Below are 55,385 nucleotides of genomic sequence, written 5' to 3' on the forward strand. Positions count from 1 at the left end.
CATTGTAGCCATCGACGGGCAACCGGTGCAGAGCTGGGAGCAGATCAGCCAGTTGATCAGCGGCCTTCCGGACAGGCGGATTGATTTAACGGTTGTACGGAATCAAAACCGGAAGAACATCACTTTGGTCACGGCCAGGGATCCGTCCGGACAGGGTAAAATCGGCATATACCCATCCCAGGAAATGCAGCGGATGGGCTTGTTCACCGCCGTGGGCAAAGGAATGGAATACACCGCACGCATTTCAGTTTTAATTCTGGATTTTATCGGCAAGATGATTACCGGACGCGCCCCGGCCGAACTGGGCGGGCCGGTGCGTATCGTGCAGGAAATCCACACCGCCGTGGGTATGGGCATCTTTTACCTGCTGCAACTGGCTGCCTTTTTAAGCATCAATCTGGGCCTGTTCAACCTGCTGCCCATTCCGGCACTGGACGGCAGCCGGGTGGTTTTTCTGGCTGTGGAAGGCCTGCGCGGCCGGCCGGTGGATCCAGCCAAGGAAAACTTCATTCATCTGGTTGGTTTCGGCCTGTTGCTGCTGCTCATCGTGGTGATCACCTATAATGACGTGCTGCAGATCATGTAACCGGAGCGAGGGGGGAGTATCGTGCAGCGCAGGAAAACCCGCCCGGTCCGGGTGGGTACGGTGCAGGTGGGCGGCGGCGCACCGGTTTCCGTGCAGTCCATGACCAATACCGATACCCGGGATGTGGCGGCCACCGTGGCGCAAATCAACCGCCTGGCCGCGGCCGGCTGCGAGATCGTGCGGGTGGCCGTGCCCGATGCGGCAGCGGCGGACGCCCTGCCGGCAGTCAGGGCGTCGATCGGCATTCCGTTGATTGCCGATATCCATTTCGACTACCGCCTGGCCCTGGCCGCGCTGCAGGCCGGTGTGGACGGACTGCGCATCAACCCGGGCAACATCGGCAGTCGCGAAAAGGTGGCTGCCGTGGTGGAAGCGGCAAAAAAACGGCAGGTACCCATCCGTATCGGCGTCAACGCCGGATCGCTGGAGAAGGACCTGTTGGCCAAATACGGCGCCCCGGCCGCACCGGCGCTGGTGGAAAGCGCCCGGCGGCACATCCGCCTGTTGGAAGAACTGGATTTCCGGGAAATCAAAATTTCCCTCAAGGCGTCGGACGTGCCTTTGATGATTGAGGCCTACCGCCTGCTGGCCCGGGAAGTGGACTACCCCTTTCATGTCGGGGTCACCGAGGCGGGCACGGTGCGCTCGGGCGCGGTGAAGTCGGCGGTGGGTATCGGCGCCCTGCTGGCTATGGGCATAGGCGACACCATCCGGGTTTCCCTAACCGGTGATCCGGTGGAAGAAGTGCGGGTGGGGTATGAAATTTTGAAGGCGCTTGGTTTACGCCGGCGGGGCGTTGAATTGATCTCCTGTCCCACCTGCGGCCGGACGCAAATTGATTTGATTCCCATCGCCAACCGGGTGGAAGAACTTTTGCAAGACATCGACCGGCCACTGAAAGTGGCCGTAATGGGTTGTGCCGTCAACGGGCCGGGTGAAGCCCGGCACGCCGACGTGGGCATTGCCGGCGGCAAGGGCGACGGTTTGTTGTTCCGCCACGGCCGCGTGATCCGGCGTGTTCCCGCCGCCGCACTGGTGGACGAGTTGGTGCGGGAAGTGAGAAGGCTGGCGGGGGTGGAGACCGGGATCCGGCGGGCAGGAGCGGGAGAAAATTCACCGCGTCCGGCCGGAAATGAATAGAAAGGTATTTGTTCCGGCAATACTGCCGGGATGGCGTAAAGAATGGGGCCGCATTGCGGCCCGGCGGGGGAAATTAAATTACCCGTGAAAAAAGAAGTTGTTTAGGGGGATTGGTGGTGCGCGCAAGTCAGTTGTTTATTCCCACTTTGCGGGAAGTGCCGGCCGAAGCCGAAGTAATCAGCCACAAACTGCTGCTCCGGGCCGGATTCATCCGCAAGGCCGCGGCCGGGGTTTATACCCTGTTGCCCCTGGCCTGGCGGGTGATCAAGAAAATCGAGCAAATCGTACGGGAAGAAATGGACCGCGAAGGCGGCCAGGAAATCATGATGCCGGTGATTCAGCCGGCCGAGTTGTGGCAGGAGTCGGGCCGCTGGGACGTGTACGGTCCGGAGCTTTTTCGTCTGAAAGACAGGCACGGCCGGGACTTTTGCCTGGGGCCGACACACGAGGAAATCATCACCGACCTGGTGCGCCACGAGATTTCCTCCTACCGGCAACTGCCCCGGCTGCTTTACCAGATTCAGAACAAATACCGGGACGAGCGGCGGCCGCGTTTCGGACTGATGCGCGGCCGGGAATTCATCATGAAGGACCTTTATTCCTTCGACCGGGATACCGCCGGACTGGATGAAAGTTATAAAAAGATGTACGGGGCCTACACACGCATCTTCCAGCGCTGCGGCCTGCGCTTCCGGCCGGTGGAAGCCGATTCAGGCGCCATCGGCGGCAAGGACACTCATGAATTCATGGTTCTGGCTGAATCGGGCGAGGCCACGGTGCTCTTTTGTCCGCAGGAAAGCTGCGGCTACGCCGCCAATGACGAGCGGGCGGAAACACCGCCGGACCTGTGGACCGCCGGCGGGGAACCGGCACCCCTGCAGGAGGCGTCCACCCCCGGCAGTCATACCGTGGCCCAGGTTACCGCCGCTTTGGGCGTTGATCCCCGCCAAATCATCAAAACCATGCTCTACCGGACGGAACAGGGCGTTGTCGCCGCCCTGGTACGCGGGGACCGGGAAGTAAACGAAATCAAGCTGCAAAAAGCGGCGAACGTACTGCGCCTGGAGTTGGCCGACGCATCCACAGTGCGGCAAATTACCGGCGCCAGAGTGGGCTTTGCCGGGCCGGTGGGCCTGCCGGGCGTGAAAATAATCGCTGACCGGGAAGTGATGGCCCTGGTCAACGCGGTGGCCGGGGCCAACCGGGATGAAACCCACCTGATCAATGTCAACCCGGGCCGTGACTTCACCCCGCACCTGGTGACCGATTTGTGCCTGGCGCGGGCCGGGGATCCCTGTCCGCATTGCGGCGCCCCCCTGGAAGCGGCCCGGGGGATCGAAGTGGGGCAGGTGTTCAAACTGGGGGAGAAATACAGCCGGGCTTTAAATGCCACCTATGTGGATGAAAACGGCCAAACCCGGTACATGGTCATGGGCTGCTACGGCATCGGAGTCACCCGTACTATGGCTGCTGCCATTGAACAAAATCACGATCAAAACGGCATCATCTGGCCGGTGTCCATCGCCCCCTATCAGGCGGTGGTGGTACCGGTGAGCAATAAGGAACCCGCGCATATGGCGCTGGCGGAAAAAGTTTACCGCGATTTGGCCGCTGCCGGCATGGAAGTGGTGTTGGACGACCGGGACGAACGGCCGGGAGTAAAATTCAAGGACGCCGATTTAATCGGCTATCCGCTGCGCCTGACCATCGGCAACCGGACGGTGGAAAGCGGCCAGGTGGAGGTCCGCCGGCGGGGTGGCGGGGAGACCGTACCGGTTCCGGTGGACGATGTGGTGGAAACGGTGCGGCAGATTTTAGCTCAAAGTTAGAGGGGATGATTATGGCCTTCCTCGAACGGGTGGTAATCCTGTCCGTGTCGGCAGGCGCGGGCCATATGCGTGCGGCTGCGGCCCTCAAGGCCGCCGTGCTGGAGACAAATCCACAGGCCGGGGTAATTATACTGGACACGTTCCGTTACACCAGTCCCTTGCTGGAAAAAGTCATGCTGGGCACCTATATGGAAATGCTCAAGATTACCCCGGTGGTTTATGGATATCTTTACCGGCAGGCGGAAAGCGGTCAGCCTCTTTCCGGATTTGCCAAGCAGGAATTCAGCCGCATTTTAAACAAGCTGACCGCTCCTAAGCTGGTGCAGTTTTTAAGACAGCATCAACCCCAGCTGGTGGTCTGCACCCACCCCTTTCCGGTGGGGATTCTGGACCGCTTGAAAGAGCAGGATATGTTCAACGTACCGTTGGTGGCCACCATAACAGACTTTACCGTGCACCCCTTTTGGGTCTTCCCGGGTGTGGACGCCTATACGGTGGCCGACCGCCAGTTGGGCCGCCTGCTGGAGGAGCAGGGTATCGCCCCGGCCAAAATACATGCCGCCGGCATACCGATTGATCCTTCCTTTGCCCGGCCGGTGAACCGCCGGGCCGTGCGTGCCGGTTTGGGTCTCGCGGACGGGTTGCCTGCCGTCCTGGTGATGGGGGGCGGACTGGGTATGGGCCCGCTGGCCGATGTGGTGCAGGCGCTGGGCAACAGTGATGTTCGCTGCCAGATCATGGTGGTGGCGGGCAGCAACGAGCAGTTGCGCGCCAAACTGGAACGCATAGCCGGAACGCTGCAGAATCCGGTGCGGGTGTTTGGTTTTATTCAGAACATCCACGAACTGATGTCCGCCGCCGATTTAATGGTGGGCAAGGCCGGCGGGCTAACCTGCGCGGAAGCCCTGGCCAAGGGGTTGCCCATGTTCATCAGCGACCCCTTGCCCGGGCAGGAGGAACGGAACGCCCAGTTTCTGCAGCAGGCCGGAGCGGCGCTGCAAGTGGACGGTACCAGGGAACTGGTGGCCGCATTGACTGCCTGCCTTTCCTCCCCGCAGCGCCTGCGCCTGATGTCCGCCGCCGCGGCCCGTCTGGGGCGGCCGCAGGCGGCGCGGGCGACGCTGGAACTACTCACCGGCCTGCTGGAGAACGGTGAGGCGGGACGGGAAACGTATGCAAATGAATTTGCTCCGTGATCAGCCCGGCGTTCTCCCGCGTTAAAAGCTCATGCCGCCGGGGAGGTGCCGGCGGAAAAATGACCGTCACCTTTACTTCCAGGGAACTGTTGATCGTTTCATTGGCATGTGCTGATGTCATCCGGCGCGGCTGTTTTACGCCAGCGGGTTGTGCCAGGGAGGTGACACCCGGTGCTTACCGAAAGAGAAGTAATCATCCGCCTGGCCCTGGCCCTGGTCCTGGGCGGGCTGATCGGGCTGGAGCGGGAGCGTCTGTACGTGGCCATCCGTACTTATTCGGCCGGCTTCCGTACGCATATTCTGGTCTGTGTCGGTGCGGCGCTGGCGATGATAGTTTCAGAGGGACTGCATTTTCAATACAAAGGGGACGCCGCCCGGGTGGCCGCCCAGGTAATCAGCGGCATCGGCTTTCTGGGGGCGGGGGCCATATTGCGGGAAGGTATCCTGGTGCGGGGTCTGACCACGGCAGCAAGCCTGTGGGTGGTGGCCTGTGTGGGTCTGGCGGCGGGCGGCGGCTTTTATCTGGCCGCCACTTTGGGCACGCTGCTGGTGCTTTTTGCCCTGATCATCCTGGGTGCCCTGGAGGATGTGGTGCGCAACTGGCGCCGGCAGGACACGCTGAGCATTGTGGTGGGCAACCAGCCCGGCGATGTACAGATGATTGGCACCGTACTAAAGGAATTCGGCATTCAGGTCAAGCGTATAGATATACAGAAGATTCCCGAAAGCGACCGTCAGCTGCTGGAGGTGGCGGTAACCTTCCCTTACCGTGTCAACCGGGTTGAGGTCTTGAACAAACTGGCCTCCCTGTCAGGCGTGCACCGGGTGGAAAACCAGGTGTTATAGCCATGGAGCGCTGCCGCCGTACTACGGACATCTTTTATTTCCCTTGTCAATGGATTATTTTTATGATATACTTTTTTTTGGCTTCTTAAGCCTTGTTTTGCGCCAATTGTTCAAGAGTGGGTAACGCCCACTCTTTCGTCTTATACTATACCTTTAATCGATATTTTTGACCGGTTGCCGGCGATTTGCCGGTTTGCCGGGAAAAGGAGGTAGCCGGTCATCGTCAGGCACAAAGTGGCGGCGCAGGTGGAGGAAGCGGCCGCACCGATGGCGGCCGCACTCGGTCTGGAACTGGTGGATGTGGTGTATGTCAAGGAGGGAGGTAACTGGTATCTGCGGTTGTTTATCGACCGGGAGGGCGGGGTGACGCTGGACGATTGCCAGGCAATGTCCGAAAAGCTGGATCGCTGGCTGGATGAGGTGGATCCCGTCCCCCAGTCCTACCACCTGGAAGTTTCTTCACCGGGTCTGGAGCGGCCGTTGAAAAAACCGGATGATTTCCGGCGTTTTCAGGGACGGATGATCCAGTTGAGCACATTTGCCCCGGTTGAAGGAAGGAAAAAGTTTACCGGCCTTCTGGTGGGCGCCGGTGAAGAATCGGTGCAACTGGAAATACAGGGCCGGCAGTTGGTCATTCCAATGGAACAGGTGGCTGCAGCGCGGTTAAAAGCGGAATTTTAATCGCTCTTTAGGAGGCAGTGGTTAAAGATGAATACCGAATTTCTAACGGCTCTGAAGGATCTGGAGAAGGAGAAGGGCATCGCTACCGATATTTTGCTGGAGGCCATTGAGGCGGCGCTCCTTTCCGCCTACCGGCGCAATTTCGGTTCCCTGCAGAACGCCAGAGTGGTTATTGACCGGGACAACGGGGACTTCAAAGTATATGCCCAGTATGCCGTGGTGGAGGACGTTGCGGATCCGCGTCAGGAAATTTCCCTGGCCGAAGCGCAGCAAATCGATCCCCGTTATGAATTGGGCGACGTTGTAGAAAGGGAGGTAACGCCGCGCAATTTCGGCCGTATTGCGGCGCAGACGGCCAAGCAGGTGGTGGTGCAGCGCATCCGGGAGGCCGAACGCAATATCGTTTTTGAGTCTTATGCCAACCGGGAAGGCGATATCATCAACGGTGCCGTTCAGCGGGTGGAACAAAAAAACGTGTTTATCGAATTGGGCAAAACCGAAGCGGTGCTGGCTCCTTCCGAGCAGATGCCGGGGGAGGATTACCGGCCGGGCACCAGGCTCAAACTGTATATCGTTGAAGTGCGCAAGACAACCAAGGGACCGCAAATCATGGTTTCCCGTACTCACCCGGGTCTGTTGAAGCGGCTTTTGGAACTGGAGGTGCCGGAACTGGCCGAAGGACTGGTGGAATTGAAATCCGTGGCCCGGGAGGCCGGTTACCGTTCGAAAATAGCTGTTTACTCACGGGATGAAAATGTCGATCCGGTGGGTGCCTGCGTCGGTCCCAAGGGGGCGCGCATTCAGAGCATTGTCAATGAACTGAACGGAGAAAAAATTGATATTATAAAGTGGAACAGTGATGCCTCAAAATATGTTGCGGCGTCCTTGAGCCCGGCCAAAGTGGTGGCGGTGGAAATCTGGGAAGAAGAAAAAATAGCCCGGGTGATTGTGCCTGATTACCAGCTTTCCCTGGCCATCGGCAAGGAAGGTCAGAATGCCCGTCTGGCTGCCAAATTAACCGGATGGAAAATCGATATCAAGAGTGAATCCCAGATGCAGGAGATTTACGCCGAAGAATACCAGAATTATTATCAGGATCAGCCGGCCGGTGAGCAGGATCTGGAAATCTAGTTCAAAGGTGGTGACCGGGTGTGCCCCGGGTAAAAAAAATACCTTTGCGCAAATGCGTGGGGTGCCAGGAAATGAAGCCGAAAAAAGAACTGATCCGGATTGTGCGCACCCCCGAAAACAGGGTGGAAGTGGATCATACCGGCAAGCGTGCCGGGCGGGGCGCCTATATCTGTCCCGATCCAAACTGTTTGCAGCAGGCGGTGAAAGCCAGGCGGCTGGAAAAAGCGTTGCAGAATCCAATTGCGCCGGAGGTTATCGAATCTCTCCGACAGGGGCTGGCCAAACAATGAGCGCAAAAGTACAGCGGTTACTCGGTTTGGCGCGGCGGGCCGGGCAACTGGTCAGCGGTGATACGGCTGTGCGGCAGACTGTCAACCGCGGCCGGGCACACTTGTTGGTGCTGGCCGGCGATGCCGCGCCACGTACCGCCAGGGCGTTTCAAGAACTGGCGTCGGCGGCCGCGCTGCCTGTAATTATTTTTGGTTCGCGCGCTGAATTGGGTTGTCTGCTGGGATGCCCCCTCAGGGCGGTGGCGGTGGTTACGGACAGGCATTTGGCCCGGGGAATCCTGGCGGTCATTGACGGGGAAGAGAATGAAAACTAGTCGTTAGCCGTTGGTGGTTAGTGGCGGGACGACTAACGACCAACGGCTAACGGCTATTCACCAGTTTTGGAGGTGTTTACATGGCAAAAAAAAGGGTGCATGAACTGGCCAGGGAGCTTGGCCTGGAGAATAAAGAGTTGATGCAGCGGCTGGGTGAGATGGGCATAGAGGTAAAATCATCCCTGAGCACGCTGGAGGACAGTGTGGTCGCCCGTTTAAAGCAGGAACCGGCCGCCGGTGGAAAACAGCCGGCAGATGACAAAACGGTTGACAATACCGCCGGCGCGGCAAAAAGGGCGGCCGGCAATGCCGGCGCGGCGGGAAAAGGGCCGCAGAACAGCGCGCCGGATGCCGGAAAGGGGCTGCAGAACAAAACGCCCGCCGGCGGGGATAAAAAACGGTCCGGCGAGCGTTCCCGGAACGCCGACGGGCGCCGGAACAACCCCCCGCGTTACGACCGGGGGCCCGGGTTGGTCGACCGGGTGCCTTCACGCCCGCCGGATAAACGTTTTATGGAGCGTCCCTTGAAAGTGGATTTGCCCGGCCAGGCACAGGGCGCCAGGCAGCAACAACCGCCGCGGTCCGCCGCTCCTGCGGTGGAGACGACGGCGGAAGCCGGCGGGCAGGGCCAGGCACCGTCCGCCGGGCAGCAGCCGGCGGGGCGCGGGGAAACCGGCACCCGGGCCGGGGAACGGCAACCGTCCGGCACTGCGGAAACCGGTTCCCGGGTAAGGGAGCAACGTCCGGCCGGCGCGCGTGACAACCGGGCGCCGCTGCGGGAGCAAAAAAACACACCCGGCGCCGGGGATGTCCGGCGGACCAACCGGGTAACGGAAAGGCCGGCCGGTGCCCCGGAGCAACAAGGACGTACCCGGGACAATACCGCCAGGCCGGAGTATGTCCGGAACAACGGTTCCCGGACGGCCGGCGGGCAGGCCGGGGGAACTGGAAACAGCCGTCCGGAAGCCGGACGATCCCCCGGTCGATACAACGGGGGACGGTTGTCCGGAGGGGCCGGGACCGGTCAGGGCAGGCCGTCAGGCGGTGCCGGTCAGGGGCGTTCGTTCGGCGCCGGTCAGGGCAGGCCGTCCGGGGGGACCGGCCAGGGCCGGCCGCGCCCCGATCAATTGAAGGTGCCCAAAGTACCCCAGGAGATCAAGGCGATCAGCGACAAGGTAAAGGCCGATAAAACCCGCGGCAAGCAGGATAAGCTGCGGGAGGCCACCCGGCAGGCGCCCGCCCGCGGCCGGCGCGAGCATGACGAACATCAGCCCGACCGCAAGATGCGGCCGGGACAAAGAAAAAAAGGTTACCGCCCGGACAACAGGCAGCAGGTTAAACAGCCGCCCGCGCCGGTGGAAAAGAAACCGGTGGTGATTGGGGAATCGGTTACCGTCCAGGAACTGGCCGAAAAAATGAAAAAGAGCCCGGCCGAAGTAATTAAAAAGTTGATGATGCTGGGTGTATTGGCCACGATTAACCAGGAAATCGACAGTGAAACCGCCACCATTGTGGCCGGTGAATTCGGCTTTGAAGTGGAGATCAAGATTCACCTGGACGCCGAGGCATTGCTGGAACAGGAACCGGAGGAAGATCCGGCTCTGTTGCAGCCGCGTCCCAGTGTGGTTACGGTGATGGGGCACGTGGATCACGGCAAAACCTCCCTGCTGGACGCCATCCGGGAAACCAATGTTACCGCCACCGAAGCCGGAGGCATTACTCAGCACATTGGAGCCTACCAGGTGGAGCACAATAATAAGAAGATCACCTTTGTGGACACCCCGGGGCACGAAGCCTTTACGGCCATGCGCGCCCGCGGCGCCCAGGTCACCGACATCGCCATCCTGGTGGTGGCGGCCGATGACGGGGTGATGCCCCAGACGGTGGAGGCAATCAACCACGCCCGGGCGGCCGGGGTACCGATTATCGTGGCCATCAACAAGATGGATAAACCCGGGGCAAACCCGGACCGGGTCAAGCAGCAGCTTACCGAATACGGCCTGGTGGCCGAGGACTGGGGCGGGGATACCATCCTGGTGCCTGTTTCCGCCAAAACCCGTCAGGGCCTGGAGGATCTGCTGGAAATGATTCTTCTGGTGTCGGAAGTGAGCGATTTAAAGGCCAATCCCAAACGGCCGGGACGGGGGACGGTGATCGAGGCCGAGTTGGACAAGGGACGCGGCCCGGTGGCCACCATATTGGTGCAGAACGGCGCCTTGAATATTGGTGACAACGTGGTGGCCGGCACAGCCTGGGGCCGGGTGCGGGCCATGATGGACTACAAAGGCCGGCGGATTAAAAAGGCCGGACCCTCCACCCCGGTGGAAGTGCTTGGCTTTTGTGAAGTACCCCAGGCCGGGGATCTGTTCTATGTGGTGCCTGATGAAAAATCAGCCCGCCAGGTGGCCGAAAAGCGTACCAACCGCCGGCGGGAGGAAGAATTCAAGGCCGCGCAGCCCAAGATTTCGCTGGACGATTTGTTCAAGCACATCAAGGAAGGCCAGGTCAAGGAGCTGCCGGTGGTGATCAAAGCCGATGTACAGGGTTCTGTGGAGGCGCTGAAACAATCACTGGAGCGCCTCTCCAACGATGAGGTGAAGGTGAACATCATCCACGGCGGTGTAGGGGCGATTTCTGAAAACGATATCATGCTGGCTTCGGCATCCAACGCAATTGTTATTGGTTTCAACGTGCGGCCGGACATCAATGCTTTGCGGGCGTCGGAAATGGAAAAAGTGGATATCCGCATGTACCGCGTAATCTACGACGCCATTGGCGATGTCAAGGCTGCCCTGAGCGGTCTTTTGGATCCGGAATACAGGGAAGTGGTGCTTGGCCGCGCCGAAGTGCGCAAAACCTTCAAGGTATCCCGTCTGGGCACCATCGCCGGTTGTTATGTGGTGGACGGCAAGTTGCAAAGAGACGCCGGGATAAGGGTGATCCGTGACGGTGTGGTCATTCACGAGGGGAAATTGGATTCCCTGAAACGTTTCAAGGATGACGTGCGGGAGGTTGTGCAAGGCTACGAATGCGGTCTGACCCTGGAAAAATTCAATGAAATCAGGGAAGGAGACTACATCGAAGCATTTACCACCGAAGCGGTCAAACGCGAACTGGCTTAAATCAGTGAGCAGCCGTCAGAAGCTAAAATGCGGGAAGCATTGCTTAAAGCCAAAAGATACCGGGGTTCTCCGGTAATTCAGCCTGTGGAGATCACGCTGGCGCGGACGGGAAACCGTTTAGTCATGGGTCGATGAGGCAGGAATTTCTTGATAGATATTTTTTCTATGAAGAAAGGAACGGTGTCGGGCATGTCTCATCGTCCGGAACGCCTGGCGGAAATAATCAAAAAAGAGGTTTCTGATCTGCTGCAAAACGAAATCAAGGATCCGCGCCGGGGCTTTGTTACCGTTACCGGTGTTGAAGTTTCCGCGGATCTCCGTTACGCCAGGATTTTCGTCAGTGTACTGGGCACGCCGGAGGAGGAAAAGGCCGCCATGGAGGTGTTGAACCGTGTCCAGGGTTATGTGCGTGGTGAACTGGGCCGGCGCATCCGCCTGCGTTGTACGCCGGAGATTACTTTTAAACTGGATTCATCCATCGCCCGGGGCACACGTGTGATTGAACTGCTGCAGCGGGTCAATAGCGACCGGGAGGAGGCGCCCCATGAATGATTTGTCCGCAGTCGCCCGGGCGCTGGAGGAGTGCCGGCATGTGATCCTGTGCGGCCATGTCATGCCCGACGGTGATTGTCTCGGTTCGGCGGCGGCGCTCGGTTTGGCCCTGGAAGCACGTCAAAAGCGGGTAACCCTGGCCAGTCCCGATCCCCTGCCGGATATCTACGACTTTTTGCCCGGGGCGGAGCGGTTCCGGATCGGGGAGGCCGGTCTGGACGGGGACTATGACCTGTTCATGGCCCTGGATTGTTCTGTGCCCGCCCGCCTGGGGGCGCTGCGCTTACTGCTGGACAGGCCGTTAACGGTGGTCAGCGTGGATCATCATGCCGGCGGCGATGCGAACTTTGCCCGTTATTTTTATGTGGATCCGCGGGCGGCGGCCACCGGGGAGATTATCTTCGACCTGCTGCAATTAATGCAGATTCCGGTCACACCGGATATTGCCGCCTGCCTGTATACGGCCATTGTCACCGACACGGGTTCCTTCCGTTATCAGAATACCACGCCGGCCACCCACCGGCGGGCGGCCGCGCTGATCGAACAGGGGGCTGACGCGCCGCTTTTGAACACCCTGCTTTTCAGCCGGAAGTCGCTGCTCCACCTGCGCTTGCTGCAGGCCGCCCTGGCCAACCTGAATTTGTCCGCCGGCGGGCGGGTGGCCTGGATGCACGTCACTGCGGAAATGATGACAAGTCTCGGAGCCAGGGAAGAACATTCCGACGGGCTGATCGATTACATCCGTTCCATCCGGGGGGTGGAAGTGGCTGTCATCTTCCGGGAAACATCGCCCGGGCAGTTTAAGATCGGCTTCCGCTCCAAGGAACGGGTTGACGTAAACAAACTGGCCGCCCTGTTCGGCGGCGGCGGTCACGTGCGCGCCTCGGGGGCCGTGGTGGCCGGAGAATTGGACCGGCTGACCACCCAGGTGATTGCGGCGGTTGAAAAAGCGGTGCAAGAAGCATGGACGGAATAATCAACCTGTTAAAACCGCCGGGCATGACCTCTCATGACGCAGTGAACTATTTGCGCCGGCTGAGCGGGCAGAAAAAAGCCGGGCACACCGGAACCCTTGACCCGGGGGCGGCCGGAGTGCTGCCAATCTGCCTGGGCCGGGCCACCCGGTTGATCCAGTTCATGGAACACGACAAGGCCTACCGGGCGGAAATAACCTTCGGCTACCGCACGGACTCGGGCGACACCTTTGGACGGGTGACCGGCATAAGTGACGCCCGTGGTCTGACCATGGAACAGGTGGCCCGGATCCTGCCGGAATTCACGGGTGAAATCAGCCAGGTGCCGCCGATGACCTCCGCGGTGCGCTATCAGGGTAAAAAGCTTTACGAGCTGGCCCGCCGGGGTGTCGAAGTGGAAAGAACGCCCCGGCGGGTGATCATCCACCGAATCAGTCTGACGACGGGAACCGGTTGGGGTACCGCCCGCCCCCGGGTGCTGGTGGATGTGGAGTGTTCCGCCGGTACATATATCCGCTCCCTCTGTCAGGATCTTGGCGCGCGGCTGGACTGCGGGGCCACGATGAGCTTTTTGTTGCGCGTTCGCGCCGGTGTTTTCACCCTTTCCGGCGCCATCACCCTGGAAGAACTGGCCGCGGCGGCTGGAAAAGGCCATTTGGCCGGGATGATCACGGATGCCGATTGCGCCCTGGCGCACCTGCCGGCCGTACAGGTGAGGGACTCGTCGGTCGCGGCGGTGCGGCACGGCAACTGTCTGTACCAGCCGGGAGTGGCCGGCATGCAGGGCATCCCGGAGCACGGCGGCATGGTGCGCCTGCGGGCGAAAGACCGGTTGCTGGCGGTGGCACGCGCCCTGCCCGACGAAAGACGCCCCGGCCGGTACTGCTTCCAGCCGGCGACAGTAGTCGATAATACATAAACACGGTTAACGCACCCTGTAATTAACCTGAACAATATATAACCGGGCAAGTTTGCCGGCCGCGGGGAGGCAGTGGTTATTCCGCGCCGCTGCAATGCCCCGGTCAGTGCGAAATAATGGCAGAGTCCCGGGATGAACCGGGGCAGTGCCAAAGAGTTTTTTTGACACCCGGCATCCGACTTCTGACCACTGCTTTTTGGAGGATTGAGCACAGTGCAGGTTTATGAAACGTGGCAGGGAATCAAGGGAAAACACCCCCGGATCGTTGTCGGCCTTGGCAATTTCGACGGTGTTCACCTGGGTCACCGTAAGCTGATCGAAAGTTTGGTCGCCGCCGCCCGGGAAACCGGTGGTACGCCGGCCGTATTCACCTTTTATCCCCATCCCATGGCCGTGCTATGTCCCGGACAGGCACCTCCCCTGCTGCTCACCCAGGAAGCCAAAGGGCGTATGATGAACCGTCTGGGCGTGGCGGTGCTGTTGCGTGTACCTTTCACCATGGAATTTGCCCGCCTGGAGCCGCAGGCGTTTATTGAAGAGGTACTGGTAGACAATCTCGGGATCCAGGCCGTTTTCGCCGGATACAATTATACCTTCGGCCACCGGGGCCGGGGCAACCCGGAATTGCTGCTGGAATACGGCCGCCGGTACAGTTTTGATGTACACGTGGTGCCACCGGTGGAGGTGGACGGCCGGGTGATCAGCAGCACGCTGATCCGCGGCCTGCTGATGGACGGGGATGTGGCCGGGGCGAAAAAATACCTGGGCTATACCCCTTTTGTAGAAGGAACGGTGGTGGCCGGGGAACGGCGGGGCAATACACTGGGCTTTCCCACGGCCAACCTGGAGCCGGAGCCGGATCTTTTGCTTCCGGCCAACGGTGTATATGCCGTACGGGTGCTGATGGACGGGGATTCCTTCCTGGGGGTGGCCAATGTGGGTGTCAAGCCCACTTTTCACGGCAACAATCACCGGCGCAATGTGGAGGTTCACCTGCTGGACTTCCATGGCGATCTGTACGGATGCTGGATGCTCGTCCGGTTCGAACGGCGCCTGCGGGCGGAAAGGCGCTTCGCTTCCCCGGGGGAGTTGGTGGCCCAGATCAGGCGGGATATTGTCCAGGCGCGCGGTGTGGAATAACGAAACCGGACTGGAAAAATATAAGTGGAAAATCATATCCGTTAATGAATATAAATGCTACAAATGTTTACTTGCTTGCGGGATTATGCTAAAATTAATACGTTGAACGTCCCAGTTTGAAGGCACGGCTCCGGAAAGCCGCCTTGAGCCTAAAAGGAGACGTAAAACATGGGTGTACCCAAATTCGACTCGCCGGAGGAAGAAATTAAAAAGTGGCTTAATCATATCGCCCTGATTTGCCTGAGCGAAGAATTCCAGGAATTAAAAAAAGAACTGGAGCAGGTTTACAGCCGTGCGCAGGTGGAAAACTACGCGCTGGTCGCCTTCGAAGACGCACTGTATACCTTCCTGGCCCAGGAAGAAGAATTTCCGGCCTGCCGGTCGGAAACAAGTTAGGACGTGCGTCATGCGGATCATCATCACCGAGCATGCGCGCAAGCGGTTAAAGGATTTGCGCCAGGACGGCATTTCTACGGCTGATATTATCAATGCCGCCGGCAACATCCCCGGGCGTATTCCCACCGCCACCCGCTTCCGCGGTTTCTTCGCCCGGTCGGGGCGTATTTTTGATCTGGTTGCCAAGGACATTCCGGGCGGTCGTTTGGTCATCACCATTATCGGGAAGTAAAATATATCCCGTGAACTGCCGGCTAGGGAACCCGTTCTCCGGCGGTTAGCTTGGCCGGCAGCGATTCAGACAGACAAGGAGGTGAATCACCGTGTCCATCACAACTGCGGAAAAACAAACTATCATCACTGAACACAGACTGCATGAAAACGATACCGGTTCGCCGGAAGTCCAGGTGGCCATACTTACCAGGCGGATCAATGATCTGACCGAGCACCTGAAGATTCATAAAAAGGATCACCACTCCCGGCGCGGTTTGTTGAAAATGGTCGGACAACGTCGTGCGCTGCTGAATTATTTGCGCAATTGTAATTTCGACCGTTACCGGCAGCTGATCGAAAAACTTGGTTTACGCAAGTAGAGCGGGTTACCCGCTCTACTTTGCTGTTACGGCCGGCGGTGTGTTCTTCGCCCGCCCGGGGAACGAATTTTATGCCAAGCCGGTTGCCGGCGGTGTACAAGCCGCCGGTTACGGACCGGCTTGCCGCCGCTGTTTGTTACCGGGGAGGAAGTATTTTTTCACCCTTTTGCAGGAAATACTATTTATTATGTAGAAGAAAACATGGTTGTTAATATTTGCATAAACGAGGAGGTCCGCTATTTTTTAATGTACCAGAATCCAATTTTAAAAAAGGAAATGTCCATCGGTGGACGTACACTCAGCCTGGAAACGGGCCGGGTGGCCGGGCAGGCCGGTGGTTCCGTGCTGGCCCGCTACGGGGATACAGTGGTGCTGGTCACGGCCACTATGGCTGAAAACATCCGCGAGGGCATCGACTTCTTTCCCCTCACTGTGGATTACGAGGAAAGACTTTATGCGGTGGGCAAAATCCCCGGCGGCTTCATCAAGCGGGAGGGCCGTCCGAGCGAAAAGGCCGTCCTTTCGGGACGGCTGATTGACCGGCCGATCCGTCCGCTGTTCCCCAAGGGGTGCCGCAATGAAGTGCAGGTGGTGGCCACGGTACTATCCGTCGACCAGGATAACGCGCCGGAGATTGTTGCCATGATCGGCGCTTCGGCGGCGCTGCACATCAGTGAGATTCCCTTTCAAGGACCGGTTGGCGGAGTGATCGTCGGTTTGGTGGACGGGGAATATGTGATCAACCCGACTGTGGAGCAGGCGGAAAAAAGCCGCATGCACCTGGTGGTGGCGGGTACGTCCGGGGCTATTATGATGGTTGAGGCCGGCGCCAAAGAAGTGCCCGAGGAGCAGATGCTGGAGGGTATTTTGTCCGGCCACGAAAAAGTAAAGGAAATCGTGTCCTTCATTGAGCAGTTTCGTGCCGGGGCACTGTCCATGGGGTTGGCCAAGGAAAAGGTCGAACCGGCCGTAGTTTCAGTGGACCCGGGTGTTGAGGAAGCGGTGGCCGGCACGGCGGAGGAAAAAATCGCCGCCGCCGTCAGGCATTGTGTGGATGCGCGGCTGGATAAAAAGAGGCGGGAAAAATATCTGGATGAAGTAAAAGCCGGGTTGCTGGCCGGCTTCCTTGAAACTTATCCGGAAGAAGAAGCCGTCATTACCGCCGTTCTTGATGCCGTGGAGAAAAAAGCGGTCCGCCGGCTGATCCTTGATGAGCAGGTACGTATAGACGGGCGGCGGCTGGACGAGGTGCGCCCGATCACCGTGGAAGTGGGTGTGCTGCCCCGTACACACGGTTCGGGACTGTTTACCCGTGGTCAAACCCAGGTGCTTTCGGTAGCTACCTTGGGAGCCATTTCCGAAGAACAGATCCTGGACGGACTCGGTTTGGAGGAAACCAAGCGTTTCATGCACCATTACAACTTCCCGCCCTACAGCACCGGTGAAACCAAGCCCATGCGCTCACCGGGCCGGCGGGAAATCGGACACGGCGCTCTGGCCGAACGCGCACTGGAACCGGTCATACCAGGGGAAGAGGTTTTTCCCTATACCATTCGCCTGGTGTCCGAAGTGCTTTCGTCCAACGGTTCCACTTCCCAGGGCAGCGTTTGCGGCAGTTGCCTGGCCCTGATGGACGCGGGGGTGCCGATCAAGGCGCCGGTGGCCGGCGTGGCCATGGGGCTGATCAAAGAAGACGAACAGGTGGCCGTGCTCACCGACATCCAGGGAATCGAAGACCATCTGGGAGACATGGACTTCAAGGTGGCCGGTACGGCGGAGGGTGTCACCGCCTTGCAGATGGACATCAAAGTCCCCGGAGTCACCGGCGGCATTTTGAAACGGGCTTTGGCCCAGGCGCACGCGGGCAGGATGTTTATTCTGGGCAAAATGCTGGAAGTGATTCCCGGTCCGCGTCAGGAATTGTCACCTTATGCGCCGCGGATCATCCACACCAGCATCGATCCGGACAAAATCCGCGACGTAATCGGACCCGGCGGCAAGATCATCAAAAAAATCATTGAAGAGACCGGTGTGCAGATTGATATCGAAGATGACGGGCGGGTATTCATCGCCGCCGTGGATCCGGCGGCCGGCAACCGGGCGCTGGAAATTGTCCGCAACCTGACCAGGGATGTGGTCACCGGCGAGGTCTACAACGGCCGGGTGACCCGGGTGACCGATTTCGGCTGCTTTGTTGAAGTTGTTCCCGGCGTCATGGGTACACCGGGCAAAGAAGGCCTGGTGCATATTTCCCAGTTGGCGCATCACCGGGTGAATAAAGTGGAGGACATCTGTCAGGAGGGCGACACCATCACAGTCAAAGCCATCGGCTACGACAACCAGGGCCGTCTGAAACTTTCCCGTAAAGAAGCGGTGCCGCCGGAACCGGGCGAACTGGAGGAGGCGCGTGCGGCCGCGGCCAGTTCCGGACGGGAGGGCGCCGGTCATGAGAACGGCGGCCATGAGCGCAAGAGGCCGCCCCGGGCCAGGCAGGGCCGCCGCTAAACTTATCTTTTCAAGCAGCGGCGGACGAAAATTGAGCAGGCATGAAGAGGAAAACTCATCTCTTGGTAAAACAAGTCAGCCGGGGATAAAACGCCCCGGCCCGGGCACAACTCCCTACCACGGCAAACCGGGTGGGGTTTTGTATTTTCGGCAAACTATAGGCGGAGGCGGCCGCCTTTTTGTAATTCAGGGGTATTTACATTTTTGCCGCCATTCGGGCGGGACAGCCCTATCAGGGGAAAAAGATCATTGTTGTAGTGTGTTCTCCGTCACAGCAACCAGTGCAGTTATATGATAAATTAGCCCCAAAAGACGGAAAGGGGAGTGGAGCCGGTTGTCAACGGAAACCGCTTTGGACGCCGGAGGCAATGAAGACGCGCGGTCCGGTGTCGCCGCTTATTTTTTGAAAATGAAAGGGGAAAAACGGGTTGCTCCTCTGGCCGCACCGCCCGCTTTGGACCTGTTTGTTTCCTGGTTGGGCGCTTTTGCCGGCATAAGTGTGGTGGCCATGCTGACGCTGGTTTATAAAATGCCCATGCTTGTGCCTTCATTCGGCGCTTCCGCCGTGCTGATTTACGGCGTGCCCGAAGTGCCTCTGGCCCAGCCCCGTAATGTGATCGGCGGGCACGTTGTCTCGGCCGCCACCGGAGTGGTCGTCTACGCGCTGTGCGGCCTCACCTGGTGGTCCGCGGCGATGGCCACGGCGCTGGCCATCGCCCTGATGCTGGTCACCAAAACAGCGCACCCGCCGGGCGGCGCCACGGCTTTGGGGGCGGTCCTGATTAAAGCTTCCCCGCAGTACATACTCGCGCCGGTGGCCCTGGGCGCCGTTATCCTGGTAGCCGTCGGACTGCTCGTAAACAATCTTTCACCTCACCGCCGTTATCCGCGCTACTGGTTGTAAAGCGGGCCGGTGGCGGCATGCCGCGCTGCGGAAAATGACATTCTGCGGGCAAGGGACACGGCGAGGCCGGCGCCTGCGCCAACGGGGAGCGGGGTAAGCGCCGGAGCAGTTTTTATGGACGCTGCGCCGCTCTACTGCGGATCGACGGCAAAGCCGGCGGTGGGATGCCGTCAGTCCATTGTACGTGAATCGCCCCCGCCGGGCGCAGTCCCGTTTGCCGGGGAGGCGGGACAGAAAAAACGCCGGTGGATACAGCCGGCCGGGCCCGGACCGCGGCGCCCAAATTTCCAAAGGAGCTGAAAACTATGACCACTCAACCGCACATACTGCCGGAGGACCTGGAAGCCGCCCTGGGAGAGCTGGGGGAAGTGGTGGATATTACAACCGAAGATCTGATGAAGATTATCAATCTCACTCTTGACGAGGCGGAAAAGCGCAGCCGGACCTTTGAAGGCAGGGAGCGGGCGGGCCAGATTATGAAGAGCCCGGTAATCACCTGCAAACCCGATACGCCGGTGGAAGAGGCGGCCAGACTGTTGCTCGAACACGACATCCACTGCCTGCCCGTGGTGACGGAAGGGGAGAAACTGGCCGGCATCGTCACCGAGTCCGACCTGATGTTCCAGTTTTCCACCGTACCGGTGAGCGGCTCCATCAAGGATCTCTTTTCCCGCAAGCGGGCTCACCGGACCGGTCGTCTGGCCGGCGAAATCATGGTCCACCGGGTGGCCACCGTACATCCGGACGATCCAATTCAAGCCGCTGTCAACCTCATACTCAAGCACGGCTATGGGAGAATTCCGGTGGTGGACCACGAAAATAGACTGGTGGGCATCGTGGCCCGCAAGGATATACTGCACTTTTTGAAATAACTGCCGGAAAACCATACCGCGGGCGGTCCTTCTGCAGCGGACGCTCTGAAAATAGCGGGTTCGTAATGAATCGTATGCGAATTGTTTTCGTTTTCTGATGGTGCCGAAAAAGCGGCATGGCGTTCAACTGGAAAAAGTTATCGCTGGGGGATGAATATGGCGGAAAAAAAGTCGCCCTTGCTTAACAAACTGCGTTTTTTCCGGCCCCGGGAGCGGTACGCCGGCGGCTGGAGCGAAGCGTCGCCCGGCGGCCGGGAATGGGAGGAGGCCTACCGCGCCCGCTGGCAGCACGACAAAGTGGTCCGCTCCACCCATGGCGTCAACTGCACCGGTTCGTGCAGCTGGAATATATTTGTCAAAGACGGCCTGGTCACCTGGGAAAACCAGTGCACCGACTACCCCTCCACCGGTCCCGGCATGCCTGAATTCGAACCCCGGGGCTGCCCCCGGGGGGCGGGCTTTTCCTGGTATCTCTACAGTCCCCTGCGGGTGAAATATCCCTATGTGCGGGGTGTACTCATGCAGATGTGGCGGGAGGAACTGGCGGTTGCCGGCGATCCGGTGGCCGCCTGGGCTGCCATTGTGGAGGATCCGGAGCGGGCAAAGCGCTACAAATCCGCCCGGGGGAAGGGCGGGTTCGAGCGCGCTTCCTGGGACGATGTGCTGACGCTGACTGCGGCGGCGCTCATTTACACAATCAAGAAATACGGCCCGGACCGCGTCTTCGGCTTTTCCCCCATACCGGCCATGTCCATGGTCAGCTACGCCGCCGGCTCCCGCTTTCTTTCGCTGATCGGCGCCCCGCTGCTCAGCTTCTACGACTGGTACTGCGACCTGCCTCCCGCTTCGCCTCAAATCTGGGGTGATCAGACCGACGTACCGGAAAGCAGCGACTGGTTCAACGCCGGCTACCTGCTGGTTTGGGGATCCAACCTGCCCATGACCCGCACCCCGGACGCCCACTTCATGACCGAAGCCCGCTACCGGGGCACCGGGGTGACGGCCGTCAGCCCCGACTACGCCGAATACGTCAAATTCGCCGACCACTGGCTGGCCCCCCGGCCGGGCACCGACGCCGCCCTGGCCCTGGCCATGGGACACGTGATATTAAAAGAATTTTATGTGGACAAACCGGACGAATACTTCATCCATTACGCCAAAAATTACACCGACCTGCCTTTTTTGATTATTCTGGAAGATAAAGACGGAGCACTGACGGCCGGCCGTTTCCTCAACGCCGCCGATCTGGGCATCAAAACCAATAATGCGGCATGGAAAACGGTGGTCTTCGACGCAAGCGCCGGGAAACCGTGCGTACCCCGGGGCAGCCTGGGCTTTCGCTGGGGCGGGCGGGGCAAATGGAACCTGCACCTGCAGGACGAAGACGGCCGGCCCATTGAGCCCGGGCTGGGCCTTTTGGGCGTGGAAGACGCAGTGGTCACGGTAAAGCTGCCTTATTTTGAACCGGGCGGCTGCCGGATGCTGGAGCGGGCCGTGCTGGCCAAACGCCTGGAAGTCGATGGGGAAGCTGTCTACGTGACCACAGTCTACGATCTCGTCCTGGCCAGCTACGGCATCGACCGAGGGTTGGGGAACGGCTCTCCCGGCAGTTACGACGATCCCGCGCCGTTTACCCCGGCCTGGCAGGAGGCAATTACCGGGGTGGACCGCCGTGAAGTGATCAAAGTCGCCCGGGAGTTCGCACAAAACGCCGCCGAAACCAAAGGACGCTCCATGATCGTGATGGGGGCGGGGATCAACCACTGGTACCACGCCGACACCATCTACCGGGCTATCATCAACCTGCTTCTGCTGACCGGCTGCCAGGGAGTCAACGGCGGCGGCTGGGCGCATTACGTGGGCCAGGAAAAACTGCGCCCGGTGGAGGGCTGGCAGACAGTGGCGTTTGCCCGCGACTGGTCACTGCCGCCCCGGCTGATGAACGGCACCAGCTTCTTTTATTTCGCCACCGGTCAATGGCGCTATGAGGACGGGCCGGTGGAAAAGCCGGCCCCGCCCCCGGTGCCGGCGCCGCGCTACCGGCACTGCGCCGATTACAACGTACTGGCGGCCCGCCTGGGCTGGTTGCCCGCCTATCCCCAGTTCGACTCGAACCCCCTGGAGCTGTACCGGCAGGCGGTTGCACACGGGGCCAAAGCGCCGGCGGAAGTCGCCTCCTATGTTGCCGGCGAACTGAAAAAGGGTACATTGCGCTTCGCCCTGGAGGATCCGGACGACCCGCGCAATTTCCCCCGGGTGCTGTTCGTCTGGCGGGCCAATTTGATTTCCAGCTCCGGCAAGGGGCACGAATACTTTTTAAAACACCTGCTGGGCACGTCCAACGGGCTGTTGGAAGACGACCGGGCAGGCCTGCGCCCGGAGGAAATAAAATGGCATGAACAGGCGCCGGAAGGCAAGCTGGATTTGCTGGTGGACCTGGAGTTCCGCATGTCCGGTACGGCCCTGTATTCCGACATCGTGCTGCCCGCCGCCACCTGGTACGAAAAGAGCGATCTGAGCAGCACGGACATGCACCCCTTCGTCCACCCCTTCAACCCGGCCGTGCCGCCCCAGTGGGCATCCCGTTCCGACTGGGACATCTTCAAAGAGTTGGCCCGGGTTTTCAGCGGCCTGGCGAAGCGCCATTTCGACGGGCCCTGCCGGGAAGTGGTGACCACGCCCCTGATGCACGACTCGCCGGACGAACTGGCCCAGCCCGGCGGCCGCATCCGGGACTGGCGCCGCGGCGACGGGGAACCGGTGCCGGGGCGGACCATGCCCCACATCCATGTGGTGGAGCGGGATTATTCCCTGGTTGATGCTAAAATGACCGCCCTGGGGCCGCTGGCCGGGGAAAAACCGCTCGGGGTCAAGGGCATTGCCTGGCCGGCGGCGGAAGAATACCAGGCGTTAAAGCAAATGCTCGGTACGGTCCGTACGCCCGGGGTGGCCCGGGGCTGTCCGGATATCAGCACGGACCGCCGGGCGGCCCAGGCCATCCTAACCTTGTCCTCCACCACCAACGGCCGGGTGGCAGTACGTGCCTGGCAGTCCCTGGAGGAAAAAACCGGCCTGGAGCTCAAGGATCTGGCGGCGGAAAGGGCCGAAGACCACTTTACCTTTGACGGCATCACCAGCAAACCGGAGACGGTGATCACTTCCCCCGCCTTCAGCGGATCGGAAAAAGGGGGGCGGCGTTACTCCCCCTTCACCACCAATGTGGAGCGGCGCATCCCCTGGCGCACGCTTACCGGGCGCCAGCATTTCTACCTGGATCACGAGCTGTTGTTGGAATTCGGTGAAGCGCTAGCCACCTATAAACCGGTGCTGGCCCACCGGCCCTTCAATCAGCCGGGCGGCCGGCCGCAGGCCAAAGGCAGGGAACTGGTTTTGAACTACCTGACGCCCCATAATAAATGGTCCATCCACAGCATGTACTTCGACGCCCTGCCCATGCTCACCCTTTTCCGGGGCGGGCCGGTCATCTGGTTGAATAAAGACGACGCGGACGGGGCGGGCATTGGCGACAATGACTGGATCGAATGTTTCAACCGCCATGGGGTGGTGGTGGCCCGGGCCGTGGTCACTCCCCGGCTGCCCCGGGGGATGGCTTACATGTACCACGCCCAGGACCGCACCATCAACGTGCCCGGCACGGCGATCACCGGTGAGCGGGGGGGCACCCACAACAGTCCCACCCGTATCCATGTAAAGCCCACCCACATGATCGGCGGCTACGCCCAGCTCAGCTACGGCTTCAACTACTACGGTCCCACCGGCAACCAGCGTGACCTGAACGTAATTGTGCGCAAACTGGAGGGGGTTGACTGGCTTGAGGATTAAAGCACAGACCGCCATGGTGATTAACCTGGATAAATGCCTGGGCTGTCACACTTGCAGTGTCACCTGCAAAAACACCTGGACCAACCGCCCGGGGGCGGAGTATATGTGGTGGAACAACGTGGAAACCAGGCCGGGTACCGGCTACCCCAAACAGTGGGAGAACCAGGATAAATACCGGGGCGGCTGGCTGCTCAAAAACGGCAAACCGGCACTGCGCGCCGGCAACCGGGTCAACCGGCTGCTGCACATTTTTCATAACCCGGACCAGCCGTTGCTGGATGATTACTACGAACCCTGGACCTATAACTACGAGCGGCTGACCGGCCAACCCGCCGGGCGGCGCCAGCCGGTGGCCCGGCCGGAATCACTGCTCGCCGGAAAATACATGGACCTGACCTGGGGGCCGAACTGGGAAGATGATCTGGCCGGGACGCACATCACCGGGCTTCAAGACGCCAATCTGCGCGGAGTGGAAGAAGCGGTGTGCCGGGACTTCCAGCGCATCTTCATGGCCTACCTGCCCCGCACCTGCGCGCACTGTCTCAACCCGGCCTGCGTGGCGGCCTGCCCCTCCGGCGCCATCTACAAAAGAGACGAGGACGGCATTGTGCTGGTGGACCAGCAGGCCTGCCGGGGCTGGCGATTTTGCGTCTCGGCCTGTCCCTATAAAAAAATCTATTATAACTGGCAGACCAATAAAGCGGAAAAATGCATTTTCTGTTTTCCCCGGCTGGAGTCGGGCCTGCCCGCCACCTGCGCCGAAACCTGCGCCGGCCGGGTGCGCTACCTGGGGCTGGTGCTCTACGACGCGGACGCAGTGGCGGAAGCGGCTGCCGCCCCGGAAGAAAAGGAAATTTGCCGGCGGCAGCGTGACATTTTCCTGGATCCCGCCGGGCCAAATATTATCCGGCAGGCTGAAGCGGACGGCATTCCCGCGGACTGGCTGGAAGCGGCCCGGCGCTCCCCCGTCTATAAACTGGCGGTGGAGTGGGGGGTGGCCCTGCCCCTGCACCCGGAATACCGCACCCTGCCCATGGTCTGGTATATACCGCCTTTGAGCCCGCTGGCCGCGGCTTGTGGGGGCGGGCAAAACACCCTTTTCCCGGCTGTGGACGAAATGCGGTTGCCGGTGCATTACCTGGCCAACCTGCTGGCGGCCGGGGACGGCGCCCCGGTGCGTGCGGTACTGAAAAAACTGATTGCCTTGCGTATCTATATGCGTGCTCTGAACCTGGGCAAAGAACCGGACCGGCGGGTACTGGCGGACAACGGCCTGGACGAAGAAACCGCCCGGGATATGTATCACCTGCTGGCCGTAGCCAAATACAGCGACCGCTTCGCCGTTCCCCCCGCCCACCGGGAATTGGCGGCCGGCCTGGCGGTGAAGCAGGGGAGTTGCGGTCTGGATTTCCGCGCCGGTCCCGCCGCCGGACGGTGAAGGGGCGGGTGACATGCTTTGGGGTCCGGGAAAGGTTGTGGCGGGCGGCCGGCCACCCGGTTCTGGTAAACAGGTAGGGACCGGCCTTGCAATCCGTTAAAAAGTGATCTGTGGTTGGCCGGTCTTTTATCCGGTAAAGGTCCGGCCGGGGAACTGTTCCCCGGTCCGTATTGACACAGCGGACGTCCTTTGGCCCGGGAAGGGGAATGGCGAATGAAGAAAGAAACGGCACGGCGAATTTTCCGGCTGGCTTCCCTTTTGTTCCAATATCCCGATGAACACTGGTGGAAGGAGCTGGCGGATCTCCACCGGGAGATGACAGTGCTGCCGGACGGGCCGGCGGCTGGCGCTTTGGCCCGTTTTATGGACATCGTGACACGGACTGACCGGCCGGCCTTCAGTCAAGCCTATGTAGAGACTTTCGATTTTGGCCGGCAGGCCGGTCTTTATCTGACTTGTTCCCGTTATGGCGATGAGAGGCAGCGGGGGGATGCGCTGCTGGCTCTGAAGCAGCAGTACGCCCGGGCCGGCCTGGTTTCCCATTTACTGGAGCTCTTTCTTTAAAGCACCAGTGATCACGGCCGGCCTGCTCACGGCGGTTTACTCCATGCTCACTTCCCTGATCCGGGTTTGGGGCGGGGGTGTATCCGACAAAATTGGCGGTGCGCGTACGGGTGTGCTGGCACTGACCGTAATGCTGATCGGGGCGCTGGTGATGACTTTTTCCCACGCCTACCTGCTTTCCCTGATTGGGGAGATCGTTATGGCTTTCGGTATGGGCGTGGCCAATGCGGCCGTATTCAAGCTGGTACCCCAGGCGGTGCCGGAAGCCGTGGGCGGGGCCACCGGCTGGGTCGGCGGCCTGGGCGCTTTCGGCGGCTTCGTCATCCCGCCGCTTTTGGGCCTGTTCGTGCAGCATTACGGCGGCAGCGGCTACGCCCTGGGCTTTCTCATCTTCATCATCCTGTCCGTTGCTGCCCTGACCATCCTGCGCAGTTTCGGTAAAACGGCGTGCACGGCCGGAACCTGAGCGTGAAAAAGCGCGGCCGTGCCTCATTGTATCAAAATGCCGGTCCGGCAGGCTCTTTTTTCATGTGACCCTGATCACTGTAGAGAGAATGCAAATGGGTGTATAATATCCAATGAGTGAAGTTTCTATAAATCTTTGGGCCGCTATTTTTGTTTTTCCTGTAATGGCGGCCTGTAGCGGGGTGAGCATATGCGGTACGATATGAACCCGGGCCGTCCGCCTTTTGCGGAAGGCGGCGACCTGTTCACCATCACCAGATGTCCCACCTGCCCCAATGCCGTCATCGATACCGCCCGGGCGGAAGAGCTCATGCGGCGGGTGATGCTTGAGCATGACTTCAACGCCCGCCTGAAAAAGCGCATCCATACAAACCGGCCGCTGCACCATCAACTGCTGCACCTGGCCGTGGCCGGCTGCCCCAACTCCTGCAGCCAGCCCCAGATCAAAGACTTTGCCGTGCAGGGACAGACCGTGCCGGAAGCGGTTGACGGCTGCATTCTTTGCGGCAGTTGCGCGGAGGCCTGCCCGGAACGTGCCGTGGTTTTAGTAGAGCCCCGCCCTGACGGTGCTGTGGCGGCAGATGCCTCCCCCGGTGTTTCCGCGGTGGCGGAAGACTGCCCCGGCGGTGCCGCGGCGGGTGATGCCTGCCCCGGGAGCGAGGCCAGAAAGGATGCCGCACCCGGCGGTGCCATTGCCCCGGATCACGTGGGGCCGTCAACCGGCCGGGAGAAAAGTTTAAACTGCGGCCTGCCCGGGGAGCATGCCGCCGGGCGGGACCAGGTGCACATCGACCGGGAGAAATGCCTGAACTGCGGCCAGTGCGCGCGCGCCTGTCCGGCCGGGGCGCTTACGGCTGTGCGTACGGGTTACCGTGTGCTGGCCGGCGGACGGCTGGGCCGTCATCCGGCCCTGGCGCGGGAGGTGCTGCCTATGGCCACGGAAGAGGAATTGGCCGGCCTTTTGGGCGCGGCGGTGGATCTCTTTCTTACTGCAGGCCACCCCGGCGAGCGCTTTGGCGCCCTGCTGGACCGGGTGGGAATGGCAAGGCTGGTTGATAGTTCAAACCGGTGCAGCAGGTGAATGCAGTCCGCAATTGACGGGGAAGGCGCCTTACGGTTACGCCGTAATTCGGGTTCTGACGCAGAATCTGTTTCGCATGCCGGAAATCGCAATCCGGTGGTGCTTTTACCGGCAGCCGGCCCGTGCGGACCGTGCGCCAATCGACCTTTTCACGAATGGAGGTATGCAGCCCATGGGCTTTGCGCTGACCACGGAACAATTCGATGCCTTTTTGGCCGGCCTGGCGCGGGACTACGACATTTACGCCCCCAAGCGCCTGGCCGGCAAGGGTGCCTTTTCCGGCACCGATCTAATTGCTTACGCGCCGGTGCAGTCGCTGGCCGAAATCGTTTTCGACCGGAAAACATTTTATTCACCTAAAGAAATACTCCTGCCAATCAGCCAGACACTGTTTTATTTTACCGAGGAAGCCTACCGCGAACCGCAACAGCAGCAGCGGCCGGTGATTATTTTCCTGCGTCCCTGCGACGTGCACGCGGTCAAGCGGCTGGACCAGATCTACCTGCACAACGGCGATCAGGCCGACCCCTATTACCGGGAGCGCCGGGAAAAGGTCAAATTTTTCGTCATGGAGTGCACTGAAGGTTTTGACAGCTGCTTTTGCGTCTCCATGGGCACCAACCGCACCGGTGAATATGCGGTGTTTTTGCGTTTGGAAGCGGACCGGGTGCTCTGCGACGCCCGGCCGGAATTCACCCCGGCCCTGGCCGCTTATGGCCGGGAAGCGCCCTTCACCCCGGCCTTTATTGAACAAAATAAAATCAGCGTAAAGACGCCGGAAAAAATCGCTCCGGCCGTTTACGGCCATCCGCTGTGGAGCGAATACGACAGCCGTTGCATCGCCTGCGGCCGCTGCAACGTCTGCTGTCCCACCTGCACCTGTTTTACCATGCAGGACATCTTTTATGAAGACAACCCCCGCTGTGGCGAGCGGCGCCGGGTATGGGCCGGTTGCATGATCGACGGCTTTACCGATCTGGCCGGCGGCCACAGCTTCCGGAACAAATACGGCGAACGCATGCGCTTCAAGGCACTGCACAAAGTTTACGACTTTAAAAAGCGCTTCGGCGATCACATGTGCGTGGGCTGCGGCCGCTGTGACGATGTCTGCCCGGAATATATTTCCTTTTCCCGGATCATCAACCGGCTGGCGGAGGTGAGTGACGATGAATAACCCCTATCTGCCCGTCAAAGCGAAAATCCTGGATATCCAGAAGCAGACTGCCATTGACTACACCTTCCGCCTGGCCGCCGGCCTGCACGTACAGAGCGGCCAGTTTGTGGAGTTATCCATTCCCCGGGTGGGCGAGGCGCCCATCTCGGTCAGTGACTTTGGCGACGGCTTCATCGAAATGACCATCCGCCGGGTGGGCAAACTGACCAACGTAGTCCACGAGCTGAAACCAGGGGAAGAACTGTTCATCCGCGGTCCTTACGGCCACGGCTTCCCCCTGGAGCAGTTCCGCGGCCGGCACCTGGTGGTCGCCGCCGGCGGCACCGGCCTGGCCCCGGTGAAGAGCGTGCTCAACCGCTATTACCACAACCCGGAAGAAGTGAAAAGCCTGAACCTGCTGGCGGGCTTCAAATCGCCGGCGGACGTTCTGTTTGCCGCCGAACTGGAAAAATGGGCGCAAAAGTTTTCGGTTACTGTTACTGTGGACAAAGGGGACGAAAACTGGACCGGCAATGTGGGCCTGATCACCGGGTATGTGCAAAAGCTGGTTCTGTCCAATCCGGCCGGGACGCAGGTGATTGTGGTCGGCCCGCCCCTGATGATGAAGTTCACCATCCGGGAAATCCTGGGTCTGGGGGTGCCGCCGGAAAACATCTGGGTTTCCTTTGAGCGCAAAATGTGCTGCGGCCTGGGCAAATGCGGCCACTGCAAGATCGGCGACACCTACGTCTGCCTGGACGGCCCGGTCTTCAACTACACCCGGGCCGGCCAGTTGGTGGATTGACGAAGGGGGGAGCGCAAATGGACGTCAATACGAAAAAAATAATCAAAAATGCCTGGCGGGTGACCAAAGAGCGCGGCGTCACCTGCCTGCGCATCCGCGTGCCCGGCGGGCACCTGGAAGTAAAGTACCTCGATCTGCTCAAAGAGATCGCCGAAAAATACGGCAACGGCACAGTGCACCTGACCACCCGCCAGGGCTTTGAAATACCGGGCATCCAGATGAATAAGATCGACGAAATCAACCAGATGCTTGCTCCGGTCATCCAGGGTCTGGAAATGGAACTGGGCGTGCCCGTAACGGACGAAACCGCGGGCTACCCGGCGGCCGGCACCAGAAATGTTGCAGCCTGCATCGGCAACCGGGTCTGTCCCTTCGCCAACTTCGATACCACGAAGCTGGCCGGTAAAGTGGAAGCTTTAATTTACCCCAACGACTTTCATGTCAAAATTGCCATTTCCGGCTGTCCCAACGACTGCATCAAGGGTCACCTGCACGACATCGGCGTCATGGGCATGGTTGAGCCCGTTTACAACCAACAGCGCTGCATCGGCTGCCAGGCCTGCGTGAAAAACTGCCGCCAGGTGTCCACCGGCGCCTTGAGCTTTGTCAACTACAAAGTGCGCCGGGATCCCCTGCGCTGCACCGGCTGCGGCGAGTGCGTGCTCAAGTGTCCGGCGGCCGCCTGGACGCGGGGCAAACAATCCTACCGCCTGGTGATCATGGGCCGCACGGGCAAGAAAAACCCCCGCCTGGCCCGCCCCTTCCTGGAGTGGGCGGACGAAACCGTGGTGCTGCAGGTGATCAAGAACATGTACGCCTACATCGACCGGCATATCGACCGCAGCCTGCCCAAGGAGCATGTGGGCTACATCGTCGACCGCACCGGCTATCCGGTCTTCCGGGAAGAAGCGCTGGCCGGCGTGACCCTCAACCCGGAGGCGCGGGTGGCCGCCTGGATGGACTGGAGCGGCTACCGTTATGAACGCACCAGTAATATGGTGTAACAGTGATTGAAGGGAGGCCTGTCATGAAAAAATTTACCGGCAACTGTCTGATTACGGCCATGGGCATACTGCCCCACGACAATTTGGAGCAGGCAATGGATGTGGCCCTGTCCGTGGACATACCCTTCTGGCCGCAACTGCCCCGCTTGAGCTTCTACGAGGACATGTACGTGCAGATCAGCGAGCATTTCCCCGGCATGCGGGTGTACGAGGACCAGCTGCGGGTGCAGCTTTCCCAGCCGGCCTTTTACGAGGAACTGATGGATTACGCCGTAAAGAGTGAAAACGACGAACTGTTCAAACTTTCCCCGGCTTACTCGGTGGCATTGGACGCTTTTCTGTCCCGGGACCTGTCCGCATATTACGCCATCCGGGGGCAGACCATCGGCCCGATCAGCTTCGGCATGAAGATTACCACTGAAGACTTGAGACCGATCATCTACAACGACGACGTGCGGGAGTTCCTGTTCGACTTCATCGCCCGCAAAGTGAATGTGCAGTACCGTCAGCTCAGGGCCGTGCATCCCAACGCTTTCGTCTGGGTGGACGAACCGGGCCTGGAGATTATCTTCGGCTCTTTCGCCGGCTATACCAGCGACCGGGCTAAAAAGGACTTCCTGCGATTTTTGGAGGGGCTGGAAGGACCGCGGGGCGTGCACCTGTGCGGCAATCCGGACTGGTCTTTTTTGCTCAGCGGCCTGGACCTGGACATTCTTTCCCTGGATGTCTTCGGCAACGGCGAAATTTTTTCCCGCTATGCCGGCGAGGTGAAACAATTCCTGGACGACGGGCACATCATCTGCTGGGGCATCGTGCCCACCCTGACCGAGGAATTCAGCGCGGAAAGCGTGGCCTCACTGGCCGCCCGGCTGGAAGAGGTGTGGGACCGCCTGGCGGCCAAAGGGATAAGCAAAGAACTGATCGTCAGCCAGGCCTGGCTGGCCCCGGCACGCTGCTGCCTGATTAACGCCGACGGCCACGCCACGGTGGAAAACGCCTTCGCCTCCCTGCGGGCGGTGGCGGAGCACCTGCGTAAAAAATACGGCCTGCCGCCCGGTTAAAAAAATGGAACGGGGCATGACTATCGGTTATAATATGTTCAGAGGTGGTTGTTATGCCTTTGCTGACGGCTTTTACCGGTGCGGCCATGCATGAAGCAAAGTATAAAATACTTGGCGACGGGACCTTTTGGGCGGAAATTCCTTCCTGCCCGGGTGTGTGGGCCAATGAAGCAACTCTGGAGAAGTGCCGGGAGGAACTGCGCGAAGTATTAGAGGAATGGATTAATGTAGGGGATATAAATGTTTCACTGCTGAAAGAGATTTTAAAGCAGGCCGGTATTACAGAAACCGAATGGGAAAAAAGCAGGTAAAGTAGACATGTTCCACTTTCATCCGGCATAGGAATACTTTAGAAACATTGCCGGAAGAGGTGGCACTTTCCATGCATGTATACGTTTTAAACCGTCAGCGCGTGTGGCGCGGGGTTGTTTTAACCGGCCTGGGACTGATGCTGCTGGCCTGGGGATACTGGTTCGACCACACCCTGCGCCGCACTGTGCCGGCGTCCGCCATGCAGCCGGTCTACCAGGGCAGCGCCGAACAAAAAGAAGTGGCCCTCACCGTGAACGTCTTCTGGGGGGAAGAGTACCTGCCGCGCATGCTGGCCATTCTGAAAGAAGAAAATGCGCCGGCCACTTTCTTTATCGGCGGCCAGTGGGCGGAACAGTTTCCCAGGATGGTACAGGAAATCGCCGGGCAGGGCAATGAAATCGGCAATCACGGCTATTCCCACCCCCACCCGGATCAGCTTTCCGTGGCCGGTAATCTGAATGATATCCGCCGGGCGGAGGAAATCCTGGCCAAAATCAATGGTTCGCGTCCGCAGCTTTACGCCCCGCCTTACGGCGAACACGGCCCGGCTGTGCTGGAGGCCTCCCGGGACGCCGGCTGCCGCACCATCCTGTGGAGTGTGGACACCATCGACTGGCAGAAACCGTCGCCGGAAGTAATCAGCCAGCGGGTGCTGGGCAAAGTGCACAACGGGGCGATCATCCTGATGCATCCCACCGCGCCCACGGTGGAGGCGCTGCCCGGCCTGATCAAGGAGCTGAAAAAGCAGGGTTACCATCTGGTCACCATATCCACCATGCTCAAGCACATGGAGGGGGAAAAACAAGACAGGTAGAAAAAAACCGGCGCCGGCCGGTTTTTTCGCTCCTGATGAACTTCTTTATCCATGTCCGGCAGGCCGGGAATGTCATACCGGAGCAGCAAACTTCCGTAATATTATTTATAGTCAATGGCTGTCAGTGTCCGGCACAAGGGCACAGGTTTTCCATAACGGGTTCTATAAACAGTTACGGTATCATATTTATTTAAACCGGGCAATTTAGAACCATCCCGGCGTATCACCCGCCAGGCGGTACGCCGCGCAAGTTTGATAAGTTTCAAGGGGTGGTTCGCTTTGCGCCGTTTTTTGATCCGGTTGAGATTGCTTGCTTTGGTTCCCGGCCTGCTGTCCTTCGCGTCAATCCTGATGCTGTGCCTGTACCTGCCGGCCATTGCCGCCGCGGGACAAAAACAGCCGCACAAGCCGGAGCCGGTTTACCCGGCGTTGCTCAACCTGGGGGAAATGCCGGCCGGCACCCCGCCCGTTAATACGGCTCCGTCAATCAGCACCGGTGCAGACGGCAAAAATGCCCGGTCCATTGCCGCCGCGCCGTCCGTCACCGCCGCTGCGGCTGTGCTGATGGATGCCGCCACCGGCCAGGTGCTCTGGGCCAAAAACGCCCGCCAGCCCCGGCCGCCGGCCAGCACCACCAAGATCATGACCGCCCTTTTGGCGCTGGAAGGGGGGAAACTGGACCGGGTGGTCACCGTCGGACCGCATGCGGCGTCAGTTGGGGAAAGCAGCATGCACCTGTTTGCCGGGGAAAAGCTCACTCTGGAGCAGCTGTTGTACGGCGCCCTGCTCCGGTCGGGTAACGACGCCTGTGTGGCCATTGCCGAGCACATCGCCGGCAGCGAGGGCAATTTTGTGCTGCTGATGAACCAGAAGGCGCGGGAACTGGGCGCGTTAAACACGCATTTCTGTAATCCCAACGGACTGCCGGCACAGGGGCATCTGTCCAGTGCCTATGACCTGGCCCTGCTGACCCGCTACGCATTTCAGAACCCGGCATTCAACCGGATTGTTTCCACCCGGACCAAAGACCTGGGCGGCCGCTACTACTTCAATAATACCAACCATTTGCTTTGGAGCTACCAGGGCGCCGACGGAGTGAAAACCGGCACCACCAACGCCGCCGGCAAATGCCTGGTGGCCTCGGCCACCAGGGAAGGGCGGCGCCTGATCACAGTGGTGCTGCACAGCGACGACCGCTATGCCGATACGATGGACCTGCTGGATTACGGCTTTGCCCGTTTCAAAAATGTAAAGGCCTGCCGGGCCGGCGGGATCCTGGCCCAAGTGCCGGTGTCTGAAGGAGTGATGCCGGAGGTGCCGCTGGTTTGCGACCGGGAACTCACTGTCACTGTGCCGGCGGACCGGCCGCAGGTCCTGACCACCCGGGTGCGGACGCTCCCGGCATTGACCGCGCCGGTGGCGGACGGTATGCCCGCCGGTGAGCTTACCGTGCTGGTGGACGGTCAACCGGTGGCCGGCGCCCGCCTGCTCACCGGACAAACAGTGGAGCGGCTGCCTGCTTACCAGTTGTGGTGGGGGCGTCTTACCGCCGGCCGGGAAAAGAGTGAATGCTAAAAAATGGCAGGGGAAAGTCTTAACACGGGAGCACCGGCGCAATAAGCAAAACAACCCTGCTCTAGTTGGCCCTGATCCACGTTTTGATCCGGATTTCGCGGTACTAAATTCGAGAGGGGACAGTCCCCCTTTGGGGTTATATTCCACATGCCTGATAAAATTTTCACTGAAAAAGGGTTTTCCCTTACCGGTGGCGAAAGCAGGAACAATCAGACGGGGGGAAATTCCTTTTCCGATCTAACCCGGGGATGAAATCCCACCTTGCTGATACACAGACACGCATGCGGGGGATGGAGTTCCGTCCGGGTCACCTTTCTAAAATAGGCTTCATATCAACGTTCGACATAATTCGAGATGAGGCAGTCCCCCTTTGAGGGCATTTACCATGGAGAGATTCCAAAGGAGTGGTCCATTTGTATCAAACAGTCACCCTGGATAACGGGGTCAAAGTGCTTACCGAGGATATTCCCTACGTGCGCTCGGTGGTCATCGGCATCTGGGTGAACGTGGGTTCCCGGGATGAAGACCCGCCGGTGGCGGGAATTTCCCATTTTATCGAGCATATGATGTTCAAGGGCACGGAAAAGCGCACCGCCCGGGACATCGCCGAGGAACTGGACGCCGTGGGCGGCCAGCTGAACGCCTTCACCACCAAGGAATACACCTGCTACTATGCCCGGGTGCAGGATAAACACTTCGACCTGGCAGTGGATGTATTGTTTGACATGCTGTTCCACTCCCGTTTCGCCGCCCATGAAATCGACCGGGAACGCAACGTGATCATGGAAGAAATTAAAATGTATGAAGATACCCCCGACGAACTGGTGCACGACGTTTTTGCCACCACCATCTGGCACGGCCACGCCCTGGGCCGGCCGATCATCGGTACCGCAGAGGTCGTCGGTGGCCTGTCCCGGGAAGCAATTTTACAATACTTTCAAAATCACTATGTACCGGAAAACATGGTGGTGGCTGTGGCCGGACACATAGAGCACGGCCGGGTGGTGGAAATGCTGCAAAAATCCTTTGCCGGCCTGGACGGCAGGGCTGCCGCACGTACAATGGTTAAACCGCAGCCGCGCCCGGAGGTCACCTGCCGCACCAAGGACACCGAACAGGTGCACCTGTGCCTGGGCGCTCCCGGGCTGCCCCTGGACGACGAACGCATTTATGTCTTCCAGCTGGTCAACACCATCCTGGGCGGGGGCTTGAGTTCCCGTTTGTTTCAGGAGATCCGCGAGCAGCGGGGCCTGGTTTATTCCGTCTACTCCTATCACAGTTCCTATCATGACGCCGGCCTGTTCGGCATTTACGCCGGCTTGAGCAAAGAAAACGTCGGTCCGGTGACGGAATTGATTTTCAAGGAGATTCGCGACATTCAGCAAAACGGCGTCACCAGTCAGGAACTGCGCCGGGCCAAGGATCAACTCACCGGCAACCTGTGGCTGTCCCTGGAAAGTGTAAGCACGCGCATGAGCAGGTTGGGCAAGTCCCAGCTCTATCTGGGCAAGATTCAAACCCCGGAAGAAATTGTGGCCCGGGTGGAAAAGGTGACCGCGGAGGAAATCAAAGCACTGGCCCGTGACATGCTGCGTCCAGAATTGTTCGCCATGGCCAGCGTCGGACCCTGGGACGACTGCCACGCCCTGAACACCGCCGCCGGCCGGGCCGGGTTGAAAACGGAAGCTTGACAACTGCGGGCGGTGGTGCGTGCGGTCCGCGGTGTTGCAAATGGATGGGAAAGGAAACAATGTCCGGCAAGTTGGAATAAAACCCTTGCCGGCATCTGTTGTTTGATAAGCTGCTTTTAAGCCGCACTTTTTTACGTATAAAGCAATTTGGATGGCGGTCCCGGCCGGGTTCTGTTCTAAAACCTGTCCCGCTCCCATATAAATGCTAACGGGGGTGGGACAAAGTGTTTACCGGGACGTTTGCCCTGGCGCTGATGATTTTGTTGTTTGTCTTATTGTCCCTGCAGGAGCGGGTAAGACTGAGTATGGTGCGGGAAAAGCCTCTTGATCTCGCCGGCAGCAGCCGGCCGTCGCCCTTTTCCGAAGCTGTGGCCGGTCTGGTCGGTACAGCGGGCGGGATTTATCTTTCCCTGGTCTTGCTGACCAGTTTTCTTGAGATACAGATTCCGGCCCGCATACACCTGGGCGGCATGCAGATGGAGCCGCTGGCCGCCTTTTCCATCGCCCTGGCCGTCGTGCAGCCTTTTCTCATTAGGTTCTGGCAGGCACTGCACCGGGCTTGAAGTGCGGTATGGATGAACAAACGGCTCAGGGGCGGCCAATGCCGCTTTTTTACCATTTTGTTTGGCGGAGGGATATATTCATGAGGATGACCGAACTGGCCGGCAAAGAAATTGTTAATATTTACGATGGAGCGCGCATGGGGGTGGTCGGTGAAAGCGACCTGGCTTTCGATGCCGATTCAGGCAAAATCCAGACCATTATCATCCCCCGCCGGAACAACCCGATCAGCTTCTGGTTCGACCGCCAGCACATGGTCATTCCCTGGGAGGCCGTGCGCAAAGTTGGTGCGGAAGTGATCATTGTGGACATCGATCAGGCCAACCCGAACTTTAACCGTTATCCGGTGTGAGTGTGCGGATCAGCCGGGTAGGGCAGTTTGTTCCGGCCGGCAAAAAGTGGCCAGCCCGGGACGAGCAGTGTTTTCATGCCGATCCCGGCGTAAAATGCCGGTTTGCCCGTCCGGACAGGCCGGAGAATGTACCGTTGTGCGCACCCCCGGCCCGGGGGTTAAGTTTTTACGAAAAGCGGTCCTGCGGCGCGGAGATGAATGCAGTTGACAGTGGTGTAATTTCGAGCTATAACCTTTCTTTTTGCCGGTCATACTAATATTACTTGTCCCGCCCGCCCAGGGGGGATTCGCCGTATGCCTCGGGGCAGCGGGAGTTTTTCCCCGCCAACGGCGGCTGACGGCTTGACGTGAAGGAGGACATCATGGGCCGGGAAGAAAGAGTGAAAATAATCCGGGAGATTTCCCGCCGTCGTGCCAGCGGCGTAATCTGCTATCTCACCGGGGACCGGGAAAATGTAAACACGCGCATCGCTCCTGATGTCACGCCGGTGCTCCACCGTCACCTGGAATTGCTCGGCCCGCAGCCGCGCATCGACCTGTTCTTATATACACGGGGCGGTGATGTACTCACTCCGGTACGCCTGGTGCACCTGATCCGGGAATATGCGGAGCACTTCGCCGTGCTGGTTCCCTACCGCGCCTACAGTGCCGGTACGTTGCTCTGCCTGGGGGCCGATGAAGTTGTGATGGGTAAAATGGGTGAATTGGGACCGATTGATCCCAGCGTGGTCAACGCCTTCAACCCCCAGGATCCAGTCAACGCCTGCGCCCGGGTGCCGGTGAACGTGGAGGACGTCTATTCCTACCTTGCTTTGGCCAGGGAAAAAGCTGGCGTCAGTGAAACCTTGCTGCCCGGTATCTTCAACCAACTGGGGGAACGCATCCACCCCCTGGCCCTGGGCAATGTACACCGCAACTACCTGCTCATCCGCTCACTGGCGCACAAACTCCTGCAGTTGCGCCGGCAGCCGCCGGAACCGGACGCTGCCCAGGATATTGTGGATTGCCTGACGGAAAAATTTTACGCGCACAACTATATGATCACCCGCAGTGAGGCCGCCGGGGAAATCGGCCTGCCCGTTACCGCTCCGGAGCGGCAATTGGAAACAATGCTTTGGCGGCTTTACCGGGATTACGCCGACGAACTGGCCCTGGACGAGCCTTTTGATCCGGAGGAATACGTTCACGGTCAGCGCAGCAGTTTCAAGGTGGCGGCGGGTTTGGTGGAGTCGGTGCAGGGACGGGACTGCTTCGTTTTTTCCGGAATCATTGACGCTCCGGAATATCCCCACCATGGACAGATCAACGTAAATATTCAACAGCAGCGCTGGCACCGTGAATAGAGCCGTCCGGCACAGGTGATCCCGTCCGGGAAGGCAGGCGGCGGGGTAACGGGCCTTCGTCCGGCAGTATGGATGGACATGCCCCCGCCGCCGTCAAAATTGGATCCGGCTGCTGCCGGACATAGGGGCGACTTAATTTGGAGGTAAAGATTAATTTCAACTACACCGCCGGAAGTGTCAAGTATTACCTGCTTACCGGCAATTCCGGCTACGCCTCGGCACACTTTCGTTATCCATGCCGGATCAACGGCGTGAACGGCCTGGTGGTGCCCGTAACGCGGCCCGGCAGCGGGCTTGGCCGGCTAAATTAAGCCAGTGGCCGTTTTTTACTTGACAGATCAATATGAATATATAAAAATTATGGTTATAGCATTCGGAAGGGGGGAACTGATTTCCGCTCCCGTTGTCCGGATGCCGGATCAAGGGCAGTTTCTTGTCCGGTGGCTGCACCGGCGGTGGAATGTTCCGGTGCGGCGTCCGCGGGCGGGAAAAAGGAAATCATCAAGCCGTTGATACGTGTCGCTGTTTCAGGAGCGGCCGGACGGATGGGCCGGGAAGTGATGAAAACAATCCGCCGGACCGAAAACATGGAGTTGGCCGGTGCCTTTGATATCAGAGGCGAGGGGCAGGACGTCGGCGACCTGATTCAGTCCGCCGAAACCAGTATAATTGTGCACCGCGATTTGGAGCAAATGCTGGCCGCCGCCAGGCCGGACGTGGTGGTGGACTTCACTGTTCCCGCCGCTGCCGGTGACAACATCAAAGTCATTCTCCGGCACGGAGCGCGGCCGGTGGTGGGTACCACCGGTATCGACGCCGGAACGCTGGAAGAAGTAGAAGCACTGGCCGGTCAATTGAAAACCGGTTGCGTGATTGCCCCCAATTTCGCCCTGGGGGCTATCTTGATGATGCGTTTCGCCGCCGAGGCGGCCCGGTATTTCCCCGATGTGGAAATCATTGAACTGCATCACGACCAGAAAGTGGATGCACCTTCAGGTACCGCCTTGAAAACGGCGGAATTGGTTGCCCGGAGCCGGGGCGAGTTCCACCCGGACCGTCCGGCGGAAATCGAAAAGATTCCCGGCGCCCGGGGCGGACGCTTTGATGGCGATATTCACCTGCACAGCGTGCGGTTGCCCGGGTTGGTGGCCCACCAGGAAGTGATTTTCGGCGGCCTCGGCCAAACCTTGACCATCCGCCATGACTCCATTTCCCGGGAGTCATTTATGCCCGGGGTACTGATCGCTATTCGCAAAGTGATGCATCTGGAAGGAGTGGTCTATGGCCTGGAACACCTGCTCTTTGATTAACCTGCCCGATCCGGGGCACAAAAAACCGTAATCATGCACTGACAAGCACCACCCGTTACTCTCCCTCATATATTGGGGATCAAAACGGAAGTTCCGGGGAGGATTTGCCGGCAATGCAGCCATTACTAAAGGGAATGACGGTGGCCGTTTTGGGTGGCGATGCCAGGGAAGCGGTGCTGGCCGGCCGGCTGGCGGCGCTGGAGGCTAAACTGCAGGTGGTGGGCTTGCCGGTTGAGGGGCCCAATATCACGGTCTGTGCGGACCCGGCCCGGGCGCTTTCCGGCGCCAGGGCAGCGGTTCTGCCGGTACCCGGGATCAATGAGCGGGGGGAGCTGTATTCGGCCTATCCCGGCCGCCCGCTGATCCTGACCTGGGACCTGCTGGCCGTAATGCCGGCCGGCAGGCCGGTGTTTACCGGGGTTGCCCGCCCGCAGCTCAAAGACATGGTTAACCGGGCGAATCTCCATTTGGTTGAATTGATGAAGATGGATGAGGTAGCTGTTTTAAACGCCATTCCTTCGGCCGAAGGGGCCATCCAGTTGGCGATGGAGAAAACTTCCTTTACCATCCACGGCTGCCGCGCGCTGGTATTGGGTTATGGCCGCACTGGCGCTGTCCTGGCGCAGAAGCTTCAAGCCCTGGGCGCCCGGGTGACGGTGGTGGCCAGGGATCCCGTCCAGCGCGCCCGCGCCTTCGCCTGTGGCATGGAATCGGCCGGCTTTGCCGCCCTGACCGGCCTGGTCCGGGATGCCGGTCTCATTTTTAATACCGTGCCGGCTATGGTGTTGGAAGAAACAGTGCTGGCGGCGGCCGACCGGGAGGTGTTGATCATCGACCTGGCTTCCGCACCGGGTGGCACTGATTTTCAGGCGGCCGGCCGGTTGGGTGTGCAGGCCGTCCTGGCTCCCGGCCTGCCGGGTAAAGTAGCGCCAAAAACAGCGGGAGAGATCCTGGCCCGGGTGATCGCACGCTTGCTGGCGGAGCAGTTGATGCGCTCACCGGTGACAGACGCTGCTGAACCGGCATCCGGGTGATTTTACGTCCGGCGGTGAACCGTTTGATTGCGCGATCAGCGCTGTTCGTCACCGGGCCGGCGTCCCAATTCCCGGTAAACACCAGCCCGCCGGCGGAACAGCGACTGATCCGGCCTGCATGCCGTCATCCCCTGCCCCGGTTTTCCATGGAGGTGCTTGTCATGCGCTTGTCTGGTGTGCGGGTGGGCTTCGCCCTTACCGGTTCACACTGTACTCTGGCGGAGGTGCTGACTCAACTGGATTCGCTGGCCAGGGAAGGTGCTGTAATTTATCCCATCATGAGTGAAGCGGTGGATCTGACCGACACCAAATTTGGTCCCGCCGCCCGCTGGAAGGAAATTATCGCCCGGTATACGGCCCAGCCGCTGGTGAACAGTATTGTCGGAGCGGAACCGATTGGGCCGGATAAACTGCTGGATGTGGTGGTGGTAGCTCCCTGTACCGGCAACACCCTGGCCAAACTGGCCTGCGGCATCACCGACGGCCCGGTGCTCATGGCCGTCAAAGCCCACCTGCGCAACTTGCGCCCGGTGGTGCTGGCCGTCTCCACCAACGACGGGCTGAGTATGAACGCCAAGAACCTGGGCCTTTTGCTGAACACCAAACATATTTACCTGGTTCCTTTCGGCCAGGATAACCCGGCTGGAAAACCAAACTCATTGAAGGCAAAGATGGATCTGATCGTTGACACTGTCATTCATGCCCTGCAGGGTAAACAAATACAACCTGTGCTCGTATCCCCGGCTTAAGCCGGGAAGGACGGATGATGTGCGCGGTTTTTTCGCGGCGTCCGTCCGGAAACGAACGGGCACGCATCCGGTGCCATTTGAACCGGAACGGCCGGAAAATAAAAAGCAATCGGCGCCCGTCTCCCCCGGGCCGGTTTTTTTGACCGGTTGCGGGACGGGCTTGACAGATAAAACTAATCATGCGGGTGAACACAGCCGTCCGGCGATCTCCCGGCGGCGCAGCGGTTGGTCTAATAGATGCATACCATATTGAACTGATTTGGGGAGGGAAAGCAGCTTTGCCGGAATATAATGTAGCAGTAGTGGGAGCTACCGGCGCCGTGGGGCAGGAAATTTTAAAAGTGCTGGCCGAACGCCGTTTCCCGGTGAAAAACCTCAAGCTTTTGGCTACCAGCCGTTCGGCTGGAAAACAAATGGTATTTCGCGGTGAAACCCACACTGTGGAGGAAACCCGGCCGGAGTCCTTTGCCGGTATGGACTTCGCCCTTTTCGCCGGCGGCGCGGCCAGCAAGGAATTCGGCCCGGGGGTGGCGGCGCGGGGTTGTGTGGTCATCGACAACAGCAGCCATTTTCGTCTGGATCCGCAGGTTCCCCTGGTGGTGCCCGAAGTCAACCCGGAAGACGTGAAATGGCACCGGGGAATTATAGCCAATCCCAACTGTTCCACCATCATCATGGTGGTGCCCTTGAAGCCGGTCAAGGATGCGGCCGGAATCAGACGGGTGGTGGTTTCCACCTATCAGGCGGTATCCGGGGCGGGCAAAGAGGCCATCGACGAACTGGCCGATCAGACCCGGACTGTGTTGAACGGTGGTGAATATACTCCGAAAGTATTTCCATACCAGATTGCCTTTAATCTTATTCCGCACATTGATGTATTCCAGGAGATGGATTATACTAAGGAAGAGTGGAAGATGGTCAAGGAAACACGCAAGATCCTGCACGACGAAAACATGGCCATTACCGCCACCACTGTGCGGGTGCCCGTTTACCGCAGTCATTCCGAATCGATAAACATTGAAACGGAAAAGAAGCTTACCGCCGCCGGGGTGAAGGAACTGTTGGCCCGTTTTCCCGGCGTGGTGGTGATGGATGAACCGGCAGCCAAAAAGTACCCCATGCCCCTGTACTGCTCGGACCGGGACGAAGTTTTTGTCGGGCGCATCCGGGAGGACAACTCCGTGGATTGCGGCTTGAACCTGTGGGTGGTGGCCGACCAACTGCGCAAAGGTGCCGCCACCAATGCCGTCCAGATCGCCGGATTGGTGGTCCAATACGGCTGCCTGCCGGGTGGTGGGCGATGAAATTTTTGATTCAGAAATTCGGCGGTACTTCGCTGACCGCGCCGGAAATGCGCAGGCGGGTAACGGCCAAGGTGCTGGCCGCGCGGGAGGAGGGCTATACCCCGGTGGTGGTGGTCTCGGCGATGGGACGTCATGGCGACCCCTACGCCACCGACACCCTGCTTGACGTGGCGCGTCAGGCCGGCCGGGAGATCGACGGCCGGGAAAAGGATCTGCTCATGTCCTGCGGCGAAATCATTTCCGGGGTGGTGATGACCGCCACCCTGAACAGTGCCGGCTGTCCGGCGGTGTTTCTCACCGGCGCGCTGGCAGGCATTATTACAGATGAAAGTTTTAACGACGCCCGGATCATCCGGGTGAAACCGGAAAATATCATCAAGCAGGCAAGGGAAGGAAAGGTGGTGGTGGTAGCCGGATTTCAGGGCGTTACCGGGGAAGGGGAGATTACCACCCTCGGTCGGGGAGGTAGCGATACCACGGCGGCGGCGCTGGGTGTGGCCTTAAACGCCGGGTACGTGGACATTTACACCGACGTGGACGGGATCATGACCGCCGACCCGCGTATCGTCAACGAAGCCAAGCCGCTGGATATGGTTACCTACGACGAAATCTGCCAGCTGGCTCATGAAGGAGCCAAGGTGGTGCACCCGCGGGCGGTGGAGATAGTGATGCAAAAAGGCATCCCTTTAAGGGTGCGGTCCACCTTCAGCGACGCCCCGGGCACACTGGTGACCAGTTCCGGGGAAGTTTACAAGGGGGCGATTGACATCGCCCGTGACCGGACCATTACCGGTATTACTCAGATCCCCGACCTGGTCCAGTTCAAAGTGCCGCTGGAAAACGGTTCCGCCGGGCTCACGCAACAGCGCCGTCTGTTCAAGGGCCTGGCCCTGGCGGGGATCAGCGTGGATTTTATCAATGTCAGTCCCGATCTGGCTGTCTTTACCGTGCGGGAGGCTATCTTCCGCAAAGCGGCGCAGGTTTTGGAAAACAACGAATTCAAAGCAGAGATAAACCCCGGTTGCGCCAAAGTGGCCGCCGTGGGCGCCGGCATGACCGGCGTACCCGGGGTGATGGCGGCCATCGTGGACGCACTGACCCGGGAAGGCGTCCAGATACTGCAATCCAGTGATTCCTATACCACGATCTGGATATTAGTGAAGCGGGAGGATATGGAAAAGTCTGTACGGGCACTCTACCGTCAGTTTATGTCTGTTGAATAAAGTTTGTCATTTACTGTATTTGCATGTTTACTTGCTGATCTGTTTCAGATCAGTCTGGAAGGAAGGTGAATATTTTGACCATTGATTTTGGACGCCTGCTGACCGCCATGGTTACCCCATTCACCAAGGATTTGACGGTGAACTACAATCAGGCCAGAAAATTGGCCCGCCACCTGGTGCAATCCGGTTCCGACGGCCTGGTGATATCGGGCACCACCGGCGAATCGCCGACCTTGACCAGGGACGAGAAGATCGAGCTGTTCCGGGTAATTGTGGAGGAAGTGGGCGGCCAGGCGACAGTTATCGCCGGCACCGGCGGCTACAGCACCGCCGACAGTATCACTCTCACCCAGGCGGCGGAAAAAGTGGGCGTGGATGGCGTTATGCTGGTTTGCCCCTACTATAACAAGCCTTCCCAGGAAGGGCTTTATGAGCACTTCAAAACGATCGCCGCCTCCACCAACCTGCCGGTGCTGCTCTACAACATTCCCGGGCGCACCGGGGTTAACCTGTTGCCGGCCACGGCGGCCCGTTTGGCACAGGTTGACAATATCGTCGCGCTCAAGGAGGCCGCGGGCAGCATGGATCAGGTGAGTGAATTGCGGCGCGTGCTGCCGGACGATTTCACCCTGTACAGCGGTGACGACTCCTTGACCCTGCCCATGCTGGCCCTGGGTGCCAAGGGTGTGATCAGTGTTTGCTCCCATGTTGTCGGCCCGCGTATCAAAGATATGATCAACGCTTTCACCTCGGGCAACACCACTCTGGCCACCCAGATTCATCTGGAACTGTATCCGGTCTTCAAAGGGCTGTTCATCACCACCAATCCGGTGCCCGTAAAGGCGGCCATGAACCTGCTCGGCTGGAATGCCGGCCCGCCGCGCCTGCCTTTGGTGGAAGCCACAGCAGATGAAAAGGAAAAAATTAAAAGTACTCTGGCGGCGCTTAAACTGATCTAACATGCGAACCATAGCATTATAAAAACGGGAGCTAAAAGGCTCCCGTTTTTCAAGGGGAAGGAGTTTATCAAAGTACGCAGCGATGTTATGATTCAACCAATTCGCCGATATAATCCAGAATGTCCAGCGCCCTGATTACCCCGACAGCTTTTTTGTTTTCAAATACCGGGAGCAAATTGACATTATTGTTCATCATCAGCTCAACGGCCTTTGTAACGCTGTCATCCGCCTGGACAAAGGCTTTGACCAGCGGACGGACGGCCCGCCCCACCGTGGTGACCAGGCATTCTTCCAGCACATCCTTATGGTAGAACAAAGCCCAGGACATGAATATGTCCGCCTCCCCCGGACACTTGCGGTTTTTTTTGATGGTATTGAGGATGTCCCGGACAGTCAATATGCCGACCAGTTCCTTTTCTCCCGCCACTTTTTTCGTTTTGCTGAACACCAGGAGTGAACGGTGCGATTTGCCTTCATTCAAGTATTCCTTGAGTACCCTTACCGCATCTTTTAACGAATCGGTATCATAAACGAACGGATATTCCGCCAGAGAAACCATTAGTTCGCCGACTTTTTTCCCTCCCGGCATTGCTTACACCTCCCAAAGTTATTTATTTCACAATTAATTTTAGCACTTTTTACGGTAAATAGCAACAAAATTATTGTAAAAAATTCTTAAATTGGGTAACTATGAGATTACAGTTTGATGCGAAGATCCTTTTAAAAAAAATTCCCTTTACGCCGCGCCGGCGGTGCTTGTTTAGCGGCCGTTTTTTTTGTATAATATATAATTGAGAGTATTTCGGACGGCTTTCCTGATGACAAGAGAATATCTCCCCGCCTTCTCCTGTTCTCTCACCGTTACCATCCAATGGTCACTTTTTCACGAAACAGGCAGGAGGTGTCATTTTTGTCCAGAGACAAATTAGCAATCATTCCCCTCGGAGGAATGGGCGAGATCGGTAAAAACATGACGGCGGTGAGATACGGGGAGAATATTCTGCTCATCGACTGCGGATTAATGTTTCCGGAAGAAGAAATGCTGGGCATCGACGTGGTCATCCCGGACATTACTTATTTGCTGGAAAACAGGGATTGCGTGCGCGGAATAGTGCTCACCCACGGTCACGAGGACCACATCGGTGCGCTGCCTTTTGTGCTGAAGCAGCTCAACGTACCCGTGTACGGCACCAGGCTCACCCTGGGGCTGCTCCAGGGCAAGCTGAAGGAACACGGTTTGAACGGCGTACAGCTGCAGGTGGTCAAGCCCCGGGATGCGGTGCACATCGGACCGTTCAGAGTGGAATTCATCCGGGTTTCCCACAGTATTCCGGACGCAGTGGCCATTGCTGTGCACACGCCGGTGGGCGTGCTGGTGCACACGGGGGACTTCAAGATCGACCAGACCCCGGTGGACGGACAGGTCACCGACTTCTGCCGCCTGGCCCAGTTGGGGGAAAGAGGCGTGCTGGTGCTCATGTCGGATAGCACCAATGTGGAGCGGCCGGGCTACACCATGTCCGAGCGGGTGGTCGGCGCCACCTTTGACGAAACCTTCCGCCAGGCCAGGGAACGGATTATTGTGGCCACTTTCGCCTCCAATGTGCACCGCCTGCAGCAGGCCATTGCCACCGCCCGCCGCTATGACCGTAAAGTGGCGGTGGTCGGGCGCAGCATGGTCAACGTACTCAGTGTGGCGCAGGAACTGGGCTATATTGAAGTGCCCGACGGCACCCTGATCGAACTGGACGAGGCCAACCGCCTGCCCAAAAACAAGGTGGTGCTGCTGTCCACGGGCAGCCAGGGCGAACCCATGTCCGCGCTCACCCGCATGGCCATGTGTGATCACCGCCAGGTGGAGATCATCCCCGGCGATACGATCATCATCTCGGCCACGCCCATTCCGGGCAATGAAAAACTGGTCGCCCGCATCATCGATCAGCTCTTCAAACAGGGCGCGCATGTGATCTACGAAAAGGTTTCCGGCATTCACGTCAGCGGACACCCCAGCCAGGAAGAGCTGAAGTTGATGATCAACCTGGTGCGGCCGCGCTTCTTCGTGCCGGTGCACGGCGAGCACCGCATGTTGATCAAGCACGCCGAACTGGCCCGGGGTATGGGCATCCCGCCGGAAAACATCTTCGTGCTGGAAAACGGCCAGGTGCTGGAGTTCAACCGCAAGGGCGGGCGCATCGCCGGGCGGGTCACCGCCGGGCGGGTGCTGGTGGACGGCCTGGGCGTGGGTGACGTGGGCAATATCGTGCTGCGCGACCGCAAGCAGCTTTCCCAGGACGGCATATTGATCGTGGTGGTGACCATCGACCGCGAATCCGGCCAGGTCATCGCCGGACCGGACATCGTTTCCCGGGGCTTCGTCTACGTGCGCGAATCGGAGCAACTGATGGAAGACGCCCGGGAAAAGGTAAAATGCGCCCTGGTAAAGTGCACGGGCAACGGCGTGTCCGAATGGGCTGCAATCAAATCGCAGGTCAGGGATACATTGGGAAAGTATCTGTTCGAAAAAACCAGGAGAAGGCCGATGATCCTGCCGATCATCATGGAAGTTTAAGAAGCTTTCCGCACCGCGGGAAGGGGCCGGGCAACAGTTGCCCGGCCCCTTTGGCACAATGCGTCTTACAAATATAATTTTACCAATCAGGCAGGACTTTTTAAATTTTGGTATAATTATTCCTAATGCGGAAAAAAATTGCCTTTTCTCGACGCTGCCTACTGTTATTGAAAAAGCGTTTCCGGGGGGTGTTGCCGCGTAATTTGTGGTGACCGGTCAGATGCCGACGACATCAAACCAAAAGAGGAGGGTGACTCGTTTGAAGAAACTTTTTTACCGGTGGGGGGCAAACCTGATTGCCTTGACTTTCATGTTCTCCTTAATGTCCGCTTGTATCCCGCCCGCTTCAGCCGGCAGTCTTTACGACAACTATAACCAATTGGTCAACCAGTTTCCCGGTTATGTGGACAAACTCAAACAAAACGGTGTCAGCGACCAGGAACTGCGTAATTTTGTGCAGGACCTGGATAAAGCGCTGCAAGGCAAGCAGCTTACCAGCAGCAATTATAACGAAACCATGCTGAATACAATTTTGGAAGTGGCCAAAGACCCGCAGTACAGCAATATAAAGCCGGCGGCTGTGAATTCCCTTTCGAATCAGGACATCAGTCAGATTGTCAGCGGACAGGTGCCGGATGATCTAAAGAATGTTGAAACCGCTGTTAAAAACGTTGTACCGCCCGTGTCCGGTGGTGGTGGCGGCGGTGGCGGCGGCGGTGGCGGCGGCGGCGGTGGCGGCGGTTCAGTGCTGCCCGCTACCATCAGCGACAGCGTTTTGAATGCAGCCATACAGAGTGCGGGTGCCGCCGGACCGGTGACCCTGACGGCCGCCGGTGATTCCCTGAATTTAACCCTCGACCAGCTGAACCGGATACAGCAAACCGGGCTTTCCCTGCTCGTGAATATTCACGGCATGCAAGTCTTGTTGCCTTCCGCTGTCCTTAAGATATCACCGCCGTCCGGCGCGGTGCAGTTCCAATTGACGGTACAGCAGGCTGTTTATCAGGATGTGCAGGATCTGTTGCAGTCCGTGTCCGGCCGGTGCAAGCTGGATGGCAATGTCTATACGCTTGCTGCCGGGACACTGGCCGGCGATGGTTCGGTGCAGTCAATGCCGCAGTTTGGCGGCCAGGTGACGGTGCTTCTGCCGGTGCCCGCGGCGGCGCAGAATGCGGCCGCATCCGGCAAGGTCAAAGCCTGGCGTTATTTGGGTGAATGGACGGAAATGGGGGGCACGTATGATTCCACCAGCGGCACAGTCAGCTTTGCAACACAGCAGGGCGGTAAATATGCCTTGCTGGAAACATTGGTCCAGCCTCAGCCCCAGCCACAGCCCCAGCCGCAATCACAGCCGGGGCAATTCACCGACATAAACGGCCATTGGGCGCAACAGGAAATTGACGCCATGGCAGTTAAGGGTTTTGTGAGTGGTGTGGGTGAAGGCAAATTCGCCCCAGAAGCCACCATCACACGGGCCGAATTCGCCACCATCCTGGCCCGCATGGCCGGTCTGACCGCCGCTCCGGACGGGGCGGTGCGCTTCAGCGACGTGCCGGCCAATGCCTGGTACCGCGGTATGGTGGGCGCCGCTGTGAAGGCCGGTCTGGTTTCCGGCGTGAGTGCGCATCAGTTTGCGCCGGGCGAATTAATCACCAGGGAACAGATGGCGGCTATGATGGTGCGTTTGATGGCCAGGGATGGTCTGGATATGACGATCAGCAACTCCGGCATAAGCGGGGCGTTGGCTCCCTTTGGCGATGCCGGCGGCATTTCCAGTTGGGCGCGTTCCTCCGTGGCTTTGATGGCGCGTTGGCAGATCATGGGCGGCCGGGAGAACGGCAAATTTGTTCCCCGGGGCAACGCCACCCGGGCGGAAGCGACCGTGGTGCTCTACCGGGTGCTGCAAAAACTGCCTCAATAGCGCACCTGCCGAAGCAGAAATATGATTATTATTCGGGGGCGGCCTGTCCGCCCCCGTGGTAAAAAGTTGGGCCGGCAGGAAAGAGGTAACCTTTGTCGAATTATTGTTATGCAGGCTGTTTGCACGGCCACAGGCAATATGAAAGCGGGCGTTATGCCCGCTATTTTCAGGGTAATGCCGCTTGAAACGCCTGAGGAGAACTCCCAATAGCCACCGGGGGAGCTGTTTAAATAATCATGCCAGTACAAAAAACCATTCGTTTGTTCCAAGATCTGCTCTACCTCAACATCCTCTCCCTGATCCTGGCACTGGTCATTATAGCCGGTGATTTTGGCTGGTGGCATTACATCCGGGTGGCCCTGGGCTTGCCTTTCGTTCTCTTTTTTCCCGGCTATGTTCTCATCGCCGCCCTTTTTCCCAAAACGGGCGACCTGGAAGGCATTGAACGGGTGGCTTTGAGTTTTGGCTTGAGTATCGCTGTGACGCCCTTGATCGGCCTGGGGTTGAATTATACTCCCTGGGGGATCCGCCTGGCCCCGATACTGGTTTCATTGCTGCTTTTCATTGCCGCCCTGTCCGCTGTGACATTCCTCCGGCGACGGAAACTGTCCCCGGAGGAGCGTTATTACCCCGTATTTTCTTTCTCCATCCCGGGTTGGACGGAAATGTCCCGTCTGGACCGGGTGTTGGGCTTCATTCTGGTGCTGGCTGTGCTTTTTGCCGCCGGCAGCATTTATTATGTAGTCACCACGCCCAAGGTGGGCGAAAAATTTACCGAGTTTTACATCCTGGGGCCGGGCGGCAAAGCGGAAGGCTACCCCCGCGATCTGGCGGTGGGGGAAAAAGGCCGGGTTATAGCAGGTATTGTCAACCACGAAAACCAGCCGGTCAGTTATTATGTGGCAGTGGTTATGGACGGCCTGGTCAAGCAAAAAACCGGCCCCGTTCTACTGGCCGACAAGCAGAAATGGGAACAGCCGCTGGCTTTTTCCGCCGCTGCGCCGTATCAGGACATGAAAGTGCAATTCCTGCTCTACCGGGCGGGGGACAAACTGCCCTACCGTTCCCTGCACTTGTGGGTGAACATAACCGCTCCGGCTGCTTCACAGCTGCCCGCAGGAAGTGTAGTTCCTGTGAAAAGGAAAAATGTATCCCGCTATCCTGTGCGTCAGCGGCCATTATCGACTGTGCCCAAACGGGCCCCGATCCGGCGGGAAAACACGCCTGCCGGCCGGGACGGGGCCGCTGCCGGTGCTGGAAGCCAAAAACCGCCGCCTGCATTGCCGCCGGCCGGAAGTGGTGCTTCAACCGCCGGAAACCTGGAACGGATCACCGTTCCAGCTCCCTCCGGTGGCAATCTTTCCCCCGCCGAAAGCGGAGGGCGGGTTGCGGCGCCGGCCCCGCAACCCGCTCCCGCTCCAGCCGCGGCAACAAGCAACCGTTGATTCAGAGGTGAAACTATTGTCCAAGGATCGGGCCGCATATCCGGGGGAAAAAGCCGCTGGTGACCAGGCGGCTTGCAGCACACGGCCGGTTCCCCGGCCACGGAGAAGTACGGGTACCCGCCGGCGCCATTATATGCCGGTGGTTCCCTGGCTCTATGCCCTGGGTATCGTCGGGGCGGAAATAATGACCGGCTATGTCAATGTACGCTGGGGCCTGCTCATGCATTTTTTCCTGCTGATCGCACTGCTGGTACAGGCCGCCCTGACTTATGGCCGACCGGTGACCGGTGGACTGAACGCTGGGTTGCCGTTGCGGGAAGAAGTAAAGGGCCGCTTTGATGGCGAAAAGATGCACCGGCTTTACCTGTCGCTCACCCTGTGTCCCCTAATCCGCATCTTGAGCTTGACCATTCCACTACAGGGGATTCCCCTCATTTACTGGTACGTCATTATCGCCTTTCCCCTGCTGGTGGCTGCCTTTCTCATTATCAGGCTTAATGGCTACCGGTTCAAAGATGTTTCTCTGACGCCGGGCAACCTGCCGGTGCAGTTGGCCATCGGTCTGACAGGTTTTCCCCTGGGCTTCATCGAAAACCAAATTTTGCACCCGGCTCCGTTGATTCACACGACGGGCCTGGCCCAACTGATTCCGCCGGCGTTGATTCTGCTTGTCTTCACCGGTTTTTTCGAAGAATTGATCTTCCGGGGGGTTTTGCAAAAAGCGGCCCGGGATGTAATGGGTGCAGGCGCGCTGCCCTTTGTGGCCGTCCTGTTCGCCTCCCTGCACATTACCCACCTCTCTTTGACAGATGTCTTCTTTGTTTTCGCCGTGGCTGTACTTTTTTACTGGTATGTCCTGCGCACACGGTCCATTTTGGGCGTCACCCTGGCCCACGGCCTGACCAATATCGGTCTGTACTTAATCTGGCCCCTTTTTCCGGGCTGGTGATTATTTATTAAAAATCTCCCTTAATTGCCACCGGCGGAAGGACTTTCCTTCCCGTTGTCGAAATGTTTGTTTTAGAAAGATAGAAAGGAGGCCTCAGGACATGATTTCCACCGTGACCACCACTACTGTGACCACCATCGCCAGCACCACTATGGCAGCCGGGTTTGGCTTGCTTGCCACCATGGCACTGATCGTCCTGCTCATTACCAAGGAGTTGGCTGGCTCCGGCGTGCAGTCGGCCGGCAGCACCGGAGAGTTGACTGTATCGCGTGCCCTGGACCGCGTTCTGAGCGTGGCAATTGTGCCGTTGCTGTTCGTCTTCGGGTATATTGTAATCGTTAAAATCATTGCTGTGCTCCGCTAAGCAGCACAGCGACATGGCGGTGGTCCGGCCCAAGCGATTTTTCCGGCCGCCGGAACTGTCCGGCTGTTCGGAAAATTGCCATGTCTTGCACCCTGTGCGGAAACGATCCGGCATCAGGGTTGTTTTTTATTCTCCAGGATGCTGTCTCCGGCTGTTAAACGGCCTCAAGCGGGGATTACAGTTTGGGACTTTTTGAAATGTTACAAAAAAAACAGGAAAAAACCGGGATGCCGGCGAATTTACTGCTTAAATGTTTTCCAAGCGGAGGCAATGACCTGCGGTCCGTATGTGGGCGCCTGGACTGTAGAAAGCCGCTGGTGCAACCGGCCGCTGCACTTCCTTGATAACCGTCTGATATATGTGATGAAAGGATGGCAGCGAATGGATTATGATCTGGTAGTGATTGGCGCCGGGCCGGCCGGTTGTGCCGTGGCCCGGGACGTGGCCGCCGCCGGCAGACGGGTGCTGGTGGTGGAGGAGCACGGACAGGTGGGGGAGCCCATGCAGTGCGCCGGGCTGATCAGTGCCCGCACGCTGGAACTGGCCGCCGTTTCCCGGGAGGTGGTGCTGCAGCATCTGAAGGGTGCCCGGGTGCACGGGCCCGGCGGACAGATCCTTACCCTGGCCGGCAGCCGGTCCTATGCCCTGGCTGTAGACCGGGCGGCTTTTGACCGTGAGCTGGCCCGGCAGGCTGCAGCCGCCGGGGCGCGAATCATCTATAACCGGCGGGCGGTGGATTTTTCATACATAGCCGGAGGTGTGCGGGTAACACTTGCCGCCCGTGATAAAGCGGCCGGTTCCGCTTTCGGCGAACCGGTCCGGCCGGCGTTATCCGGCGGTTCCATTCCCGCTTCATTAAATTGCGGCTTTGTTTCGCCGCCGGCAGGGCGTGCCGGCTTGCCCGGCGCGGCGGATAAACCGGGTGGTGCAGGCAGTGTTTCTGCTCAGCGGGCCGTTGGTGTTCCCGGATCCGTCACCTGCCGCCTGGTGGTGGGCGCCGACGGTCACTGCTCCGCCGTCGCCCGTTGGTTGGGGCTGTCTCCGCCGGTGGAGAAAATAGCCATGTATGCCGCCGAAGTGGAACTGCCGGCCGCCAGCGATGCCATGATCGATATTTTCCTGGGCCGCCGGGTGGCCCCGGGCTGGTTCGGCTGGATCATTCCCGCCGGCGGCGGCCGTGCCCGCGTGGGCGTGGGCAGCGGTTTAGCCGGCACTTGCGACCGCGCTGCCGGAAGGCAGAGTCCGCGCGCCTTGTTTCAACGGTTGGTGAATAGATACCACCGGCTTTTTCGGGGCCTGAAAATCATCCGTCCCACCGGCGGTCTGGTGCCTGTCGGTTTCATGCCCCGTACCTACGGTCCGCACGCATTGCTGGTGGGTGACGCCGCGGCCCAGGTCAAGCCCATTTCCGGCGGCGGCCTTTACCTGGGCCTGCTGGGGGCGCGCCTGTGCGCCCGTACGGCGCTGGCCGCTTTGGAGTACGGTGAATTCGGCCCGGCCGCCCTGGCCGTCTATCAGCGTGCCTGGGAAAAGGAGGCCGGTATGGAAATTCGCTGCGGCTTGCGCCACCGGGAAACTTTTTTGAATATGAGCGATCAAGAAATGGATATGTTGTTGGCCTTCTTCGACCGGCCCCAGTGGCGCCGGATCATTCTCAAATACGGCGATCTGGACTACCATTCACGCATTGCGGCCAAACTGGCCCTGGCCCCGCCCTGGGCGCGGCGGTTCGTCACCGGCGGCCTGATTCCCCTATTGCAGCTTTTCCGCACTCCCGCTGCCGGGGAAGAAACCCGGCTTTAAATATTGGTCAGCCGTCAAAGTTTCTTGTGACCGGGTTGGAGCCCCGCTCGTTATTGTGAAAAAGGGGCCTTTTCGCTGTTTTGTTACATTGGTATTGCCCGGCTCTACCTCGTTGCCAGCAGGCATAATTGATAAATCAGCAGGGCCGCCGCCAGACGGTAGAAAATGCTTAGGACCAATGCCAGAGATTTCAAGGTTTTCAGAGTATGGTCCATTTCCCCCACCTCCTTTCTGCGGGCGCGGAAAAATATTGTTATTTTACGGAAGTTGCGCTTTATCCGGTTGTGCTGATGGTATAATAAATATTTAGTATACCCAGTTCCTGGCGCTAGTGCACAGCGGCATTCATACTACCGGTGCGGCTCCGGCGGCATGAATCGCCTGTTATCTTGAAACAGGGGTGGAAAATTTGTGCTCCAATGCGATCGCCTTTTCCGGCGCCCGGGTGCTGGTCACCGGTGCCGCCGGCATGCTGGGTGTTGATATGACGGATCAATTCCGTTGCCGGGGAGCGGAAGTGATTGCCCTGTCCCGGATGGAATTGGACATCACCAAACTGGACGCGGTACGCGGTGTTATGCGTAAGTACCGGCCGGTGCTGGTGATAAACTGTGCGGCTTACACCAATGTGGACGGGGCGGAGGACGATTTCCAGCGGGCGCTGCTGGTCAACGGCCTGGGGCCGCGTAATCTGGCCCTGGCCTGCCGGGAGGTGGATGCCGTTTTAGTGCAGGTGAGCACCGACTACATATTTGACGGCAGCAAGTCCGTGCCCTACGGTGTATTTGATCCGCCCTCACCGGTAAACGCATACGGCCGCAGCAAGTGGTGGGGGGAGCAGGCCGTGGCTGCCGCCGGAGGGCGCTTTTATATCGCGCGGACAAGCTGGCTTTTTGGCCGCGGGGGCGGGAACTTTGTGGAAACGATGCTGCGCCTGGGCCGGGAGAAGGGCGCGATCCGGGTGGTGGATGACCAGCGGGGTTGCCCCACCTATACTGTGGATTTGGCCCGGGCTGTCGCCGATCTGTCCGCCACCGGCTGCTACGGCGTTTATCACGTTACCAACAGCGGTCCGGCCACCTGGTATGATTTCGCCGCCGCCATTTTTGCCGCCGCCGGCATGAAAGTTGATCTAATGCCTTGCGCCACGGCCGCTTTTCCCCGTCCGGCGCGCCGGCCGGCCAACTCGGTGCTGGATCCATTTCCGCTCCGGGAGACGATCGGCTATTTGCCGCCTCCCTGGGAAGACGCCTTGAAGCGCTATTTATCCCGGTTGGAATAGCTCCCCCACAGGGGACTGTCCCCTCCCGGTGTTTGTTGAAAAAGTAATAGGGGGAGTGGGTGTTGTTTGCTAAACGCAGGCGGGATGATTTTGATGTGGTGCGAGCACCGGAACATTCCGGCGGGAAGCGCTTGAGACGGTGGTTGATGACGCTGATACTGCTCCTGGCCGGTTTGACTGCTTTGGGTTGGGCCGGGGCCAGGCAGTTGGGGGTGGTGCCCCCGGCCGGTGTGCTGGCGGGGATTATTCGCGATCAGTTGAGCGGCAAAGGGCCGCCGCAGATGTTTTCCGGGGGCGGAGCGGCGGGTTTTACCGGTGATGGTATGCCGGGTGCGGGACCGGCCGGTACCGGCAATAATATGGCCGCGCTGGCCGCTGGCGGCGGAAGTTCCGCCGGCGGGAAAGGGGCGGTCCCGGGTGG

Annotated in this window: 52 protein-coding genes and 1 riboswitch (1 of these 53 running past the window's edge); of the genes, 51 read left to right on the top strand and 1 reads right to left on the bottom strand. The window is 59.2% G+C overall.

Features of this window, described 5'->3' with window-relative positions; genetic code table 11:
- The 43 genes from rseP to dapA form a co-directional block, all read left to right on the top strand.
- Positions 1-586, top strand: partial view of an RIP metalloprotease RseP gene (gene rseP, locus A6M21_RS04100; protein ID WP_066666601.1) — the 3' portion only. The gene continues 434 nt to the left of window position 1, outside the view; 586 of the gene's 1,020 nt are visible here — the last part of the coding sequence; its start codon lies beyond the left edge, outside the window; the stop codon is at positions 584-586.
- A gap of 21 nt (positions 587-607) precedes the next feature.
- Positions 608-1,726, top strand: coding sequence for a flavodoxin-dependent (E)-4-hydroxy-3-methylbut-2-enyl-diphosphate synthase (ispG, locus tag A6M21_RS04105; RefSeq protein ID WP_078060372.1), 1,119 nt, complete (start codon positions 608-610; stop codon positions 1,724-1,726).
- A 116-nt stretch (positions 1,727-1,842) separates the two neighbouring features.
- Positions 1,843-3,555: a proline--tRNA ligase gene (locus A6M21_RS04110; protein ID WP_066666665.1), complete on the top strand. Its 1,713-nt coding sequence runs from the start codon at positions 1,843-1,845 to the stop codon at positions 3,553-3,555.
- A gap of 11 nt (positions 3,556-3,566) precedes the next feature.
- The gene (locus tag A6M21_RS04115; protein WP_066666602.1) at positions 3,567-4,751 is read left to right on the top strand and encodes an MGDG synthase family glycosyltransferase; all 1,185 of its coding nucleotides are present in this window, start codon (positions 3,567-3,569) and stop codon (positions 4,749-4,751) included.
- Positions 4,752-4,922: 171 nt separating this feature from the next.
- Complete coding sequence (locus tag A6M21_RS04120) at positions 4,923-5,597, top strand: MgtC/SapB family protein (protein WP_066666603.1); 675 nt, start codon at positions 4,923-4,925, stop codon at positions 5,595-5,597.
- A 234-nt stretch (positions 5,598-5,831) separates the two neighbouring features.
- Entirely contained in the window at positions 5,832-6,278 is a 447-nt protein-coding gene (locus tag A6M21_RS04125; RefSeq protein ID WP_427854595.1) for a ribosome maturation factor RimP, read from the top strand.
- Between the two features lie 27 nt (positions 6,279-6,305).
- Complete coding sequence (nusA, locus tag A6M21_RS04130) at positions 6,306-7,409, top strand: transcription termination factor NusA (protein WP_066666605.1); 1,104 nt, start codon at positions 6,306-6,308, stop codon at positions 7,407-7,409.
- A gap of 20 nt (positions 7,410-7,429) precedes the next feature.
- Entirely contained in the window at positions 7,430-7,699 is a 270-nt protein-coding gene (gene rnpM, locus A6M21_RS04135) for an RNase P modulator RnpM (protein ID WP_066666606.1), read from the top strand.
- Complete coding sequence (locus A6M21_RS04140; protein WP_066666607.1) at positions 7,696-8,013, top strand: L7Ae/L30e/S12e/Gadd45 family ribosomal protein; 318 nt, start codon at positions 7,696-7,698, stop codon at positions 8,011-8,013. Before rnpM ends, A6M21_RS04140 begins: the two co-directional genes overlap by 4 nt.
- 80 nt (positions 8,014-8,093) lie before the next feature.
- Complete coding sequence (gene infB, locus A6M21_RS04145) at positions 8,094-11,135, top strand: translation initiation factor IF-2 (RefSeq protein ID WP_066666608.1); 3,042 nt, start codon at positions 8,094-8,096, stop codon at positions 11,133-11,135.
- 189 nt (positions 11,136-11,324) lie between these two features.
- The gene (gene rbfA / locus A6M21_RS04150; RefSeq protein WP_066666666.1) at positions 11,325-11,687 is read left to right on the top strand and encodes a 30S ribosome-binding factor RbfA; all 363 of its coding nucleotides are present in this window, start codon (positions 11,325-11,327) and stop codon (positions 11,685-11,687) included.
- Complete coding sequence (locus A6M21_RS04155) at positions 11,680-12,663, top strand: DHH family phosphoesterase (RefSeq protein ID WP_066666609.1); 984 nt, start codon at positions 11,680-11,682, stop codon at positions 12,661-12,663. Before rbfA ends, A6M21_RS04155 begins: the two co-directional genes overlap by 8 nt.
- On the top strand, positions 12,651-13,580 hold the full coding sequence (gene truB, locus A6M21_RS04160) for a tRNA pseudouridine(55) synthase TruB (protein WP_066666610.1): 930 nt from the start codon (positions 12,651-12,653) through the stop codon (positions 13,578-13,580). Before A6M21_RS04155 ends, truB begins: the two co-directional genes overlap by 13 nt.
- A 213-nt stretch (positions 13,581-13,793) precedes the next feature.
- Entirely contained in the window at positions 13,794-14,720 is a 927-nt protein-coding gene (locus A6M21_RS04165) for a bifunctional riboflavin kinase/FAD synthetase (RefSeq protein ID WP_066666611.1), read from the top strand.
- 168 nt (positions 14,721-14,888) lie between these two features.
- On the top strand, positions 14,889-15,116 hold the full coding sequence (locus tag A6M21_RS04170; protein WP_066666612.1) for a hypothetical protein: 228 nt from the start codon (positions 14,889-14,891) through the stop codon (positions 15,114-15,116).
- 10 nt (positions 15,117-15,126) lie between these two features.
- Entirely contained in the window at positions 15,127-15,348 is a 222-nt protein-coding gene (locus A6M21_RS04175) for a hypothetical protein (protein ID WP_066666613.1), read from the top strand.
- A gap of 91 nt (positions 15,349-15,439) precedes the next feature.
- Positions 15,440-15,709, top strand: coding sequence for a 30S ribosomal protein S15 (gene rpsO / locus A6M21_RS04180; protein WP_066666614.1), 270 nt, complete (start codon positions 15,440-15,442; stop codon positions 15,707-15,709).
- A 246-nt stretch (positions 15,710-15,955) separates the two neighbouring features.
- A complete protein-coding gene (locus A6M21_RS04185) occupies positions 15,956-18,214 on the top strand; it encodes a polyribonucleotide nucleotidyltransferase (protein ID WP_066666667.1) in 2,259 nt (752 codons plus the stop codon).
- A gap of 334 nt (positions 18,215-18,548) precedes the next feature.
- Positions 18,549-19,118, top strand: a complete 570-nt coding sequence (locus A6M21_RS04190) for an HPP family protein (RefSeq protein WP_066666615.1) — start codon at positions 18,549-18,551, stop codon at positions 19,116-19,118.
- Positions 19,119-19,423: 305 nt separating this feature from the next.
- Positions 19,424-19,990 (top strand): CBS domain-containing protein, encoded by a 567-nt coding sequence (locus tag A6M21_RS17765; RefSeq protein ID WP_151191792.1) that lies wholly within the window; start codon positions 19,424-19,426, stop codon positions 19,988-19,990.
- A 156-nt stretch (positions 19,991-20,146) separates the two neighbouring features.
- On the top strand, positions 20,147-23,833 hold the full coding sequence (locus A6M21_RS04200; protein WP_066666616.1) for a nitrate reductase subunit alpha: 3,687 nt from the start codon (positions 20,147-20,149) through the stop codon (positions 23,831-23,833).
- Entirely contained in the window at positions 23,823-25,271 is a 1,449-nt protein-coding gene (narH, locus tag A6M21_RS04205) for a nitrate reductase subunit beta (RefSeq protein ID WP_066666617.1), read from the top strand. Before A6M21_RS04200 ends, narH begins: the two co-directional genes overlap by 11 nt.
- 213 nt (positions 25,272-25,484) lie before the next feature.
- The gene (gene narJ / locus A6M21_RS04210; protein ID WP_066666618.1) at positions 25,485-25,835 is read left to right on the top strand and encodes a nitrate reductase molybdenum cofactor assembly chaperone; all 351 of its coding nucleotides are present in this window, start codon (positions 25,485-25,487) and stop codon (positions 25,833-25,835) included.
- Positions 25,836-25,842: 7 nt separating this feature from the next.
- Entirely contained in the window at positions 25,843-26,301 is a 459-nt protein-coding gene (locus tag A6M21_RS04215; RefSeq protein ID WP_161485999.1) for an MFS transporter, read from the top strand.
- Between the two features lie 189 nt (positions 26,302-26,490).
- Entirely contained in the window at positions 26,491-27,381 is an 891-nt protein-coding gene (locus A6M21_RS04220) for a 4Fe-4S dicluster domain-containing protein (protein ID WP_066666620.1), read from the top strand.
- Between the two features lie 172 nt (positions 27,382-27,553).
- A complete protein-coding gene (gene asrA, locus A6M21_RS04225) occupies positions 27,554-28,555 on the top strand; it encodes an anaerobic sulfite reductase subunit AsrA (protein ID WP_066666669.1) in 1,002 nt (333 codons plus the stop codon).
- Entirely contained in the window at positions 28,548-29,339 is a 792-nt protein-coding gene (gene asrB / locus A6M21_RS04230) for an anaerobic sulfite reductase subunit AsrB (protein WP_066666621.1), read from the top strand. The genes asrA and asrB overlap by 8 nt, the downstream gene beginning before the upstream one ends.
- Before the next feature lie 17 nt (positions 29,340-29,356).
- Positions 29,357-30,343, top strand: a complete 987-nt coding sequence (gene asrC / locus A6M21_RS04235) for a sulfite reductase subunit C (protein ID WP_066666622.1) — start codon at positions 29,357-29,359, stop codon at positions 30,341-30,343.
- Positions 30,344-30,366: 23 nt separating this feature from the next.
- Positions 30,367-31,404 carry a uroporphyrinogen decarboxylase/cobalamine-independent methonine synthase family protein gene (locus A6M21_RS04240; protein WP_066666623.1) on the top strand — a complete coding sequence of 346 codons (1,038 nt, stop codon included), beginning with the start codon at positions 30,367-30,369 and terminating at the stop codon, positions 31,402-31,404.
- Between the two features lie 53 nt (positions 31,405-31,457).
- Positions 31,458-31,715: a type II toxin-antitoxin system HicA family toxin gene (locus A6M21_RS04245; protein ID WP_242868756.1), complete on the top strand. Its 258-nt coding sequence runs from the start codon at positions 31,458-31,460 to the stop codon at positions 31,713-31,715.
- 71 nt (positions 31,716-31,786) lie between these two features.
- On the top strand, positions 31,787-32,530 hold the full coding sequence (locus tag A6M21_RS04250) for a polysaccharide deacetylase family protein (protein WP_066666624.1): 744 nt from the start codon (positions 31,787-31,789) through the stop codon (positions 32,528-32,530).
- A 279-nt stretch (positions 32,531-32,809) separates the two neighbouring features.
- The gene (locus tag A6M21_RS04255) at positions 32,810-34,105 is read left to right on the top strand and encodes a D-alanyl-D-alanine carboxypeptidase family protein (RefSeq protein ID WP_066666625.1); all 1,296 of its coding nucleotides are present in this window, start codon (positions 32,810-32,812) and stop codon (positions 34,103-34,105) included.
- A 413-nt stretch (positions 34,106-34,518) separates the two neighbouring features.
- On the top strand, positions 34,519-35,796 hold the full coding sequence (locus A6M21_RS04260) for a M16 family metallopeptidase (RefSeq protein WP_066666626.1): 1,278 nt from the start codon (positions 34,519-34,521) through the stop codon (positions 35,794-35,796).
- A gap of 224 nt (positions 35,797-36,020) precedes the next feature.
- Positions 36,021-36,359, top strand: coding sequence for a hypothetical protein (locus tag A6M21_RS04265; protein ID WP_242868757.1), 339 nt, complete (start codon positions 36,021-36,023; stop codon positions 36,357-36,359).
- An 80-nt stretch (positions 36,360-36,439) separates the two neighbouring features.
- Positions 36,440-36,709, top strand: a complete 270-nt coding sequence (locus A6M21_RS04270; protein ID WP_066666672.1) for a YlmC/YmxH family sporulation protein — start codon at positions 36,440-36,442, stop codon at positions 36,707-36,709.
- Positions 36,710-37,071: 362 nt separating this feature from the next.
- Positions 37,072-38,052 (top strand): SDH family Clp fold serine proteinase, encoded by a 981-nt coding sequence (locus A6M21_RS04280; protein ID WP_066666628.1) that lies wholly within the window; start codon positions 37,072-37,074, stop codon positions 38,050-38,052.
- A gap of 137 nt (positions 38,053-38,189) precedes the next feature.
- Entirely contained in the window at positions 38,190-38,363 is a 174-nt protein-coding gene (locus tag A6M21_RS18630; protein ID WP_161486000.1) for a hypothetical protein, read from the top strand.
- 198 nt (positions 38,364-38,561) lie between these two features.
- Entirely contained in the window at positions 38,562-39,362 is an 801-nt protein-coding gene (gene dapB, locus A6M21_RS04285) for a 4-hydroxy-tetrahydrodipicolinate reductase (RefSeq protein ID WP_066666673.1), read from the top strand.
- Between the two features lie 113 nt (positions 39,363-39,475).
- A complete protein-coding gene (dpsA, locus tag A6M21_RS04290; RefSeq protein WP_066666629.1) occupies positions 39,476-40,396 on the top strand; it encodes a dipicolinate synthase subunit DpsA in 921 nt (306 codons plus the stop codon).
- A 161-nt stretch (positions 40,397-40,557) separates the two neighbouring features.
- Positions 40,558-41,145 (top strand): dipicolinate synthase subunit B, encoded by a 588-nt coding sequence (locus tag A6M21_RS04295; protein ID WP_066666674.1) that lies wholly within the window; start codon positions 40,558-40,560, stop codon positions 41,143-41,145.
- Positions 41,146-41,423: 278 nt separating this feature from the next.
- Positions 41,424-42,449 (top strand): aspartate-semialdehyde dehydrogenase, encoded by a 1,026-nt coding sequence (locus A6M21_RS04300; RefSeq protein ID WP_066666630.1) that lies wholly within the window; start codon positions 41,424-41,426, stop codon positions 42,447-42,449.
- Positions 42,446-43,672: an aspartate kinase gene (gene dapG / locus A6M21_RS04305; protein WP_066666631.1), complete on the top strand. Its 1,227-nt coding sequence runs from the start codon at positions 42,446-42,448 to the stop codon at positions 43,670-43,672. Before A6M21_RS04300 ends, dapG begins: the two co-directional genes overlap by 4 nt.
- Before the next feature lie 71 nt (positions 43,673-43,743).
- Complete coding sequence (gene dapA, locus A6M21_RS04310) at positions 43,744-44,631, top strand: 4-hydroxy-tetrahydrodipicolinate synthase (RefSeq protein WP_427854600.1); 888 nt, start codon at positions 43,744-43,746, stop codon at positions 44,629-44,631.
- A gap of 85 nt (positions 44,632-44,716) precedes the next feature.
- Here dapA and A6M21_RS04315 read toward each other — a convergent pair whose 3' ends face one another.
- A complete protein-coding gene (locus tag A6M21_RS04315; RefSeq protein WP_066666633.1) occupies positions 44,717-45,220 on the bottom strand; it encodes a CBS domain-containing protein in 504 nt (167 codons plus the stop codon).
- 282 nt (positions 45,221-45,502) lie between these two features.
- Here A6M21_RS04315 and A6M21_RS04320 point away from each other — a divergent pair, with 282 nt between their 5' ends.
- The 8 genes from A6M21_RS04320 to A6M21_RS04355 all read left to right on the top strand — a co-directional run.
- Positions 45,503-47,200 carry a ribonuclease J gene (locus A6M21_RS04320; protein ID WP_066666634.1) on the top strand — a complete coding sequence of 566 codons (1,698 nt, stop codon included), beginning with the start codon at positions 45,503-45,505 and terminating at the stop codon, positions 47,198-47,200.
- 259 nt (positions 47,201-47,459) lie between these two features.
- Positions 47,460-49,121: an S-layer homology domain-containing protein gene (locus A6M21_RS04325; RefSeq protein ID WP_066666635.1), complete on the top strand. Its 1,662-nt coding sequence runs from the start codon at positions 47,460-47,462 to the stop codon at positions 49,119-49,121.
- Positions 49,122-49,357: 236 nt separating this feature from the next.
- Entirely contained in the window at positions 49,358-50,566 is a 1,209-nt protein-coding gene (locus A6M21_RS04330; RefSeq protein ID WP_066666636.1) for a DUF1616 domain-containing protein, read from the top strand.
- A gap of 133 nt (positions 50,567-50,699) precedes the next feature.
- Positions 50,700-51,515: a CPBP family intramembrane glutamic endopeptidase gene (locus tag A6M21_RS04335; protein WP_066666675.1), complete on the top strand. Its 816-nt coding sequence runs from the start codon at positions 50,700-50,702 to the stop codon at positions 51,513-51,515.
- Positions 51,516-51,615: 100 nt separating this feature from the next.
- Complete coding sequence (locus A6M21_RS04340; RefSeq protein ID WP_066666637.1) at positions 51,616-51,879, top strand: hypothetical protein; 264 nt, start codon at positions 51,616-51,618, stop codon at positions 51,877-51,879.
- 254 nt (positions 51,880-52,133) lie between these two features.
- A riboswitch (cyclic di-GMP riboswitch) is annotated at positions 52,134-52,216 on the top strand.
- 44 nt (positions 52,217-52,260) lie between these two features.
- Entirely contained in the window at positions 52,261-53,682 is a 1,422-nt protein-coding gene (locus A6M21_RS04345; RefSeq protein WP_066666638.1) for a lycopene cyclase family protein, read from the top strand.
- 409 nt (positions 53,683-54,091) lie between these two features.
- Complete coding sequence (gene rfbD / locus A6M21_RS04350; RefSeq protein ID WP_242868758.1) at positions 54,092-54,964, top strand: dTDP-4-dehydrorhamnose reductase; 873 nt, start codon at positions 54,092-54,094, stop codon at positions 54,962-54,964.
- A 62-nt stretch (positions 54,965-55,026) separates the two neighbouring features.
- A partial coding sequence (locus A6M21_RS04355) for a hypothetical protein (RefSeq protein ID WP_427854596.1) occupies positions 55,027-55,385 on the top strand: 359 nt, incomplete at its 3' end.

Origin of the sequence: Desulfotomaculum copahuensis, from assembly GCF_001655685.1 — a bacterium.
Taxonomy (GTDB): Bacteria; Bacillota; Desulfotomaculia; order Desulfotomaculales; family Desulfovirgulaceae; genus Desulfotomaculum_G; species Desulfotomaculum_G copahuensis.

What these genes read in the sequence shown, in the direction of transcription:
- A6M21_RS04320 (WP_066666634.1), top strand. Translation starts at nt 45,503, where the DNA reads ATGGTCACTTTTTCACGAAACAGGCAGGAGGTGTCATTTTTGTCCAGA.
- A6M21_RS04155 (WP_066666609.1), top strand. Translation starts at nt 11,680, where the DNA reads ATGAATGATTTGTCCGCAGTCGCCCGGGCGCTGGAGGAGTGCCGGCAT.
- nusA (WP_066666605.1), top strand. Translation starts at nt 6,306, where the DNA reads ATGAATACCGAATTTCTAACGGCTCTGAAGGATCTGGAGAAGGAGAAG.
- A6M21_RS04185 (WP_066666667.1), top strand. Translation starts at nt 15,956, where the DNA reads ATGTACCAGAATCCAATTTTAAAAAAGGAAATGTCCATCGGTGGACGT.
- A6M21_RS04330 (WP_066666636.1), top strand. Translation starts at nt 49,358, where the DNA reads ATGCCAGTACAAAAAACCATTCGTTTGTTCCAAGATCTGCTCTACCTC.
- A6M21_RS04270 (WP_066666672.1), top strand. Translation starts at nt 36,440, where the DNA reads ATGAGGATGACCGAACTGGCCGGCAAAGAAATTGTTAATATTTACGAT.
- A6M21_RS04295 (WP_066666674.1), top strand. Translation starts at nt 40,558, where the DNA reads ATGCGCTTGTCTGGTGTGCGGGTGGGCTTCGCCCTTACCGGTTCACAC.
- A6M21_RS04335 (WP_066666675.1), top strand. Translation starts at nt 50,700, where the DNA reads ATGCCGGTGGTTCCCTGGCTCTATGCCCTGGGTATCGTCGGGGCGGAA.
- dpsA (WP_066666629.1), top strand. Translation starts at nt 39,476, where the DNA reads ATGCAGCCATTACTAAAGGGAATGACGGTGGCCGTTTTGGGTGGCGAT.
- A6M21_RS04200 (WP_066666616.1), top strand. Translation starts at nt 20,147, where the DNA reads ATGGCGGAAAAAAAGTCGCCCTTGCTTAACAAACTGCGTTTTTTCCGG.
- asrC (WP_066666622.1), top strand. Translation starts at nt 29,357, where the DNA reads ATGGACGTCAATACGAAAAAAATAATCAAAAATGCCTGGCGGGTGACC.
- truB (WP_066666610.1), top strand. Translation starts at nt 12,651, where the DNA reads ATGGACGGAATAATCAACCTGTTAAAACCGCCGGGCATGACCTCTCAT.
- A6M21_RS04340 (WP_066666637.1), top strand. Translation starts at nt 51,616, where the DNA reads ATGATTTCCACCGTGACCACCACTACTGTGACCACCATCGCCAGCACC.
- infB (WP_066666608.1), top strand. Translation starts at nt 8,094, where the DNA reads ATGGCAAAAAAAAGGGTGCATGAACTGGCCAGGGAGCTTGGCCTGGAG.
- A6M21_RS04315 (WP_066666633.1), bottom strand. Translation starts at nt 45,220, where the DNA reads ATGCCGGGAGGGAAAAAAGTCGGCGAACTAATGGTTTCTCTGGCGGAA.
- narJ (WP_066666618.1), top strand. Translation starts at nt 25,485, where the DNA reads ATGAAGAAAGAAACGGCACGGCGAATTTTCCGGCTGGCTTCCCTTTTG.
- A6M21_RS04175 (WP_066666613.1), top strand. Translation starts at nt 15,127, where the DNA reads ATGCGGATCATCATCACCGAGCATGCGCGCAAGCGGTTAAAGGATTTG.
- A6M21_RS04345 (WP_066666638.1), top strand. Translation starts at nt 52,261, where the DNA reads ATGGATTATGATCTGGTAGTGATTGGCGCCGGGCCGGCCGGTTGTGCC.
- A6M21_RS04115 (WP_066666602.1), top strand. Translation starts at nt 3,567, where the DNA reads ATGGCCTTCCTCGAACGGGTGGTAATCCTGTCCGTGTCGGCAGGCGCG.
- A6M21_RS04280 (WP_066666628.1), top strand. Translation starts at nt 37,072, where the DNA reads ATGGGCCGGGAAGAAAGAGTGAAAATAATCCGGGAGATTTCCCGCCGT.
- A6M21_RS04220 (WP_066666620.1), top strand. Translation starts at nt 26,491, where the DNA reads ATGCGGTACGATATGAACCCGGGCCGTCCGCCTTTTGCGGAAGGCGGC.
- rbfA (WP_066666666.1), top strand. Translation starts at nt 11,325, where the DNA reads ATGTCTCATCGTCCGGAACGCCTGGCGGAAATAATCAAAAAAGAGGTT.
- A6M21_RS17765 (WP_151191792.1), top strand. Translation starts at nt 19,424, where the DNA reads ATGACCACTCAACCGCACATACTGCCGGAGGACCTGGAAGCCGCCCTG.
- A6M21_RS04245 (WP_242868756.1), top strand. Translation starts at nt 31,458, where the DNA reads ATGCCTTTGCTGACGGCTTTTACCGGTGCGGCCATGCATGAAGCAAAG.
- A6M21_RS04170 (WP_066666612.1), top strand. Translation starts at nt 14,889, where the DNA reads ATGGGTGTACCCAAATTCGACTCGCCGGAGGAAGAAATTAAAAAGTGG.
- asrA (WP_066666669.1), top strand. Translation starts at nt 27,554, where the DNA reads ATGGGCTTTGCGCTGACCACGGAACAATTCGATGCCTTTTTGGCCGGC.
- dapG (WP_066666631.1), top strand. Translation starts at nt 42,446, where the DNA reads ATGAAATTTTTGATTCAGAAATTCGGCGGTACTTCGCTGACCGCGCCG.
- A6M21_RS04240 (WP_066666623.1), top strand. Translation starts at nt 30,367, where the DNA reads ATGAAAAAATTTACCGGCAACTGTCTGATTACGGCCATGGGCATACTG.
- asrB (WP_066666621.1), top strand. Translation starts at nt 28,548, where the DNA reads ATGAATAACCCCTATCTGCCCGTCAAAGCGAAAATCCTGGATATCCAG.
- A6M21_RS04250 (WP_066666624.1), top strand. Translation starts at nt 31,787, where the DNA reads ATGCATGTATACGTTTTAAACCGTCAGCGCGTGTGGCGCGGGGTTGTT.
- A6M21_RS04140 (WP_066666607.1), top strand. Translation starts at nt 7,696, where the DNA reads ATGAGCGCAAAAGTACAGCGGTTACTCGGTTTGGCGCGGCGGGCCGGG.